Source organism: Chryseobacterium sediminis (assembly GCF_008386505.1).
Classification (GTDB): domain Bacteria; phylum Bacteroidota; class Bacteroidia; order Flavobacteriales; family Weeksellaceae; genus Chryseobacterium; species Chryseobacterium sediminis.
Genome location: NZ_VUNZ01000005.1, coordinates 173,014 through 230,684 on the forward strand (window position 1 = coordinate 173,014; position 57,671 = coordinate 230,684).

The following is a 57,671-nucleotide window of genomic DNA, read 5'->3' on the forward strand; positions in this document are numbered from 1 at the left end:
TCCCTGTTTTGTTTTGAAGTGGAATTTCACCCATACTCTTTCATTATGATCATTAATCATAGAGAATGTATGAGACCCAAATCCATGCATATGTCTGTATCCGTGAGGCGTTCCTCTGTCTGACATTAATATAAGAACCTGATGAAGTGATTCAGGATTTAAACTCCAGAAATCCCACATCATGGTGGCACTTTTTAAATTGGTTTTTGGGAGCCTTTTTTGAGTATGAATAAAATCCGGGAATTTTTTAGCATCCTTAATAAAGAATACCGGAGTATTATTTCCTACAAGATCCCAGTTTCCGTCTTCAGTATAAAATTTCAAAGCAAAACCTCTAGGATCTCTTGCGGTATCTGCACTTCCTTTTTCTCCTCCCACGGTGGAGAAACGTGCAAACATTCTGCATGTATTTCCTACTTTTGAAAACAGCTTTGCTTTGGTGTATTGGCTGATATCATGAGTTACGGTAAAGGTTCCATATGCTCCGCTTCCTTTGGCATGCACTATTCTTTCAGGAATTCTTTCCCTAACGAAATGGGCAAGATTTTCCTGAAGAATAAAGTCTTGCAGCAATACCGGGCCTCTTGGTCCTACCGTCTGTGAATCCTGATGCTCAAAGTAAGGTGCGCCGTTGCTTAACGTTAATTTTTTAGAATCCATATAATTGAAGATTTGAATAATTCTTTTTCCTTTTTCTAAATCGAAGTGTAAAGGTAGTGAATATCAAATTTACTTGAATTTTTAATTGCTAATAACAAAAACGTTATATCTTTGTAATAGATAATATTAATCAAATGAACATTCAGCAACTGGAGTATCTTATCGCTGTTGATAAGTATAAACATTTTGGTAAAGCAGCTCAGGCATGTTTTATTACGCAACCTACGTTAAGTGCCATGATACAGAAATTTGAGGATGAACTGGATGTGAAGGTTTTCGACAGAACTACTCACCCAATTCGTACCACAGATGTAGGTCTTCAGATTATTGATCAGGCAAAAGTTATTATAGAGTCTGTCAATGAGCTGAAAAACAAAGCAAACCTTTTGAATAATATTTTAGGAGGTACTCTTAATCTGGGGATTATTCCTACTGTTTCTTCTTTCATTCTGCCTACGGAAATCTTCAAATTCCTTGAAGATAATCCAAAGATTCAGATGAATGTAAAGGAAATGACAACAGATAATATTATTAAAGCTTTAAAAGCCGGAGAACTGGATGCGGGAATTATCTCAACTCCTTATGATACGGCTGATGAGTTTTATCAGGATTTCTTATTCAATGAAGAACTGATGATTTACAGTTCCAATACAGAAGCCAACAAGAAGAATTCTTATATCATTCCGGAGGACTTGAATGTAGAAAAAGTATGGCTGCTTGAAGAAGGAAACTGCCTTAGAAATCAGTTTGAGAACATTTGTCATCTGAAAGAAAATACATTAAAGCCTAAAAACTTAGACTTCTTAGCTTCCAATATCCAGACCTTGGTACACATGGTAGATAAAGTAGGAGGAATCAGTATTCTGCCCGAACTTGCATTGAGCCAGCTTTCGGAAGAGCAGAAGAAAAATGTTTTCAGATTCAAAAAACCTTTCCCTTATAGAGAAATCAGTATTATTTACTATAAGCCAACCTTTAAGCAGAAAATTATTGATGAATTGTCACATTCTATCAAAAGTTCTTTAGAGCTTAAATTGAATTATCACGAAAGTCCAAAAGAATTTGTAAGCATTAAGCCTCAGTAATGAGAATGCTTTAAAGTGATAGAAATCATCAATTTAAATAAAATTATAATTAATAAACAAAATTTTTGAGTATTACGAAAATAGTGCTTAAATTTGCTGACGTTTATTACGAGGAAAAATTTGACCTGATTGCAACCTCTATAAAAAAATGCTAAAACAGTATTCTTTTTTTTGGGCAATTTCATTCATATTTTTCTTCAATACAATTTTTTAAATCTTTAAAAACAAAAGAATTATATGTCTTATTTATTTACATCTGAATCAGTTTCAGAAGGACATCCGGATAAAATTGCCGATCAAATCTCCGATGCATTAATCGACCATTTTTTAGCATATGATAAAGACTCAAAGGTAGCATGTGAAACTCTTGTAACTACCGGACAGGTGGTATTGGCAGGAGAAGTAAAGTCAGATGCTTATCTTGATGTACAGACCATTGCCAGAGAAGTAATCAACGGAATTGGGTATACAAAAGGTGAATATATGTTCAATGGAGATTCTTGTGGAGTGATTTCTGCTATCCATGAGCAGTCACCTGATATCAACCAGGGTGTTGACAGAGCTGTAAATGATGAGTCTTTCGAGGCGAAAGCAAATGCACAGGGAGCAGGAGACCAGGGAATGATGTTTGGATATGCTACCAATGAAACGGCTAACTATATGCCTCTTGCATTGGACCTTGCTCACACCATTCTTAAAGAACTTTCTACAATCAGAAGAGAAAATAAGGAAATCACTTATCTTCGTCCGGATGCAAAAAGCCAGGTAACAATTGAGTATTCTGATGATCACAAGCCAATCAGAATTGATTCTATCGTAGTTTCTACTCAGCATGATGACTTTGCAGCTGAAGAGGAAATGCTGAATAAGATCCGTGAGGATATTAAAAATATTTTGGTTCCAAGAGTTGTTGCACAGCAGACAGAGGAAATCAAGGCTTTATTTAATGATCAGATTAAATATCACATCAACCCTACAGGGAAATTCGTAATCGGAGGACCTCACGGAGATACAGGCCTTACAGGTAGAAAAATCATCGTTGATACTTACGGTGGTAAAGGAGCCCACGGAGGAGGGGCTTTCTCTGGAAAAGATCCTTCTAAAGTAGACAGAAGTGCTGCGTATGCAACAAGACATATTGCTAAAAACTTAGTAGCTGCAGGAGTGGCTGATGAAGTTTTAGTACAGGTTTCTTATGCTATTGGAGTTGCTGAGCCTTGCGGATTATACATCAACACTTATGGTACAGCAAAAGTAGATCTTCATGATGGTGATATCGCTAAAAAAGTTTCTGCGATTTTCGATTTAAGACCGTATGCTATCGAGCAGAACCTAAAATTAAGAAATCCTGTTTATCAGGAAACAGCTTCTTACGGACATATGGGTAAAGAACACTATATAGCTGATAAAACGTTCAATAAAGGACAGAAAAATGAGCTTACATTAAAAGATCTTGAGTTCTTTACTTGGGAGAAACTGGACAAAGTAGAGGAAATTAAAGCCGCTTTTGGAATTTAATTTTTCCTTTAAAGAATAATAAATGAGCTGCTTTATCTTTGGATAAGGCAGTTTTTTTTAATTTTACACCTTAATAATATAGAAAGATGATGAATTTTCGAGCTGTAGTTGCTGTCCTGTCTCTGTTTTTGCTAAGTACATTAGCAAAGGCACAATATACTATGCATAAAATGATTACTGTGGGGTATACCTACCAGAATCAAAGTTTTGGAGAAGTAGGAGGGAAATTACTTTTTCTTAAAAATGACGATGTGATTTACAGATTGGGAGGATCTGCATTGATGGGAGTTGCTGACTCCAAATTTGCTATTATGCCAAAGCTGCAGGCTGATGTTCTTCTTAATTTTGAAAAAAATGTAGACTTCTATCACTCTTATTACTTTTTAGCAGGAGTAGAAGGAACCAATAAATATATTGCCCCTAAAATAGGAGTTACCTTATTTGGGATGCTGGACCTTACAGGAGGCTATGCTTTCCCTATCGGAGACACCAGATTGAACGGAAAAGAAATGAAAGGTCTGAATATTAATTTTACATTAAATATCCCTACCGTATTCATTCATGATATGTTTAAGTGATTTTTTTTAGATTTTTCTCTACAAAATTTAATAATAGGTTAACAGTTATTAAAAAATTATTATATTTACATCATAATAATTGTACTACCGCCTATAGAATAGACTCTACTCTAGAACTGTTTTGTTTATACAGCAAAGGCCAGAAGAAATATCTGGTAGAATGCCTGTCTGCAAATATTTATATTGAGAAGAGTTATGAAATCAAAATCGGATAGTTTACTAATTTCCCTTTACCAGAAAGGAGACGAGGGTGCATTGTCAACCCTTATTCATCGACATCAGAGAGAACTGTTTACATTCATTTTTTACAAAATTAATGATGAAGATTTAGCTAATGATATCTTTCAGGATACATTCATGAAAATTATTGTTATGCTGAAAGAAGGGCGCTATAACGAAGAAGGTAAATTTATTCTTTGGGCAAAAAGAATTTCTCACAATTTAATCATCGATCATTTCAGATCAAAAGCAAAGAATATAAAAGTTTCGGAAACTACTTTTGAAACTGATGAATATTCTATTTTTGATTTGATCAGGGAGCCTTCTGAAAATATTGAAGATCAGCTTGTGACGAATCAGATACAGGAAGATCTTTTAAGGATGCTGCAGTTTTTACCACAAAATCAACAGGAAGTAATCAAACTGAGATTTTTTGACGGGTTGAGTTTCAAGGAAATTGCAGATCATACAGATATGAGCATTAATACGACTCTTGGAAGAGTACGGTATGCGCTGATAAACCTGAGAAAAATCATGGATGAAAATAATATAATATTAACCAGATAAATAATATTTTTGGAAATTTCACGTTTTAAGGAAAACATACTTCGCTTATGAAAAAAAATGACTCCTTAAAAGTGAAAACTTTGAAACCTAAGAAACAAACCATTAATTTTTTGCTTAATTTTTCAAAAAGCCTTGAAGTAGTGAAAGGCAAGGGCAAAAATTATCCAGTTTTAAAAAATTAAAATGATTAACTTTGTGCTGTATGAAAATGCAGCATGTTTTTTTTGATCTGGATAATACACTCTGGGATCACCGTAGAAACGCCTATCTTACCATCAAGGAACTTTTTGAAAAACAGGAAATTACTTTAAAGTATCATATTGACTTTGAAGAGTTTCACTCTGTTTACCATGATATCAACGAAGATTTATGGGAAAAGATCAGAGATGGAATTATTGGCAAAGAGTACTTGAGAGAACACCGTTTTTATGATTCATTCAAACATTTTGGAATAGATAATAAAGAACTTGCCCTTTATTTTGAAGAGCATTTTCTTGATAATATCGTGAGTCATAATGAATTGGTAGAAGGAGCTGAAGATGTTTTGGAATATCTGAAAGCTAAGAATTATACCTTACACATTATTTCCAATGGATTTCAGGAAGTGACGGAAAGGAAATGTACCTTATCCGGAATTGCCCCTTATTTTAAAACCATTACCAGTGCAGATTCCGTGGGAGTAAGAAAGCCCAATCCCAGAATTTTCGAGTACTCCTTAGGACTTTCTGAAGCCAGAAAAGAAGAAAGTATCTTGATTGGAGATGATTGGATTGCTGATGCTATGGGAGCTACAGACTTTGGTATGGACGCTATTTTCTTTGATGTTTATAAGGAAGATAGGCAAAAGGAAGGATTAAAAGCCATTACCCATCTTCAACAGATTAAAGAATATTTATAAAGTATAAGACCTTATAATCTATAAATAAGCCATTAAGTTCATCTTAATGGCTTATTTGTTTTTACAGCCTTGGCAAATCAATGTAAACATCTGTGATCATCAGCGAAAATCTGTGTTAAAACTAAATTATAAACCCATTTATTTTTTACCGGATGAGTATTCCCAATTCTTTCCCAAATTGATTGGGAACTTTGCAACATAATAACAACAGAAAATTTTAATATTATGAAAAATGTAAAGAAAATCACAGGAGTATTAATGATCATATTTTTATTAATGGGAGGCTTGGTTGCTGCTCAGGACAGAGCGATCACTGCTAATCAGCTACCGAAAACAGCTAAGAACTTTCTTGCGACCCATTTTAAAGGAATACCTGTAAACTCAGCCATAGAAGACAGAGAAATCTATGGAGTAGATGATTACAAAGTATATCTTACCAATGGAATGAAAATGGAATTTGACAGCAATGGAAACTGGAAAGAGGTGGATGGAAAACATCAGAAAATTCCGTATGGTTTCATTCCTGCATCAATCAGAAACTACAGTACAAAGAATTTTCCCAACACTTACATCATCAAGGTTGAAAAGAAAAGATGGTCTTATAAAGCAGAACTTTCCAACGGACTGGAGCTTGAATTTGACAGAAACGGAAATTTTAAAAGAATTGATGATTAATATTTAACAGATGCAAACACTAAATTTTAATATTATGGTTAACTGGAATTTAATAAACAGTAACGGAAGAAAGATTTCTTCTGCTCAGACTAGAAAGAATATGATTTCATTTATAACAAGGAATCATCCTTGCAGCGTAATTGATTCTATTGAAAAGAAATATAATGCCTACAAGATTCATTTGATGAACGGTCTATGCCTTGTTTTCGATGCAGATGGCCGTAATGTGAAATCAAATTAGATTATTCATGAAAAAGTACCTGAGGGAAGAGGGTAGGGAAAATTTCCATTGTATAGATATCTTATCAGTCATCTATCATATAACCCTTATACTGATTATATTGTCGTAGACTTTCGGAGGTGTTTCTCTATCTCCGGCTTCCCTCCTTATAATTTCCTATATTTGATATTAGTTAATCATGCAGCAGAGCATATAGACCCAGAGGTATGAAGATTTTAATAGTAGAAGATGAACCCGAACTGAAAGATACAGTACAAAAGTTTCTGGAGGCAGAACATTTCATTGTGGAGTATGCAGAAAATTACAGCAACGGACTGGAGAAAATTATTTCTTATGAATATGACTGTATTTTGCTGGATATTATGCTGCCTGACGGAAACGGAATAGATCTGCTGAAGGAAATAAAAAAAATGCACAAGAAAGATCCGGTGATTATTCTTTCTGCCAAAGACTCAGTAGATGACAAGGTAACCGGATTGGAAATAGGGGCCGATGATTATCTGGCCAAACCTTTTCATCTTGCAGAACTCATGGCGAGAATAAAATCTGTGATCAGAAGAAAAAACCAGGATGGTGAAAATATCATTCGATATAAAAATATAAGTATTGATCCCGAAAACAGAACCGTGAAAGTTGGAAATGAAGAATTGGTTCTTAACCGTAAAGAATACGATCTATTGTATTATTTTGTGATTCATCCGGAAAAGACTTTACAGAAAACGACGTTGGCAGAAGCTATCTGGGGTGATTATATTGATCAGGTTGATAGTCTGGATTTTATTTATTCACAGATTAAAAATCTTCGTAGAAAATTAAAAACACTCAATGCAGAAGCCGATTTCCAGGCAGTGTATGGAATAGGATATAAATTTATCTGATGAAAGTCTCTTTAAAATATTATACCATAAAATACCTGATCATGATCCTGCTGTTCATTATTGCAGTTTGGGCAGGGTTGTTTTATGCCTACATTCTGGATGAAGTACACGATAATGTGGATGACGGATTAAAGGACCGAAAAATACAGATTATTAAAGCCGTTTACCTGAATCCTCAGCTGCTGAAGAATAATGATTTTGGATTTAATGAATTTAAAATCAATCCTATTAAAGCTGAAGACTATCAAAATAAAAGCAGGCTTTACAATAAGATGTATTACATGGAATATGATGATAAAGATCAGCCTTACAGAGTGCTTGAAGCAGACTTTATTGATCAGTTTAAAAATAATCAGAGACTTGTCATAAGAACTTCTACCGTAGAAGAGGACGAATTGATCTACGACCTTACGACCGCTTTAATTGTGCTTTATCTTCTTTTGGTAATAAGTATTGTAATAATCAACGGATATCTGTTGAATAAAGCAATGAGGCCTTTCTACCTGATTTTGGATAAGCTTAAAAAATATCAGTTCGGAATCCCTTTTTCACAGGAAAAGCAGACGTATAAAATCACAGAGTTTGAAGAGCTGAATGTGGAAATCAATGAAATGATTGAGCGTAACGAGCTTGTTTTTTACCAGCAGAAACAGTTTATTGAAAATGCATCCCATGAACTTCAGACTCCTTTGGCTATTGTTATTAATAAAATTGACCTTTTGATTCAGAATGATGACCTTGATAAAAAAAGCCTGACCTTCCTTACCGAAGTTAAAAATGATCTGAGAAGAATGGTAGGCCTGAATAAATCTTTATTGATGCTTTCCAAAATTGAAAACAGCCAGTTTAATAAAACCTCAGATGTTGACTTTAATGGAATGATTGCTCAGTTAGTTCAGAATTATGAAGATTTTATCGCATTTAAAAAAGTAGAGGTCAATATTATAGAGAAAGGAAGGTTCGTTGCAGATTTTAATCAGGATCTTGCCGATATTCTGTTGTCAAATCTTCTTAAAAATGCAGTTAAATATAACCATGAAGAAGGTACATTAAATATAATCGTTGAAAATAACAGGATAACATTCCAAAACAGCGGCGCCTCCATTCCTTTGGATAAATCCAGGATATTTAACCGTTTTTACAAACAGGGATCAGATCATACCTCTACCGGATTAGGACTGTCTATCATTAAAACCATTATTAAACAATACCCGGGTTGGGATATTGTCTATGAATTCGGAGATGATATGCATTACTTTATTCTGACAAAGAATAATGGAAAATGATGTTCAGAAAATCACAATAAATAAAAAAAGCCTTTCAAACGAAAGGCTTTCTTATATTGATAACTTAGCATTAAAATCCTAAGCTTGTTCTTACTCTTTTAAGAGTTTCCAGCGCAATTGGTCTGGTTTTCTCTGCACCCTGCTGTAGTTTTGCTTCCAACTCATCAAGATTGTTCATATAGTAAGCAAATGTTTCTCTTTCCTTCTCAAAACGAACAAGGATAAGATCCAGTAATTCCTTCTTTGCATGCCCGTATCCGAAGTTTCCGGCAAGATATTTTGCTCTTAATTCTTCAGTTTGCTCAGGGGTTGCAATAAGCTCATAGATCTGGAAAGTTTTATCTGTTTCAGGATCTTTTGGTTCCTCAAGAGATTTAGAATCAGATTCAATACTCATCACCTGTTTTTTCAGCTCCTTTTCAGGTAAGAAAATATTGATAATATTTCCCATTGATTTAGACATTTTACGCCCATCGGTTCCGGGAACATATTTCGTGTCCTGCTGAAGTTCGGCCTGTGGCAATACAAGAACTTCTCCCATCTGGTTGTTAAACCTGGAAGCAACATCTCTTGCAATTTCCAAATGCTGAAGCTGATCTTTTCCTACAGGAACAATCTCTGCATCATATAATAAAATATCTGCAGCCATCAGAATAGGATAGGTAAACAGACCTGCATTTACATCCTGCAATCTGTCAGCTTTATCCTTGAATGAATGAGCTAATGTTAATCTTTGATAAGGAAAAAAACATGATAAATGCCAAGAAAGTTCACAGGTTTCAGCGATATCACTTTGTCTGTAGAAAAATGTTTTTTCGGTATCTAATCCACAAGCAAGCCAAGCCGCAGCAATCTCGTAGGTATTTTGTCTTAATGTCTGCGCATCTTTAATCTGTGTAAGCGTGTGAAGATTCGCAATAAATAAAAATGATTCATTTCCTTCCTGCTTGGATAGTTCAATAGCAGGAATAATTGCCCCTAATAAATTTCCAAGATGGGGTGTTCCGGTGGCTTGTATGCCGGTAAGAATTCTTGACATTTGTTTAAAATTTATATTTAAAAATTAATGAATAGCAAATTTACGAGGTTTGCTGGAATAAAGAAAGATAAAAGATAAAAGATAAAAGATCTTGTTATTAAAATTCAATAGAGGTGGGCTTTAGCTCAGGTAATGATAAATAATCTTTCCATTGGCTTTAGCCAAAACCTATCAACCTTCAATAATCTATATATCTTTACGCATCATCTGTGAAAATCTGTGCAATCCGTGGGAAAAATATTAAGGAATCACAATCTTCTCTCCTCCAAACTTCGGTTCCACTCCAAAAAGAAGATCCCAATAGGCCTTAGCTTTCGCAAAATATTCTCTCAAATTGGTTTTTAAACCTGCATATTTATTTACATCAGCAGCATTATATCCAAAGGCTTCCATTCCATTTTTTCTGGCCAGAAAAACGGCTCTTTCGTTGTGGAATTTCTGAGAAATAATGACCAGTTTTGTCTGGCTGAAAATATCCTTTGCTCTTACCACAGAGTCCAGCGTTCTGAATCCAGCATGGTCTAAAATGATTTTATCCTGTGGAACTCCCTTCTGCATTAATGCCAGCTGCATATCTTCTGGTTCATTATAATCTTTGGTGCTGTTGTCACCACTTACAATGATATATTGAATTTTCCCGCTTTTGTATAAGTTGGCAGCCGCTTCAATTCTATTGTAGAAATAAGCATTCGGAGTTCCGTTGCTCAGAAGTTTTCCGGTTCCCAGTAGCAGGCCTGTTTTTGCTTCCGGTACATCAGCAATATTATAGGAAACGAAAGATTCGCTGTCCTTTTTAATGCTGTAATTCGCCCAGGCAATAAAAATAATTCCTGCAACCAGAAGAAGCAGGAAAATTTTAAAAATATTTTTGATTATTTTTTTCATCCGAAAATATATCTTTTAAAACTCAAGCCCGTTTGGGAAAGCTTTTTTTCTGAAGATTAGAAGGAAAGCTGCTCCTACTGTGATCGCAGAATCGGCGACATTGAAAATATATTTAAAGAACTCAATATGTTTTCCCCCTATTAAAGGCCAGCTTTCAGGAACATGCCAGTCTACCAGTGGGAAGTGGAGCATATCAACCACACATCCTTTCATAAAAGTGGAGTATCCGTGCCCGAAAGGAGCAAACTTAGAAATTCCTCCATATCCAATCCATCGATCAATACTTTGGTCATATACCGTTCCACTGTCGAAGATCATCCCATAGAACATTCCGTCAATAAGATTTCCGATTGCTCCGGCAAAGATAACAGCCATTGGAATCAAAAGATAGTTAGAGGCTCCTTCTTTCAGCCATTTTTTAAACATATATACCATTCCTCCGATTAAGAAGATTCTTAGGATCACCAGAAAATATTTCCCGATAATTCCTCCGAAGTGAAATCCATAGGCCATTCCCGGGTTTTCCACAAAGGTTAGTTTAAAACCTGGTAAAACGGTTACACTGTCATCCAGATTGAAATGAGTTTTGATATAAATTTTTGAAGCCTGGTCAATCAACAACACTAAAAATGTTATCGCTAATATCTTTTTCATTACTGTCCTTTAGGTTTTGAAGGCTTTGCAGCCGGCTTATTATCGCTCGCTTTCTTGACTATTTTCTGTCCGTTATACGAACTTTTAACATGAGCTTTTTCAAATTTAATGCCCATTTCCTTCAGAACACTTTTCAGCGCGCTAAGCTCCATAGAATTTTTTGGATGTACTATAATAGATTCCATTTCTTGTATTTAATTTTTACATTTTCGACAATTCATCAAGCCTTTTTCTATCTTTCTCAGACAGATCATTGACTCCATTTTTGCCCATCTTACTCAACAGTCTGTCGATCTCTTTTTCCCGTTCCCGTTTATCAGAATTGAATTTATCATCAATAGTATAGTTCTTCTGCTGATCAGGGAAGAATCTGTTTTTGATCCATTCTCTGTTGAAAAACAACAATACTGCTGCGACAATAGCTCCCAAAATTAATAATTCGCTCATGGGTATACATTAAAAATTAGGTTTATAAAGTATCCGTAAATACGATATAAACCCAATATTATTTACAAACCTTACGGTTATTTTTGCATATTTTTCGCTTCGATGCTCAGCGTAGCGTGAGGAACGGCTAAAAGTCTTTCCTTAGGAATCAGTTTTCCTGTTACTCTGCAAACACCATACGTTTTATTTTCGATTCTGATCAAAGCATTTTTAAGATCACGTACGAATTTTTCCTGTCTTCCTGCCAAAATAGAGTTCTGCTCTTTGCTCAGAGTTTCTGCTCCTTCCTCAAAAGCTTTGAAGGTAGGAGAAGTATCATCGGTCCCATTATTCTGGTCGTTGATAAAACTTTCTCTGATAAGCTGAAGATCTTTTTCTGCCTTTTCTATTTTTTCTTTAATGATCGCTTTAAATTCCTGTAAATCAGCATCGCTGTATCTAACTCTTTCGTCTGACATATTCTTTCTCTTTTTTAATAAAATTATGAAATGGAATTTGAAATATAATAACTACATGTTAATTTTTTTCAACATTTATCTTAAAATTAACCTCATCTATTTCGATTTCGTTAAAATTTGAAAGTGAAGATACAATTTCTATTTTACTTGACAAGACTTCGGAAGAAATATATTCTTCATTTTTCTTAATATCATTAAGGAAAGGAGAGCTTTCTTCTAATGTGATTGAAATTCTGTCTGTCAGTTCAAAGTCTTTATCTTTTCGCAGGTTTTGAATTCTATTGATGAATTCTCTTGCGATTCCTTCAGATTTTAACTCATCGGTTAACGTCAAATCTAATGCCACAGTAGTTTTTCCATCGGAAGTTACTGTCCATCCCGGGATATCTTTTGTAGAAATTTCTACATCATCAAGGGTGATCTCATATCCCTGTACGTCTATCTTTCCTTCTTTTTCAAGACTGGAAATCTGTTCTGTGGTAAGATTGCTAATCTCGGCACCTACCACCTTCATGTCTTTTCCTAATTTAGGACCAAGAGCTTTGAAGTTTGGCTTTATCTGCTTTACAATTAAATGGGACGCTTCTTCAGCATTAATTAATTGTAATTCTTTTACGTTTACTTCCTGCTTAATAAGTTCTGAAACCGCTGAAATTTGTTCTTCAGTTTTAGAATCCAATACAGGAACCAATACTTTTTGTAACGGCTGACGAACTTTTACATTTTCTTTCTTTCTCAGGGAGAAAACCATACTTGTAATGTTCTGAGCCAAATGTGTTTTTTCAACCAGATCCTGATCAATTAAGCTTTCATCAGCTACCGGGAAGTCTGTAAGATGTACAGATTCACAGTTTTCTTTACCTGTTACTTTATTTAAATCCTGATACAATTGATCCATAAAGAAAGGAGCAATAGGAGCAGACAGCTTGGCAACTACTTCAAGACATGTGTATAAAGTCTGGTAAGCAGAGATCTTGTCATCAGAATAATCTCCTTTCCAGAAACGTCTTCTGCATAATCTTACGTACCAGTTACTCAGATTATCGTTTACAAAAGTGCTGATTGCTCTTGCTACTCTTGTAGGTTCATAGTCTTCATAGAAAGCTTTTACTTCTTTGATCAGAAGATTCAGTTCAGAAAGAACCCATCTGTCAATTTCAGGACGGTTTTCCACTTCTTTTTCTGAATAGTTGAAGCCATCCACATTCGCGTATAAAGCAAAGAATGAATACGTATTGTAAAGCGTTCCGAAGAACTTTCTTCTTACTTCGTCAATTCCTTCAATATCAAACTTCAGGTTTTCCCATGGGTTTGCATTGGAGATCATGTACCAACGGGTAGCATCCGGTCCGTATACAGAAAGTGTCTCGAACGGATCTACAGCATTTCCTAAACGTTTTGACATTTTTTGCCCGTTCTTATCCAGAACAAGACCGTTACTCATTACATTTTTATAAGCAACAGAATCAAACACAGCAGTTCCGATCGCGTGAAGTGTATAGAACCATCCGCGTGTCTGGTCAACACCTTCTGCGATGAAATCAGCTGGGAATGCTTTATTGTTGTCAATTAATTCTTTATTTTCAAAAGGATAATGCAATTGAGCATAAGGCATAGAACCTGAATCGAACCAAACATCGATCAAGTCGCTTTCACGTTTCATTGCTTTTCCTGAATCAGAAACCAATATCACTTTGTCTACTACATTTTTGTGAAGATCCACAAGCTCATAGTTAGACTCAGCCATGTTTCCGATGATGAAACCTTTGAATGGGTTTTCAGTCATTAAACCAGCTGCAATTGATTTCTCGATTTCGTTGTATAATTCTTCTACAGAACCTATTATTTTCTCTTCTTTCAGGTCATCAGTTCTCCAGATTGGCAATGGAATACCCCAATATCTTGAACGGGAAAGGTTCCAGTCATTTACATTCTCTAACCAGTTGGCAAAACGTCCTTCTCCGGTAGCTTTCGGTTTCCAGTTGATTTCTTTGTTCAAATTAACCAATCTGTCTTTTACAGCCGTCATTTTTACAAACCATGAATCCAATGGATAGTACAATACCGGTTTATCTGTTCTCCAGCAGTGTGGATAAGAGTGAACATATTTTTCTACTTTGAAAGCCTTGTTTTCCGTTTTCAACAGGATGGCAAGTTCTACATCCCATGATTTCTCAGGAGCTGTTCCTTCATCGTAATATTCATTTTTGATATAGGTTCCGGAAAATACTTCAGGAACATTTTCACCTTTGATGAATTTACCCTGTAAATCTACCAGTGGTACAAGATTATCATTTTCATCTTTTACCAACATTGGTGGGATCTCAGGCTGAGCCATTTTAGCAACTCTCGCATCATCAGCACCGAAAGTAGGGGCTGTATGAACCACACCTGTACCATCCTCCGTAGTTACGAAATCTCCAAGGATTACTCTGAATGCATTTTCAGGATTATCGTTTGGCGTAAACCAAGGAACTAATTGCTCATATCTTGTATCAACAAGTTTTTCTCCTGTAAACTCTTTTAAAACCTTGAAAGGAATTACTTTAGTTTCCTGAGTATAGTTGGCAAAATCTTCATCAGTACCTTCAGCGTATTTTTTACCGAAAACCTTAGGTAAAAGCACTCTTGATAAAACAACTGTTACAGGTTCAAATGTATATTGGTTGAAGGTTTTTACCACAACATATTCAATGTCTCTACCTACAGTAAGAGCTGTATTGGATGGCAATGTCCATGGAGTTGTCGTCCATGCAAGGATATGAACATCTCCGTCAACATCATTAAATAATGCTGAAGAGTCTTTTTTCACTTTAAACTGAGCGACAACCGTTGTGTCTGAAACATCACGATAAGTCCCGGGCTGATTCAGCTCGTGAGAAGAAAGTCCTGTTCCTGCTTTCGGAGAATAAGGCTGGATGGTGTACCCTTTGTACAATAAACTTTTATCATACAACTGCTTTAGTAACCACCAAACCGTTTCCATATATTTTGACTTGTATGTGATGTACGGATCATCAAGGTCTACCCAGTATCCGATTTTCTCCGTAAGGTTATTCCAAACATCGGTATAACGCATTACAGCTTCACGGCAAGCTCTGTTATAATCTTCAATAGAGATTTTTTTGCCAATATCTTCTTTTGTGATTCCTAATTCTTTTTCTACACCCAGTTCCACAGGAAGACCATGCGTATCCCAGCCTGCTTTACGGAAAACCTGTTTTCCGTTTTGAGTCTGGTAACGGCAGAAAATATCTTTCAATGCTCTTGCCATTACGTGGTGAATTCCAGGCATACCGTTTGCTGAAGGCGGACCTTCATAAAAAACAAACTCAGGATTTCCCTGACGAATCTCAACACTCTTATTGAAAGTTTTATTTTGTTTCCAAAATTCCGCTACATTCTCTGCTACGTCAATAAGGTTGAGGTTTTTGTATTCTTTAAATTGGCTCATTGTAAATATCTCAATATCGTTGATTAATTAAGTCTGCAAATTTACTAAAATTTGTCGGTTTATAATATATGTTTTATTTTGATATCATCTATTAAAAAGTTCAATTTCAGAAATATAATAAAGAAAGTGTGGGGAAGCGAATGGTGAATGGTGAATGAGTGAATTTATCTGGCTGTTTTTCATGCGATATTTTATGCAATTTATTCAATAGGAATGGGCTTTACCAAATAAAAGATCGAATCCATTCAATGGCTTTGGCCAAACCCTAATTATTACGCAAAGTTCACAAAGATGTGTGAATGATTTATAATTGCTCGCAAAGGCGTTTCACTCAGCAGAGGAAATATGGTAAAGAGGGTAAAAATGATTCTGCCAACAATCTCTTATTGGTCGGGATTTTGTATATTTAAGTAGAATAAACCCAAATGCTGTATGAAAATATTTCCCAAACTGATGCTTATTATTTTTTTAATTAATAATATCATCACACAGGCTCAAAATAATTACCCTCAGAATTATTTCCGGAATCCACTCAACATCCCCATGCAGCTGGCAGCCAATTTTGGAGCGGTAAGGACCAATCACTTTCACATGGGACTTGATTTAAGGACCAACAGTCAGGAGAATTTACCAGTTGTTGCCGCAGCAGAAGGATACGTGAGCAGAATAAAAGTGGAACGATATGGTTTTGGAAATGCTGTATATATCACTCATCCCAATGGCTATACTACCGTGTATGCCCATTTGAACAAATATTTCAATAAGCTTGATGAATACGTAAAGGAAAGACAGTATAAAGACGAAAAATGGGAACAGGATATTACTTTTCAGCCCGGGCAATTTCCTGTGGAAAAAGGACAGCAAATTGCATTGAGCGGAAATACGGGAGGTTCCGCTGGCCCGCATCTACATTTTGAAATAAGAGATACTAAAACAGAAGAATGTATTAATCCTTTACTTTTTGGTTTTGCTATTCCGGATACTGTAGCACCAATTATCAGTGGGTTGTATTGGTATGACCGACGTTTCAGTACTTACGAACCAGGCGCGAATGGAATTGCAGTGAAGAAAACTGGAAATATCTATTCTTCTAATCTCGTTCAGGTTAATTCTCCGGAAATAAGCTTTGCCATTAAAGCTGTTGACAAGGCGAACCAAGGGTTTAATCTGGGGATTTATAATGCAGAACTATTGATGGATGGCAAGCTGATTTACAGTTTTAAAATTGATAAAATACATTATGACGAAACACGATATCTCAATGGCTGTATAGATTATCCTAAATTTATCAGGGATAAAATGGGAATTCAACACCTGTCGGATTTACCAGGAGTGAAGCTTCAGAATTACAGCATTCAGAATTTAACAGGAGTTATCAGTCTTCAGGATGAGGAGGTTCATACTATTGAAATTATCCTGAAAGATACAAAAGGAAATACAAGCCGTTTAATAACAAAAGTTCAGTTAAATAAATCTTCGGATAGAGTATCCTCTACAGGGAAAACTATAATGCCTAATGAAGGAAAAACAATTTCCACCGAAAATACAGAGATTAATTTCAGCAAAAATGCAGTGTATGATGCTGTAAACTTCAATGCCTATGAAAAACCGGATGCGGACCCGAATGCTGTTTCCAATAGCATTGTTTTAAATAGTCCTTATATTCCCGTTCATGATGAATATACTTTGAAAATAAAGCCCAATAGAAAATTATCCGGAGCTGAAAAAGACAAAGCCGTTATCCTGCTTGATTATGGAAGCGATAAGAATGTAGTAAAAGCAAAATGGAATGGTGATTGGGCAGAAGGGCAGTTCAATAGATTGGGGACCGCAAAATTATTGATAGACAGTAACCTGCCGTCCGTTTCATCAGGCTGGTCTGAAGGAGCATTGGTTAATAGCAGTTCTTTATTATTAAAAGGAACAGCGAAAGTGGGAGATATTGTCTCATTCCGGGCTGAGCTGGATGGGAAATGGCTTCGTTTTGCCCGTGTAAAAGATAATTTTGTCTACACTTTTGATGAAAAATACCCGAAAGGATCAGGCCTTCATACTTTAAAAGTAACAACCATGAATACCGCTGGAAATACAAACATACAAACCTTTACCTTCCAGAGATAAAAGCTGTGGTGGAAATCATGAATACATTTTACATGAATACATCTTACAATCATGTAATTTTAAATAAATTTGCTTTTTAAAAATTAAAATCATTGGAATTTCATCCGTCAATCGAGAAAGCAGGGATTCAGGAAATCAAATTATTTCAGGAAGAGAAACTTCATGAGCTTTTGACTTATCTTGAAACGCATTCACCGTTTTATCAGAAACTGTTCAAAGAAAATAAGATCAATATTGCAGACATTCTTACGTTGGAAGATCTTCAGAAGATTCCTACCACTACAAAGAATGATCTTCAGCAGTACAATCATGATTTTTTCTGCATAACACCAGATAAAATTGTTGATTACAGTACGACTTCAGGAACATTGGGAGATCCGGTTACTTTTGGATTATCTGACAGTGACCTGGAGAGGCTTGCTTACAATGAAGCGATATCGTTTGCCTGTGCGGGAATTCAAAAAGGAGATGTTGTTCAGATGATTACCACCATAGACAAAAGGTTTATGGCGGGCCTTGCTTATTTTCTGGGTTTAAGGAAAATGGGAGCAAGCGTAGTGAGAATGGGACCTGGAATTCCTGAACTGCAATGGGACTCTATTTTCAGATACAAACCTAAATACCTGATTACTGTTCCTTCTTTTCTGTTGAAAATGATTGACTATGCTGAAAAACACGGATTGGATTATAAAAATTCCAGTGTTTACGGTGCCGTATGCATTGGGGAAAGTATCAAAAATCAGGATTTTACAGATAATATTCTTTCGCAGAAGATCAAAGAGAAATGGAATATAAAACTCTTTTCCACTTATGCTTCTACCGAAATGAGTACCGCTTTTACAGAGTGCGAATTCCAGATAGGAGGACACCATCATCCGGAACTGATCATTACAGAAATTCTGGATGACGACGGAAATCCTGTGAAAGAAGGAGAAAGCGGTGAACTTACTATTACAACATTGGGTGTTGAAGCCATCCCTCTGTTAAGATTTAAAACCGGAGATCTTGTAAAAGCACACTATGAGCCATGCCAGTGTGGAAGAAATACAATGAGGCTGGGGCCTGTAGTAGGTAGAAAACAGCAGATGATCAAATATAAAGGAACAACGCTGTATCCGCCGGCAATGAATGATATTTTGAATGATTTCAATAATATCTTATGCTATCAGATTGTTATTCAGGCTAACGAGATAGGTCTTGACGAAATTATCATTAAACTCAGTACAGAAGAAGAACAAGATAGTTTTGTAAATGAAGTCAGAGACCACTTTCGTGCAAAACTGAGAGTAAGCCCGAAAATTGAAATCATTGATTTTGATATCCTGTCTAAAACTGTTTTCAATCCAAACAGCAGAAAGCCAATTACTTTTATTGATTTGAGATAAAATTAAATATAAAGAAAGACCGGGAGCTGTATTTTTATATATCTTTGGTCGCTTAAATATTAGAACTAATACACTATGAAAAAATTATTATTGCTGCTTTTTGTAGCAATTGCAACAACAACTTTCGCCCAGGATAAAATTAACTTTGAACAGGGGAATTTTGATTTTTTAAAAGATCAGTCTGAAGTCAATGTTCAGCTGATATTTGATAACGCAGTCTATCAGGAGAAAAATTTTACAGAGGCTCAATATCTTGAAAATAGAAAAGCTGATATCACGGCCAAAAAAAGCGAAGCGGTTTGGAAAAACTGGATCTATCAATGGGACAAATTTAAAACTTCAGAATATTTGGATTATTTTCTGAAAGGGATCAATGGAAAGTCAAAAAAAATAACTTTCAAAGGTGATGCGAAAACAAAGTATACTTTAATCATTGATGCAAAATGGATCTATGCCGGATGGTATGGCGGAATGATTGGCTCACAGGAAGCTAAATTAACTGCTGATATGAAGTTTGTAGAAACTGATAATCCGGAAAAGGTAGTAATGAGATTGCAGGCTGATAAAATAGGCGGTAAGCAAATGAATAAAGAATTTGCATGGGAGTACGGAAGAATAGCTGCAGCGTATGAAGTTACAGGGAAAAAATTAGGAAAAGAAATTAAAGCAGTTATAAAATAAAACAAAAAACGGTCTGAAAATTCAGACCGTTTTTTTATGCTTGATTTTGCTGTTCCTGCTTTTCTAACTTGATCAGGTTCGCAAGGTTTTTAATTACTGTATCGTGCTTTTTAACAAAAGGATTGTCTTTATTCCAGACATAACCAGCTAAAACAGCGCAGATTTTTTTCTTGACATCCGGATTTTCCGGCTGATGGAAGAAAAGCTCCTGAAGATTTCCGGTATACCATTCTTTTACATACGTGGTGAAAACATCCACTCCATATAAAATATAATCCGTGTATTCTGTCTGCCAGTTGATTTTCTCTCCATTCAATTGTCTTAACGCCAGTTTTGCTGCCAGCATTCCGGATTCTGTGGCAAAAGCCATTCCCGAAGAAAATACAGGATCAAGGAATTCTGAAGCATTCCCCGTTAAAGCAAATCCGTCCCCGAATAAACTTTTTACAGAACAGGAATAATCTTTCAGATGTTTGGGTTCAAAAAGGAAATCTACATCCCCAAAACGTTTTACATAATAATCGGAAAGAGAAATAGCTTTTCTTAGAGCTTCAGCTGTATCTCCGTTTTCAGATAATTTGTCAATATATTCAGTAGGGCCTACAATTCCTAAACTTGTATTTCCATTAGAAAAAGGAATTACCCAAAGCCATACTTCTGTTTCAATAATGTCAAAAGAAATTAAAGTTCCCTCTTCTCCCGGTTCTCTGTTAGTATCATTTACATGAGAGAAAATGGCAGAGTGGGGTGATAATTTAGAAGGTTTTTCAAGATCCAGCAGACGGGGCAACACTCTTCCGTAACCGCTGGAATCAATAACAAACTTCGCATGGATTTCTTTCGTTTCACCATCCTTATTTTTTACCGTCGTTACAGAATCTGTTCCGTCAAATTTGATGTCAATAACTTCAGTCTCAAATTCAAGATCAATTCCTTTATTAATAACTTCCTGAGCAAGAGTATTATCAAAATCAGCCCTAGGAACCTGCCAGGTCCAGTCCCAGCCTTCCCCGAACTTGTTGCTGAAATCAAAAATGCAGACTTCGTCACCACGAAGGAAACGTGCTCCCAGCTTTTTTTCAAAGCCCATTTTATCTAATGCAGGGAAAAGTCCGGCCTCTTCAAAGTGATCCATTACCCTCGGAATTAAGCTTTCACCCACAACCAGTCTGGGGAATTTTGTCTTTTCGACTACTTTCACGTTGACGTTATTCTTCTTTAAGTATGAAGAAGACACGCATCCGGAAGGTCCAGCTCCGATTACAAGAACGTCAACAAATTCTTTGCTCATCTTTGATTTTTTATTTTAATAATAACTTTTATCTTTGCCGCAAAATTAGTGACAAATAATTAATATTTTACAAAATTATCAACTATTACTTTTAATTGATGAAAATAAATAACTTTTTAGAACTGAAAGACTTTCAAAAAATTATCATTGAGAATGAAAAAATAGAACTGGATGAATCACTTTTATCAAGAGTAGATAAGAGTTTTCAGTTTTTAAAGGAGTTTTCAAAAAATAAAGTAATATATGGTGTAAACACCGGTTTTGGGCCGATGGCTCAGTTTAAAATCAGTGATGAAGATACACACCAGCTTCAGTATAATCTTATAAGAAGCCATTCTTCAGGAATCGGGAACCCTTTGCCTGCAGATGAGGTGAAGGCATGTATGCTGGCAAGACTGAATACTTTGTCATTAGGGAATTCAGGAGTACACCAGTCTGTTATTTATCTTCTTCAGGAACTTATCAACAGGGATATTACTCCATTAATATTTGAACATGGAGGAGTAGGAGCGAGCGGTGACCTTGTTCAGCTGGCTCACCTTGCTTTAGTACTAATAGGAGAAGGAGAAGTATTTTATAAAGGAGAAAGAAAATCTACCAAAGAGGTTTTTGAAACAGAAGGATTAGAACCGATCAAAGTAGAGATCCGTGAAGGGCTTGCTTTGATGAACGGAACCTCTGTAATGTCAGGAATTGGTATTGTGAATGCCTATAAAGCGAATCAGCTTACAGATATTTCCCTTAGACTTTCTTGTGCGATCAATGAGATTGTGCAGGCTTATGATGATCATTTATCAGAAGCGCTGAACGGAACCAAAAAACATTACGGTCAGCAGAAAGTGGCAGAAAGAATGCGCGCTCATCTTGCAGACAGTAAACTGATCAGAAAAAGAGAAGAACATCTTTATACCCACTTTGAAGAACAGGAGAAAGTATTCAAGGAAAAAGTACAGGAATATTATTCTTTAAGATGTGTTCCACAGATTTTAGGTCCGGTATTGGATACGTTGGAATATACTGAGAAAGTGCTTGAAAATGAGATTAATTCAGCCAATGATAATCCAATTATCAATGTTGAAGACCAGCATGTTTATCACGGAGGAAACTTCCACGGAGATTATATCTCTCTGGAAATGGACAAGCTTAAGATTGTGGTAACCAAACTAACAATGCTTGCAGAAAGACAGTTGAACTATCTTTTAAATGCTAAAATCAATGAAATTTTGCCTCCTTTTGTAAATTTAGGTAAATTAGGTTTCAATTTCGGGATGCAGGGAGTACAGTTTACGGCAACCTCTACTACGGCAGAAAGCCAGATGCTGTCAAATTCTATGTATGTTCACAGTATTCCAAACAATAATGACAACCAGGATATCGTTAGCATGGGAACCAATGCAGCGGTGATCTGTAGAAAAGTGATTGAAAATGCGTTTGAAGTACTGGCTATTGAAGCCATTACGATCATTCAGGCTATTGAATATCTTGGATTTCAGGATAAAGTTTCATCCTCTACAAAAGAACTGTATGATGAAATCAGAAAAATAATTCCTGCTTTCTCAGATGATATGGTGATGTACCCTTATCTGGAAGAAGTGAAGAAATATCTGAAAGGAATGTAACTATTGGTTATCATGAATTGTCTTTTAAATAAAGATATTTCACATTAACTTAAAAAAACTAAAAACGATATAAACACTAACGCATGAAATGTGCAATTGTAACAGGAGGCTCCAGAGGAATCGGGAGAGCAATCTGTATAAAACTGGCTGAAGAGAAAAACTATCACATCCTTATCAACTACGCTTCAAACGAAACCGCAGCAAACGAAACATTGGCTAAAGTGGAAGAATTGGGCGCTACCGGAGAAATCCTTAAATTTGATGTAGGAAATACCGAAGAAACAAAGACTGTTTTAACAGACTGGCAGGAGAGAAATCCTGATGCAGTGGTAGAAGTGATCGTCAATAATGCCGGAATCACAAGAGACGGTCTTTTTATGTGGATGCAGAAAGAAGACTGGAACAGCGTGATCAATACAAGTCTGGATGGATTTTTCAATGTAACCAATTTCTTCATCCAAAAGCTGCTTCGTAACAAATACGGAAGAATCATCAATATGGTTTCGGTATCCGGAGTAAAAGGAACAGCTGGCCAGACGAATTACTCTGCTGCAAAAGGAGCTGTGGTAGGGGCTACAAAAGCTCTTGCTCAGGAAGTAGCCAAAAGAAACGTTACTGTAAATGCAGTAGCTCCGGGCTTTATCAAAACAGATATGACTCAGGAGTTCAATGAAGAGGAACTGAAAGCAATGATTCCTGCCAACAGATTTGGTGAAGCAGAAGAAGTGGCGGATCTGGTTGCATTTTTAGCATCTAAAAAATCTTCCTACATTACAGGAGAAGTGATTAATATTAACGGAGGAATTTATTCATAACATGGAAAATAGGGTTGTAATTACCGGAATGGGAATTTATTCCTGCATCGGGACATCTTTAGAAGAAGTCAGGGAATCCCTATATCAAGGAAAATCCGGTATTGTTTTAGATCCGGACAGAAAAGAATTTGGTTTCAGGTCAGGTCTTACAGGAGTTGTTCCAAAACCCGATCTGAAAAACCTCTTAAACAGACGTCAGCGTATCAGTATGGGAGAAGAAAGCGAATATGCTTATCTGGCAACCATGGATGCATTGAAGCAGGCGAATCTAGATGAAGAGTTCCTTGATTCTCATGAAGTGGGAATCTTATACGGAAATGACAGTGTTTCTCAGGCAGTTGTAGAATCTATTGACATTGCAAGGGAAAAAAAAGATACCACATTGATGGGATCGGGGGCGATCTTCAAATCAATGAACTCCACAGTGACAATGAATCTTTCTACCATCTTTAAACTGAAAGGAATCAATCTTACCATCAGTGCAGCATGCGCAAGCGGTTCACACTCATTGGGACTGGCTTATATGATGATCAAGAATGGCTTTCAGGAGATGATCATCTGTGGAGGAGCCCAGGAAACCAACAAATATTCCATGGCAAGCTTTGACGGATTAGGAGTTTTCTCAGCCAGAGAAGACGAACCCACAAAAGCATCCAGACCTTTCGATGCAGAAAGGGACGGGTTAATTCCAAGCGGAGGTGCTGCCAGTCTGATCGTTGAAAGCTTAGAATCTGCCCAAAGAAGAGGCGCTCCAATCATCGCAGAAATTATCGGATATGGTTTTTCTTCAAACGGAGGTCATATTTCAACACCCAATGTGGATGGCCCGGCTTTGGCAATGGACAGAGCGCTTAAACAGTCAGGATTAAAAGCTTCTGATATTGACTATATCAATGCCCATGCAACTTCTACCCCAATTGGGGATGCCAATGAGGCAAAAGCAATCTATGAGATTTTCGGAGGGGAAGTTCCGGTAAGTTCTACCAAATCTATGACCGGACATGAGTGCTGGATGGCAGGTGCAAGTGAAGTAATCTACTCAATTCTGATGATGCAGAATGATTTCGTTGCTCCTAATATTAATCTGGAAAATCCTGATAATGAGGCACAAAAGATAAATTTGGTCGCAAAAACAAAAAATCAAAAAATTGATGTATTTTTGTCGAATTCTTTTGGGTTTGGGGGAACCAATTCTGCACTAATAGTAAAAAAATTTGATTAAAAACATGGAAAGGGAAAAAATTGTTGCTATCGTTAATGATTTTCTGGTAAATGAATTCGAGGTAGACGGAGACGAAATCAGTAATGATGCCAACCTTAAAAATACACTGGGCTTAGACAGCCTGGATTATATCGACATGGTAGTCGTGATTGAATCTAATTTCGGGGTGAAATTAGGAGAAGCAGATTTCAAGAAAATGGTAACATTTGATGATTTCTATACAACGATTGAAAACAAGATTGCTGAAAAAAACGCGTAGTTATTGAGTAAATCTTTATTCTATAAAAAGTGCCAATGTAATAATATCACGGTGATCCAATAATGGACACTTAAAAAAGGTATTGTTACATTGGTTCTCTCTTATATTAAATTCTAAATATGAACAAGTGGAAAGGTAAATCTAAAGGAACAGTACTCGGATACAGAATATTCGTCTGGTGTATTAGAAATATCGGGATCAGAAGTTCATATGGTGTGCTTTATTTTGTAGCAGCCTACTATTCACTCTTTCAGAAAAAAAGCAACCAATACATTCTTTATTACTTTCAGAAAAGACTGAACTACGGGTACTGGAAATCCAAAGCCTCTATATTTAAAAGCTATTTTACCTTCGGAAAAGTTTTGATTGATAAAACCGCTATTTCTGCGGGACTTAGAGGCAAATACACTTACGAATTTGACGGCATTGAAAACCTCAGAGATCTTTTAGCCGCTAAAAAAGGCGGGGTCCTGATCAGCGCTCATATTGGTAATTTTGAAATAGCAGAGCATTTTTTTGCCGACATTGATTTTGACTGCCAGATCAACCTCGTAACGACAGATCAGGAAGTTACCGTGATTAAGGAATATTTGGAGAGTGTTGCCGTAAAAAAGAGTAATATCAAGTTCATTTATGTAAAAGAAGATATGTCGCATATCTTTGAAATCAACAAAGCTTTATCAGATAATGAGCTGATCTGCTTTACCGGAGACCGCTATTTTGAAGGATCCAAATATCTGGAAGCAGAGCTGCTGGGAAAAAGTGCAAAGTTTCCTGCTGGCCCGTTTTTGATTGCCTCAAGATTAGGAGTTCCGGTAGTATATGTGTACGTGATGAAGGAAAATAATCTCCATTACCACTTGTATGCAAGAGTTGCACAGAATATCAAAAATCGTGATTCACAGGGCCTTTTACAGTCATATGTTCAGAATCTTGAAACCATGGTGAAAAAATATCCTCTTCAGTGGTTTAATTATTTTGATTTTTGGGATGATATTGATTAATTTTTCTATTTTTATCCCTTAAAAACAAACGAAAAACTAAAAACCATTAAGATTTACTAAGAATTAAGATCATTAAATAGTATTTTCCAAATAAAATTTCTTTGTCTACTGTACCAAAGTAATCTTTAAATATCTTAAATTCCCTGTTTCTTAATTATTAAAGCACGTTCTCTTTTGAAGAAAGCATATGACATACTTGTAATCGGCAGCGGATTGGGAGGTCTTGTTTCGGCTCTTATTTTGGCGAAAGAAGGTCTGAAAGTGTGTGTTCTTGAGAAAAACAATCAATACGGAGGAAATCTGCAGACCTTTTCACGGGATAAACTGATTTTTGATACAGGTGTGCATTATCTCGGAGGGCTGTCCAAGGGGCAGAATCTGAACCAATTCTTTTCCTATCTGGAAATTATGAATGATCTTGAGCTTCAGCTGATGGATGAAGACGGATATGACAGGATCAGTTTTGGAGAGGATGAAATAGAATATCCACATGCACAGGGCTATGAGAATTTCGTTGAACAGCTTTCTAAATATTTCCCCGAGGAGAAAGAAAACCTTGAAAATTACTGCGAAGAGATTCAGTATGTCTGCAGCCAGTTTCCAAGATATCATGTCGTAGGAAAAGATAATTATAACGAAGAAATTCTGCATCTTAATACCAAAAGATTTGTAGAATCCGTTACTCAGAACAAAAGACTTCAGGCTGTTTTGCTGGGTTCCAATTTTTTATATGCCGGAGACTCTGAAGATGTGCCTTTCTATGTACATGCTTTAACGGTAAATTCTTATATTCAAAGTGCTTACAAATGTGTAAAAGGAGGAAGCCAGATTTCTAAACTTCTGATCAGAAAACTTAGAGAATATGGAGCGGAAGTTCACAAACATTCAGAAGTTTCGGACTTTGTTTTTAATGAAAATAATGTATTGGTATCCGTAAAAACGAAAGAAGGAAAAGAATATTCAGCAAAACAGTTTATTTCAAATATAGAGATTCGTTCCACCATTAAACTCATCGGAGAGGAAAGGCTTAAGAAATCCTTTCTGAACAGAGTGTTGAGCTGGAAGCCCGTTTCATCATGTTTTAGCATTTATCTGGTTTTAAGACCTCATAGTCTTCCGAATTTCAACTACAACCGATATCATTATTCATCAGAAGAACAGGTCTGGAATGCATTCCGTTACCGGAAAGAATCATGGCCGGAAACTTATATGCTTTCATCCACCCCTTCAAAACATCATCCTGAATTTGCAGAAAGCTTTACCGCAATTTCCTATATGGATTTTGATGAGGTTAGAGGATGGGAAAATACATTCAATACTGTAGCGGATGAGCATGAAAGAGGAGAGGCTTACGAAAGATTTAAACTTGAAAAAACAGAAAAGATGCTGGATGCCCTGGAAAAGAAAATTCCTAATCTAAGGCATGCCATCAAAACAATATATACTTCTTCTCCTTTGTCTTACAGAGACTATATCGGGAATTTTGAAGGAAATATGTACGGATACATGAAAAGCTCGGAGAATCCTCTTAAAACAATGGTTTCTCCCCGTACCAAAATCGACAATCTGTTTCTGACAGGACAATCTGTTAATATGCATGGGATTTTAGGAGTGACCATTGGAGCTTTTAATACCTGTGCGGAGATCTTAGGAAAGGAAACTATTGATATGCGGTTGACACAAATGATTAATAAAAACTAAAGTGAAAAAAACGAAAACCATTTATTCACCCTACAAAAGAATTCTTCTTTACCTTACTTTTTGTTTTTTCCTCACTTCCTGCGGAATATCAAAATCTATCCGTCATATTCCTGATGTAAAACAATATTCTTTAGAAGTTCCGAAAGTAACCCATATCAATGACAGTACTTTCAGCTATAACCAAAATTACCTTACGAAAAATAAACAGCAGCTCTGGGAACTTTATATCAAAGGAAACCCTCTGCAGCTGGGATATAATAATGGAGCATTGACTCAAAGCCTGATGCAGAAACAGGAAGGAATTTTCTTTTCAAAAGTTGAAGGATTTGTACCGTCAAAATTTAAGCAGAGACTGTTAAGAGGTTTTTTAAAATGGTACAACAGGAAAATGTATCTCAATGTAAGAGAAGACTATCAGGCAGAATTATATGGTTTATCACAATATTCATCTGATCAGTATGATTTTATTGCTCCGAAATATTTAAGAAACCTTTACCTGCATGGGGCTCATGATATTGGGCATGCAATGCAGGATCTCGCCATGGTAGGCTGTACTTCCCTTGCGGTATGGAATGAAAATACAGAAGATGGTGATCTGCTGATTGGAAGAAACTTCGATTTTTATGTAGGAGATGATTTTGCAAAAAATAAGCTGGTAGAATTTGTTCAGCCGGAAGACGGAATTCCATACATGTCGGTAAGCTGGCCGGGAATGATTGGTGTGGTATCCGGGATGAATAAGGAAGGAATAACGGTAACCATTAACGCTGGAAAATCAAAAATTCCTTTGACTGCAAAAACACCTATTTCCCTTGTCACAAGAGAAATACTGCAGTATGCTAGAAATATTGATGAAGCCATTGCCATTGCTAAAAAAAGGAAAGTTTTCGTGTCAGAATCTATCCTGGTGGGAAGTGCTTCAGATAAGAATGCTGTAATTATTGAAGTTTCACCTAAGAACTTCGGTGTGTACAGAGTGCAGAATACCAGTAAGGTTCTTTGCACTAATCATTTCCAGTCAGAGGCTTACAAAGATGACAAAAGAAATCAGAAGCAGATTGAAGAAAGTCATTCGGAATACCGATATGAGAAACTTCAGGAGCTTTTGCAGGAAGAAAAAAAGCTAACTCCGGAAAAAATGGCTTCTATTTTAAGGAACAGATCCGGTTTAAAGGATGAATCCATTGGTTATGGTAATGAAAAAGCACTTAACCAGCTTCTGGCACACCATGCCATTATATTTTCGCCTCAGAAAAAATTGGTTTGGGTATCTTCAAATCCTTATCAGCTGGGAGAATTTGTGTGCTATGATCTGAACAAAATTTTTTCGGACAAAGGATTACAGCCTAATGATTTTTCAAAATCAGAATTGAATATTGGCCATGATCCCTTCGCAGACTCTGAAGAGTTCCAAAACTATGAGCTGTCTAAAATGTATGGCAAAGAGATCAATGAAGCTGCTGATGATAAAAATACACTGTTGACTGATGGTGTTATCCCTTCCTATCAATCTATGAACCCGGATTTTTGGCTGGTCTACTATCAATCTGGAAAATATTATTTTAACAAGAAAGAATATTCAAAAGCAAAAGCTGAATTTGAAAAAGCTTTGACAAAAGAGATTACAACGGTTCCGGACAGAAAAAATGTAGAAAAATACCTGAAGAAAACCTTAAAGAAACTAAAATGATCCCTAAATATATAAAACTGCTGTTCTGCATTCCCTTTATCATCATCATTGGCTATTCGGTTTATTTGGGAACAGTATACAGTTCAATACCTGAAACAATAACCATTCACGGGTATGGAAATATGAAAGACAATTACGGAAGCAAAATTTTTCTTGTGATGCCGATACTCATGAATCTGGTCATTCTCCTGTTTATTTGGCTGATTATCAGAAGACCGGATAAAATAAAATTTACATTTGAGATCGACGAAAACGAAAGAGAAAAAACTTATCATATAACGCAGTTAGCTCTTGTAATTATTGCGATATTTGTTACCATAATGATGACTCCGTTATCATTTTCTGATATTGTTTATAAATAATTGGATATGAAAAAACTTTTAACCCTATTCCTTGCTGCATGGTCTCTGGTCTCATTTTCTCAGGACAGAAAAGAGATTGGAAATACTTTCATCAAAACTTTATTGGTGGATAAAAATATAGAAAAAGCACATTCTTATTTTGATCCTTCTATAGCAGGGCAGATTCCGGTAGACCAGCTTAAGACTATTACAGAACAACTTCAGGGACAGATCGGAAGTTTGAAAACTATTCTTGAAGTAAACAACGAAGGAAACATCTATTATTACTATTCTGAATTTGAAAAGACCAAGCTGGATGTTCAGCTTACCTTTGGAGAGAACAATAAAATGCTCGGCTTCTTTTTAGTACCCCATAAACCATTTGAAAAATGGGATGAAAAGACCACATTAAAAATAAAAAGTGATGCTGTAGAATTGAACGGGACACTATTAGTTCCTCCTTCCGATAATAAAAAGAAGTTAGTCATTTTTGTTCATGGCTCAGGAGCGCATGACAGAGACGAAACAGTTGGGGGAAATAAGCCATTTAAAGATATTGCAGAATACCTTTTAAACAACGGAATTGCTTCCTATCGCTATGATAAAAGAACATATTCCTATCCTGAAACATTCAATAATAAATCTACGGTAGAAGATGAAACGATCAATGATGCAGTAAATGTTGCCCAATATTTCAAAAACAATGCAGATTACAAAGGATACCAGATCATTATCCTGGGACACAGCCAGGGAGCTTATCTGATGCCTAAGATTGCAGAAAAAGCACAGGTTTCAAAATATGTTTTTATGGCTGGTAATGCCAGACCGTTACAGGATTTGTTGATAGAACAGTATGATTATCTTCATTCTATGGATCCGGCTAAAGTTCCTGCTGAAGCTGTTCAGGAGGTGAAAAAACAGGTTGCTTATTTAAATTCACCCCAATTCAGTTTAAGTTCGCCGACGTCAGAACTTCCTTTGGGACAATCTGCTGCGTATTGGAAATACTTAAAAGATTACAATCAGCTTAATGAAGTTAAAAAAATAAAAGCTCCCATGTTTTTTGCACAAGGTGGGAGAGATTATCAGGTTACGGAGAAAGATTTCAAACTTTGGAAAGAAGCATTGAAAAACGATAAAACGGCAGTGTTTACATTGTATCCAACGTTGAATCACCTATTCACAGCGGGTTCCGGAAAACCATCTCCAAAAGAGTATGAAGCAAAAGGAAAAGTTGATGAACAGTTTTTGAAAGATCTTACCCTGTTTATTCTGAAATAATGTATTCAGCGTAAAATATAAAATAATACTTCATTGTGATAAGCCTGGAACTTTTTCCGGGCTTTCTTAATTGTTGTCCGGGTTTACTTTATTCAAAAATAAAAAAGAAGCTACTCCTGAAAGAGCTGAAAGAGTAGTACTTAAGATAAAACTGCCGATGATATATTGCAGCAGATTATTTTTAATCAGTTCAAAGTTTAAATCCTGACTTAAAATATCGCTGTCTCCATTTACAAATGGCGCTCCCAGAAACAGAGATGCGGCAATAATAAAAGGAATAAAAGGAGGAAGGCTCACATTGGATGCTACAAACGCAAGTACTTTATTGAGTTTAAAAAGTACAGACAAACTGATGACCAGAAGTGTCTGAAATCCCCAGAAAGGTGATAGCCCTATAAAAACTCCCAACGCAATAGAAAAGGCTTTTGTACGGTTGCTTCCGTCACTTTCTAAAACATCTTCCTGAATGAATCTTTTAAAGCTTTTTTTTTTGAAATTATTCACGAAATTTCTCGGAATAATATAAAGCAGTGTGATTGTGACCAGAATAGTATTCAGAATACTTATTCTCGTAAAATCTTTAAAAGGCCTGAAATGGGAAACCCGTTCTGCCGGATCATACAAAACCTTGATCGGAACATTCTTTACCGGAACATGTCTCCATGCGGTTCTTACAATAATTTCGATCTCAAATTCAAACTTGGGCGTGAAATATTTCTTTGGAATTTTATGTAAAGGATAAAGTCTGTAACCGGATTGTGTATCTTCCAGTTTAATCCCTGTTTCAAACCAAAACCAAAAATTGGAAAAACGGTTTCCGAAACTGCTTTTCTTGGGAATACCATCCTGAGACATATTTCTGTTTCCGATCAGAAGAACCTCTTCTTTTTCCTGAAGAAGGGCCTCTACAAACACAGGAATATCATCCGGGTAATGCTGTCCGTCTGAATCAATGGTGATGGCATGATCATACCCTGATTTCTTTGCCGCTCTGAAACCTGTTTTAAGGGCATTCCCCTTTCCTTTGTTCTCCGGTAAAGAGATAACAGTTATCTGAGGATATTGAGCAAGAATCTGAGGGGTAGAATCCGTGGAACCATCATTGACCACAATAATACTTCCGGTGTAATTGAGAACACCGTCAATAACCCTATTCAGAGTCTTTTCATTATTGTAGGTAGGTATTAAAACGCATATCTTCTTTTCAGAAATTGCATTTTGTACTTCAGCAAGGGACATTTTTTTATTTTAAAGTGGCTCTTTCCGCCTCTGTCATGGTTTTAGACTGCACTGCAAACCTTTTGATATAGCCTTTTAATGCTGCATTTTGTTTGCTGTAATTATTCAGAAGGAATGCTTTATCATCCTTCAGGCTTCCGCGGTATCCAACAATTTTAGGAATGTTTTCCTGAACACTCATTCTGATCAGACGAAGTTCTGCATTGTTAGGATTACTTTTGATAACAGCTTCAAGACTTGTAGCGCCAGTTTTTACCAGTGACTTTCTGTTGCTTTTGGCAATTTTTGCTTCCATAATCTTCGCTGCTGCTTTATATCCTACAGTCACTGCATCAGAACCGGATTGTTTTTCAGCCGTTTCAATGAAGCTGGCAGTATTGGTATTGGATTCGTTGGCTTTAGCATAGCTGTTTCTCAGCGTTTCAAGATCAGACTGAAAGAAAAAAACGAATGCTGTTATGAATGAAAAGATAAGATTCATGATGATAATTTTTTATAGCTTACAGACAATTTTAATGCAATAGTCTCGCCAAAAGAAGTGATGTTTTTTACTTTAACATCTTCTTCATTTTCATTAATATCCAGTTGAAGTACCAGATCAGGAGTCTCAAATGGGTTGATAATTGCCATGAATTTTACATTGGATGCTGTTTTCAGAAACAATTTTGAGCCTGTAAACTCCTCTGTCAGTTCTTTAATAATCTGCATCATACAAACACCGGGAGTCACCGGATTTCCAGGGAAATGGCCTTTGAAAATATCGTGATCTTTATTAAGATGGATATGAGCTGTAAACTTTCCGTCTTCTGCCTTATCGTATGATGTTAAAGTATAAAAGTCTGTAAGAATGGTTTGCATGATCTTATTTTTTAAGATTAAATGTGTAATACATTCCCGCTTGGAATGTTACGTTGGTATTGTCATTATTAATATGTACAAAACCTTTTTTAATTCTGGCTTCAACCCCTATATTTTTTGTAATATCATAACCGGCACCGAATAATAACCCCAAATCTCCATCAATAGGAGATTCTATGTTTTTATGATCTGTGAGAAGTTCCAAAGTAGGGCCAAAATGAATATTAAACTTCTCAAAATAGAATTTATTCACTACAGCTCCTCCCACATAAGAAAGAGTGGCTGTTTTAGAAGAAACAGCAGGGTTTTGACTTTCCAGTCTTGCTCCCTGGCGTGTATAATAAATTTCCGGTTGAAGAGCGTAGAATTTTGCAAATCGGATGTTTGCCTGGAAACCTATGTAAAAATCTACCTTTGATTTGATATCATAAGCATTGGCTCCATAGTGATATCCCTGATTATCATTGTAATAATAAGATTCGTATGCAGGTCCGTCAGAAATATGTGAAATATTCGCACCCACTCTGATTCCCGGATTGAAAGTCACCTGGGCAAAAGATAAACCAGTGAAAAGTGCAAAAAGTAAGAAATATATTTTTTTCATGTGGAATTTATTCCGTTTCGGTTATTTGAAATAGTTTTATGTTGATCTTAAAGTCTTTGTGTTGCAGGTTTAAGCTGTCCGCGAAGATAGGTTTTTTTGCATCAAAAGTAAAATTGATTTTTTCCTTACTATTTTTCGTGTAAATGATCTGTTTCAATAAACCGTTTTCCTTGTTGAAGAATAGATAATAGCTTTTATTCTCAATTTTTGAAAGATAGATTTTAGCATTGTCATTCTCAAAACTTTCACTCACCGGATATTTTCTTTTAAGAAGCTGTTGAAAGTCATTCTTCAGGAAATTGATAACTATTTTTTTATCCAGATCAGGAAGTACATAGTTCAATTTGAAATCATTCTCAGAAACTTCAAAATCAATCAGTTTGTTCCCAAAATCTGACGTTAAAGCAACACGGTGAGTTGTTTCATTCAGTTTTTTGATAATCAGAATCCCGCTTACATGATTATTGTAAATGTCCATTTGACATTTGTATACATAATCTTCACCGGAAGAGAAATATAAATTCTCAACCATTTTTTCCGAAGAGGAAACAGGTTTTACATCTGTCAGTTGATACGTTTTACAGGAAACAGCCAGGATCAGAATCAGGCTATAAAGTAAACTCTGACGCAGGAATTGAAGCATTGATCTTGGTATTTTTGAAAACAATATTTGTAGTATCTCCGGAAGCTTCAGTCATATTAACCTGAGAAACCGTCGACTGGTTCTTCGGGAAATACAATTCAATCTGCTTGATGTATTTCAACAGCTGTGAAGTTTTAGGAATAAACTTCGCTACATTGTAATTTCCATTCTTAAAATATGTTACTGTAAATTCAGGATCATTGAACATTGTTCCGTTTGAACTTCCTACAATCAGTTTATTGATTTTTTCAAATGTTTTGCTTTTGGCATCTACAGACGATTTTTTCCCCTGATCATTGATGAAGATCTTATTGCTTTTAAAAACAATACTGTACTGATAGGGTTTTGTGTACTTCCAGCTCAGCATATTTGGGGTTTGCAGTGACATTCTTCCGTAGGTAACAATGCTTTTATCCAGAAAATCCATTTTTTTGGTCTGGGTAAAATCACTTTGTAAAGTTTTGATCTCTTTGGTCTCCGAAGAAACCTTCGATACAAATGCCTTAGCTTCAGCTCCTGACATGGCCGTGTTTTGTGCAAAAAAGAAACCGGAAACCAGTAAGAATGCTCCGAAAGCAATATTTTTAATCATTTCTATTTGAATTTATAATTGTATCAACTGTAAACGTTGAATATTTTTTATCCTCCAAAAATACTAATAAATCTGCCAGCACACGAAAGGTCTTTTCCGAAGTGTCGTGAAGGAGGATAATGCTTCCTTTTTTCAAGCCTTTGGTCACTCTGCTGTAGATTTTCTTTTCATCATCAATGATGGTATCTAAAGACCGGACATTCCATCCGATACTTTTTTTATTTGTTCTTTTGATTGCTTTTGCAATATTGGGATTCGTCACTCCAAAAGGTGGTCTGTAGAGATTGGTTTTTATATTTCCAACATTTCCGATGACTGCATCACATTTTTCAATCTCTTCAATCATTTTTGGAGTAGATAAAAATCCTGTGGAATTGAAATGTGATAACGTATGATTTCCGATAGTATGACCTTCTGCAATGATTCTCTGAAATGTTTCAGGATATTTTTCGATCTGTTTTCCGATACAGAAAAAGGTGGCTTTTACCTGATGTTCTTTAAGCAGGTCTAAAAACTTTGGCGTAAATTCAGTAGGCCCGTCATCAAAAGTAAGGGCAACTTCTTTGAGCTTTGTGCGTTTATGAGTAATACTGTTGACAAAATATCCCAGTTCAATGTCAAAAGAACCCCAGACTACGACTGCAGAAAAAGCAAAAAAACAAAACACATACACCCAAAAACTTCCGTGGAACGCAAAAATAAAAACGTTACAGAAAAGATAGAAAAGGATGAATGGATAGTGTTTCATTGCTGACTACTTTTTATATTGTTGATTAATTGGAAATCCCTGTTGTACTTTGTCACTCCCTAGGAGTCTAAACTAATCTAGATTCCACGCTCCACTTCGTTTCGCTCTGAATGACAAATAGACCGCATAATTTTCAATTTCAACAATTATGCCTTTTCCAGTAATACCAAACTGTGATCATCACCTCCCAGATGATTGTAAAGAAGTACATTCTTCACACTTTCTTTTTTCTCTGCATTGATCATCATAACTTCCGGGATCTGCTGTTCCTTAAGGATATGACAGGCTATAAACGTTGAAAAACCACTGGCTGTATTAAATTCTCCGCTCAAATGTTTGTAATAAAGCAAAGAAGAGTCCGGAAACAGGTTCATTGCTTGGGTATAGTAAACATCAGAATCTGCATCTCCGCTGAATCCTAAGATCACAACATCAATATCATGAGCTGAAAGATTGTTTTGAGCTAAGAAATTCTGAATATAATCCTGAACTTCATTCAATTCTACTTTGTTACTGATATTAATGTTTTTAAGCTTTGCGTAAGAATTTTCGTTCTTATTCTTTCCTATAACAAAGAAGCTGGCACCTTCACCCCAAACGACTCCATTGGTTGTGGAGTTTAAGTAGTCAACAGGAAGATTCGTTTCTTTTTTTATAGTATTATTTAAGCAGTAAAGCTCCATTGTTCTGTCCGTCTGTTCATCTGTAGAGCCTACAAGAACATTTTCCGCTTCTCCGTCATTAATCTGAAGCTGAGCATCCAATAATGAAAACTCCAGTGAGGAAGAAGTATTTACATAGGTGAAGTTGTAAGCATGGCATTGCAATCCCAGAGCAATCTGTCCTGCTACCGTATTGTGAGTAGACTGAATAAAAAAGGTAGGAGTAAGGAACTCTTCATGATTATCAATCACATTTTTCAGGAACTTTTCAGAATCTTGTGAGCAGCCCATTCCGGTTCCCACGATAATGGCATCCGGCTGTTCAATGCCGGCTTCCTTCAATGCGTAATTTGAGGCTACAGAACTCATTTTTACTGTTTTAGACATTCTTCTGATCATCGCAGGAGGAATAAACTCTTTATAATTGGGTTCTATCGCTTTAATGATGTTTGAAGAATTCTTGGGAGTAAGATTCTGTAGAATATTGTCGTTTAAAGTGTCCTGAACTGAGATACAGGATGCACTGTTGATGTATACTGAACTCATGATTTTGAAAGAATTAAGGTTGAACAGTTCCCTCCAAACCCAAATGAATTGGAAAGTACATGATTGATGTTTTTCTCTTTCAATTCGGTAACAGGGGTAAGGTCAAATTCTTCCATTTTTGTTTTGAAATTCAGGTTCGGGAAGATAACGCTGTTTTGCATGGCTAAAATTGAAAAAACAGCTTCAATTCCTGCTGCCGCTGCCAGCGTATGTCCTGTAAATGCTTTTGTAGAGCTGAATTCTGGAACATGGTTTTCACCAAAGATTCTGATCATGGCAATTCCTTCTGACAAATCATTATTAGGAGTAGCAGTTCCGTGAACGTTGATGTAGTCTATATTTTCTTTAGCTAATCCAGAGATTTTCAAAGCCTGCTGCATTGCTAAAAAAGCTCCCTGCCCGTTTTCGGAAGAAGCAGTCTGATGATGTGCGTCATTAGCATTTCCATATCCGGAAAGATAAGCCAGGACTTTTTTATTTTCTTTTTTGACCATTTCTTCAGATTCAAGGACTAAGAAAGCGGCTGCTTCTCCAAGATTCAGCCCTTTTCGGTTGTTGTCAAAAGGTGTATTGTAAGAATCAGTAAGAATCATCAGGGTATTGAATCCGTTCAATGTAAATTTTGAAAGAGAGTCTGTACCCCCAACAATGACACGGTCCAAAACTCCGTTTTTGATCAGTTTAGCGCCCATCATAATAGCATTGGCCGCTGATGAACAGGCAGTACTGATGGTAGAAACCATGCCTTTTAATCCTAAATAATCAGCAATTGCCAATGAAGAATTTCCGGCATCATGAGCATCAATATATTTTTGCTTTTCAGGAACGTCTTCGTAAGAGTAGAAATATTTTTCGGTAATATCCATTCCTCCTACACTGGTAGAAGAAATCAGCCCGGTTCTGTAACCGTTGATATCTGAAATTCCTGCACTTTCTACAGCTTCTTTTGCTGCCATCATTCCCAATAAAGAGGTTCTTGTTACATTGTTGTTTTCATCAAGCTGAAGTTTCTGTACAAGTTCTTCATTGGATAATTTTATTTCACCTGTTTTAATGATTCCCGCATGTCGGGTTTCAAACATTTCAATGTCTGAAATTCCGTGTTTTCCGGATTGCAATGAAATAAAATTTTCCTCCACATTGTTTCCGATGGAGGAAATGATGCCCATTCCTGTTATGGCAATTTTTTGACTCATTAATCAGAGTTTTTAATCTAACAATGTAACAATATATCAGCTGATGAACTATTGGTACATTGTTACACTGCTGGATTATTATATTTATTTTGTTCTGTTGTCTTCGATGAATTTTGCCATTGTCTCGATAGACTGGAAGATTTCCTTTCCTTTTTTAGGATCAGCTAATTTTATTCCGTAGTCTTTATCAAGAAGAACGATCAGTTCTAGAGCATCGATAGAATCAAGTCCTAATCCTCCTCCGAATAACGGATCTGTATCTTTGATTTCTTCTACAGACACGTCTTCAAGATTAAGAACTTCAATAATTTTGTGTTTCAATTCTGTTTTTAAGTTTTCCATAATTAAGTTGTTTATCAGTGTTTCAGTATATCATAAAGATCATTACATCATTACACTGTTATATTGTTACATTTCTATAAGGTTAGCAAATATACAAAAGCTTTATAATTTTCCTGATACAATTCTACCCAGCCGCACAATACTTTGTCGGCCTTCCCGGATAGTAGGATTTGTTCAGAATAATCATTTAAAAATTCTTCGTCAAATTCGTCCAAAACAAAAAAAGCATTTTCCGTCTGCATTTTGTGTTTGATACTGATTTCGCCTACACAGATATTCGGTAAAGTATAGACAAAAACTGCGGGACTTGGATAGAAGTTATCCTGATCGTTGATACTTTCCTGATATTTGAAATCCGTATCCAGACTGGATGATCTGTTGGCAAAAACGATGGCCGTTCTGCTGTGATCCTCGTCTTTCAAAATAGTTTCAGCGGAAAGAAAAGCCAGTTTACTCAAGGAATCCATCTTGTGAAACTTAGGATAGCTAAGATCTAAACTTTTATAAGCTTCTTTAGCAAATTCCTGAAAGGTTTCACTTTGACTTTCAAAAACCAAATTTCCGTCAACGGTTATTTTTGAATGCTCTATGGTACAGGTGTTTGTTTTCTTCATTACTTTCAATTTAACATTTTTCCAGCACAATAGCCGCATTACAACCTCCAAAACCAGAAGCGGTCTTCAGAATATATTTTACATCCGCAGATTGATTTTCTCTGATGATATTCAAAGGCTGGGTTACTCCCATTTCTTCAAAGTTTTTCGATGGAAGTAAGGTGCTGTGAAGAGCGCTTTCCATAGAGATAATACTTTCAAGAAGTCCTGATGCACCCAGACAATGTCCGTAATAGCCTTTCATACTGTTGAGAGGAGTATTTTGAAGTTCCATTCTGTTGAAAGCAATGGCTTCCATTTCGTCATTGTATAACGTTGCCGTTCCGTGGGCAGAAATAAAATCAATCTGTTCTGAATAAACCTTCGCTTCTGTCATTGCATTTCTGATACTGGCATACAAACCGTCACCTGTTCTTGAAGGTCCGGAGATGTGGTTGGCATCATTGACTGCTGAGTCTCCTAAAACTTTAAACCTGAACTTTTCGTTTTGTGAGATTCCCCCGTCAGAATGACTACTAGTTACATAGACCGCTGCAGCAGCCTCTCCGATATTAATTCCGTCTCTGTTTTTATCATAAGGCTTACAAGGCCCAGATCCTATAGCCTGAAATGAATTGAATCCCGAAATAACAAATTCAGAAAGCTCATCACCAGCAATCACGAAAGCATCTTTATACTTTCCTGCCTGAATCATATTCTTAGCCACAGAAATAGCCATTACCCCTGAAACACAGGCATTGGAAACAATAATAGGCTTTGTTTTGAATCCAAAGAAATCTACAATTTTCTGTGCTAATTTTGATAAATAAACACCTTCCGGTAATTCAGACTGGTTTTTTAACAGGCTGATATTTCCCTTTGTTGTTGAAAGGATAAAAGCTGTATCTTCCGATATGGTATGTCTTTCAACAAGGGGCTGAAGACTTAAAAAAAGCATCTTCTCCAATCTTGTGAAACTATCATTTTCGTTCTGAGCAAAGAATTTCTTGAATTCATTATCCAGCTTTTCAGAATCAATCATGGAAGCATAAAAAGCATCCTGATTGTCTATGATTTTATGTAAAGCAACTCCTGATTTGCCTTCAACAAGAGCTTTCCAGTTAGCATCTACATTGAAGCCTAAAGGAGTTATACAATTATAGTCTGTGATGTAAATTTCTTTCCTCATGATAATCCCATTTTATCTTTCCAGTTTTGAAAAAACTCCGGGTTGTACAGGCATAAGCTTCCGTTACTGTCCAGAAATACCTGAATTGTCTCTCCACTGCAAACTAATTGATCTTCCTTGTTGAAGATTTCATATCTGTATATCAGCTTGGCGGATATCGAATTTACATACGTTGTTACAATTCTGAAGGTTTCTCCATATTTTAAAGGAAGAAAATGTTCACAGGTACTTTTTACAATGGGTGTCACATATCCTGCATTTTGAATATCAAGATAAGTCAGGCCATGTTCGCGGCCAAAAGCCTCTCTTCCGTCTTCAAAATACACAATGTAGTGCCCATGCCAGACAATTCCCAACGGATCTGTCTCATTGAATCGTACTCTTACTTCTTCAGTACAGGATAATATATTCTCTTTAGACTGCATTTTGTTTTCTTTCGTAAAAAATGGAAACCGCTACGGTGGCAATGTAAAATAATAATAAGAACAGCAATTCTTTCGCTATTCCTCCAATTCCACTGTTTCTTAAAATAATATCATAATAGGCATTCAGTCCCCAGTTCATTGGAGAGAATTTCGCTACGGTCTGCATAAATTCCGGCATTAAAAATACAGGAACCCAGATTCCTCCGATAGCAGCCAAAACCACTACGGAAGTTGCACCAAATGGGGCAGATTGTTCCTGCGTATCGGCAATCGTTCCCAGTAAAACACCAAATCCAATAGCTGCTAATCCTGCAAACAGAGTTACCGTGATAAGCTGGAACATTTTTCCGGATACATCAAAAGCCGGAAGATCCATATAAGGGAAAAGATAAATTCCCACTGCAACCATCAGTAAAAACTGAATGATACAAATGATAAGATAGGTAAATGTTTTTCCTAGAATATGGACAAAATAAGGAGTAGGGCTTATTCTCGCTCTTACACTTGTTCCCTGACTTTTTTCTTTAACCAGATTGATGGATAAAGGAACTACAATAAAGAAGATTGCAAAAAGAGTCCAGGCGGGAACATTATGCTGAACAGAATTCGGCATTACATCCATTGCTCCTTTCTTGGGTGTGATTTCTTTAAAGCTGATCAGGTTTTTATTTTCATCAAGATTTTCTGTTGTTCCCAGCTGATCCTGAAATGCTTTGTAAATCTTTTTATTTTCAATCTCAAAAACCATTTTGTTGACAGAATTCATCACGGAATTTTTGAATCCGGCATTGGTAGCAGGGTCAAAGTACAAATGAATTTCTTTGGCTTTTGGGGCAGCTGTTTTTACTTTTGCCGAATCTCCTTCCAGTCCGAATGAACTTACAATGGTCTGAACTTTAGAATCAATATTGGAATTTAAATCTTTCGTTAAATTATCGGGAATGACAATCGCCATTTGATAATCTCCGGAAAAAACAGCATCCTGAGCAGACTTTTCATTGAAATTTGTCAATAGCTGGAATGTTTTGCTGCTTTCCAGCTCTGCTTTTATATTTTTTGAAACCTCAGATTTATCGTTATCAATAAAAATGATTGGAATCTTTGATCCTTCAAGGTTTTTAAAGGTAGAATCCTGGATAAGGGTAATGGTAACAATCAAAAGTAGCGGCATCACAAAGATGATGACAATACCTCCGATATCTCTTTTCAGCAGAAGAATTTCCTTAATAAAGCTTCTCCACAATTTATACAACAACATCTCTTAGTTCTTTTCCGGTTAATGAAATGAAAACATCTTCAAGGTTTTCGGCGCTTGCTACTCTGTTCACCAATTCTTCAGGTGTTCCTACTGCATGAATTTTTCCATGATCGATAATGGCAATTTTTGTACAGAATTCTTCTGCTTCAGAAAGGTGATGGGAAGTATAAATAATGCAGGTTCCCTGTTTATTTAAATCTAAAAGATAGTCAATGATTGCTTTTTTAGACTGAACATCAACTCCTACCGTTGGTTCATCTAAGAATAAAACCTTAGGATTGTGAAGAGTTCCGGCGATGAGGTTGCATCTGCGTTTCATTCCTCCTGAAAATTGTCCTACCTGTTTGTTGGCAAATTTTGAAAGTCCCATGATTTCCAGAGATTCATCAATAGCTTTGGTAAGCTGTTTATGTTTCAACCCGTATAAACTTCCGAAAAACATCAGGTTTTCTTTAGCTGTAAGAGTGGGGTATAATGCGTATTCCTGAGGTACAATTCCGATAATCTGTCTTATTTTGAATCCATCTGAATGTGGAGATAATCCATTGATTGTAAATTGTCCTGAAGTAGGTTTTATCAGTCCCGAAAGCATAGAAATCAAAGTCGTTTTTCCAGCTCCGTTGGGTCCGAGAATTCCGTAAATTTCATTTTTGCTGATATTCAAAGAGATATCATTTACAGAAAAATCATCAGAATTTTTGTACTTCTTATATAAGTTTTTGATTTCGATCATATTGTCTGCCATATCAGATCGCTTTTCTCAGTTTTTTATAGAAAGCTTCTTCCAGATCTGCAATATGCAGCATCGTTTTTGAAAGTTCATTGTAGATATTACTTTTTGAGTTTCTGTTTTTGTAAACTCTTGCAATATCTACGGCAAAATCTCTCCAAAGGTCACCAATAGAGGTGATTTCTTTTGATAATTCTTTCAGCTCGTCATTTTTAAGGATAACAGATGCTTCCTGAAGAAACGCACCGTAGATAAATCTGAATCCTCCGCCTCCGGTTCCAATTTCTTCCTGCATTCTGATCAGTTGTCCCAAATAATGATTGGTCACTTTTGTTCCCTTTTTTTCGGCCCATTTCGGGATGCTTTTGGCTACCCATCTCATGGCTTTTACTCCGATAAGCGGTACCGGCGCCAGCATATTTTTACAGGTATCCTTAATTCCTTTTTTTATGGCTTCTTCAAGGTTTACATTTTCCGGAACATAAATAGGATAATACATATGTCCTTTTGGAGGAAGTGCCCCTTTTGCATATCTTACTTTTTCCAGCTCAGCTTCGGAAAGGGATGTTGTATAATCCATTACCGGGTCACTAATCAGGAATTTACCATCTTCTTTTCCGTAGACCACAAGATTGTGGGCATTAAAGTGGAATTTATACTCTTCAGGGAAATAAGTAAGATTAAAAACACCCACCTGAAGTCCTGTAGGGATATTTTGTTCCAGATTTCTTTCAAGAGCTTTTTGAGCATCTTTAGGATTTGAGAATTTTTCTCTTTTGATTTTAATTCCTAATCTTTTGGCTGCTTTACTGAAAATAGCACCCGGCATCGGACGATAGCTGAAGCCCGGAGCAAAATTCACCTTTAAAAAAGGAAGATAGACAAAAAACAATCCGGAACCGATCCCGAAGATCATAGGTTCACTTAGTTTAAGGCCTTTATTAAGCAGTAGATTAGAAGCAACACCGTTTTCGCAATGCGCAGTCTGATGGTGTTCAAAGTTTAATTTCATTTGCTGATTGTATCTTTTCATGGGTCAAATGGAATCCGGCACTTTATATATGCCTCATTTCATTTATTTCCCGTTGAAGTTTTTTAATTCATCCACTGAAATCCCGAATGCTTCGGCATATTTTTTCAGTACAGTTTCGCTTAGTGTGTTAAATACTTTGGGCTTAAAATGTCTTTTTACCCTCCATTGCCACATTCCTACATAAGAAGCAAGGACGCCCAGATCCATTTTATTCAGTTCCATAAAATAAACAATAGGGCTTACTTTATGATTGGCAACATTTTGTTTTGCTTCCTCAATTCTTTCATAAATAAGCTCCATCGACTCATCCAAAGCCGCTTTCTTGGCATCCCAGCCCGTGCTGTTGGCTGTCGTGTAATTGTCATTCTCATCCGTTACATACAGAACTTCAGTCATGTTGGCGGATTTCAGGTTACTTTCGTCTTGAGGCAGGTCTTGTTTTTTCATCTAAATAATGTCAATTTTTTTAGATTCCAGATGAAATAGGGTTCACCTGTTTTGATTCTTATAATCAGGTGGCTAAAATAGTGAAAATACATTATATGTAAATCATATTAAATATGAGAGGGCTATTGCTTTGAAACAGAGGCCATATCAAAATATTTTACAAATCCTGATGATCAAATATAATGATGTTAATCACGGATATTTATAAAATTTTGTTAATTATTGAGAATAGATTTGTTATTTGATTGTTTTATCTATATTTGTTTGTGTTAAACAACAAAAACTAATAATTTAAAACAAATTTAAACCATGAGAAACTTAAAGTTACTTACAAAAAATCAATTGAAAAAAGTACAAGGAGGTATAACTGTTTATATTTCATGCGCTAATGGGACTAATGGTCAAATCCGTAATGTAGATATCAATACTGATATTGCTGGCCCTGCTGAGCAGATTTGCGGTGGAAATGACTATGAAGTTGTTATCTAAAATAATTATAAAAAATTTTTATAAAAGTCATGCTGTTTAGATTCTAAACAGCATGACTTTTTTATAGGAGTCTGATAGGTAAACCATTGTTTATATATAATTTTGCCTAATATGAAGTGTTTCACGGATTTATAAAATGTTTCACGTGAAATAATTCATCTTGTGATGAGGTTTTTTTGTTTGTATTATATTGATTATCAGTTGTATTTAGGTGGGTTTGATTGGAGTGAAAATAAATAAAATATGAATATTTTTATTGCAAGACAGTTGTAATCAATTCAATAAGGCTTTAACCCTAAATAGTTTAAAATAAAAAAGCTGTACATTGTGTACAGCTTTTTATTATATGTTGAATTGATATTTAGGATTTTACTTCCTGAATAAACAGGTTGATTTCCGCTCTGATCAATAATTCATCATTATTAAAGGTTTCACAGAAGATGTGGCAGATGTTCTCAAACTGTGAAATAAGTGAAGCCTTGGAAATGATTTTATCATTCACTTTTGGAAGAGCAAAAATCTCAATTTTTTTGATATTGGTAATAAACCCAATGACTTTTGTATCTGCTTCAGGATTTTCAAAGAAGCTTTGCCCAAGAATAGATGAGCAGGTCTGTGCCAGATTTTCAATTAATCCGGCTTCCGCAAACTCATTGTTGTGAACAAATATATTATCTTCTTTTATTTCAAAGGAAGTCACTACTTTTTCTTTGGTCAGTTCCAGAATATAGTCTGCCATAAGCATCGGTTCACGATGCGGTAAAAAGTTGTGTATATTGATGATATTTTCTTCCTTTATTTCCATTTCCAGTTTATTTTACAGCGGTTTTCATTTGAGATTTTGCAATCACTTCACCGTTCAGTCTGGTAACAATATCTACCAGAGTAACTCCCATTACTTCATTGAGGATCGTTACTTCAGATTTCAGATGGTCTCCTGTTTTAGGCAGTATTTCCGCTTCAAAAGATTTAATGGCCCCGATATATCCGGTAGGAGCATCTTTTCCCAGCAGATAATATTTATATCCGGTATGCAGTGCTACACTCTGTGCCTGATGTTCAATTAGTCCGGAAGCCTGAAAAAAATCGTCCTGAATGAAAAGATTGTCTTCTTTTATTTCAAAACCGGATAAGAGATGGTTTTCAGAATATTCTGACAGCTCATGCACCATCACAAAAGGAAACCTTTGCGGAATAAGGCTTTCTACAAAATCTTTATCGGAGGTAGGCAGTCTGTTTTCCATTAGCAAACTGTTAATAAAGCACAAGAGTAAGCGAATCTACCACTTTCAGGAACACAAAGAAGTACTTTTTCCCCTTTTTTCAATGTTCCGGAGTTCATGAGTTCTTCAAGGGCAATAAATATAGATCCAGCTCCAATGTTTCCAACCTCAGAAAGGTTATAGAACCATTTTTCTGCAGGGAAATCCATTCCTTTTTTAGCAAATTCCTCTTTCAGTCCATCTTTGAAATAACCTGAAGAAATATGAGCCAATACATGGTCAATTTTTTCCGGATCCAAATTATGCTTATCAAAAGAAGATCTCAAACTTTCAGCTCCTTTTACAAGGATATATTTATCAAGAATTTTAGTATCCTGTTTGATGGCAAAAATAGATTGCTTCAACCATTCATCAGAAGGGTAATCAGCCCATGATTTCAGGCTTCCGTCTTCCAGCTTGTCACATCCTGCATACATACAAGCTTCAATTTCATGCGCGTAAGAATAGAAATCAATGAATTCTACTTTTAAAGAAATACCGGTTTCTCTTGGTTTGTTTTGCAACAGAAAAGCACCTGCTCCGTCAGAAAGCATCCATCTCAGGAATTCTCTTTTGAAAGCAATGATAGGTCTTTCTTCCAGTAATTTTAAATTTTCAGCCTCGTGGTTGAATTTATCAGCAGTCATCCATGCAGACATTCTTTCGGAGCCTGCACATACAGCACTTTCCTGTACACCGGCTTTTACAGAAAGGAATCCATAGTTCAGGGCATTCATCCCTGAGTTGCAAAGACCTGTTGAGGTATTAATCTCGATAGATTTTCCGATGTTCAGTTCACCATGAACCATAGAGGCGTGAGATGGCTGAATCTGGTCTGGTGAAGTAGTTCCTACGGATAATAATTTCATATCTTCCTTTTTGAAATTTTCGTCAAAAAGTCCTTCAATTGCTTTTGCAGTAAGCTGCGCATTAGAGTGTGTAGGATTTCCTTCTTTGTCTAAAGCGTAGTATCTTGTCGTGATTTTATTATTTCTTAGGATAAGTGATTTTGCTTTAGATGGCGCATCATTGATAAGCCCAAGATAAGTCTCCATTTCATCATTCGCTACCGGCTCATTGGGTAAGTATTTTGATGCTTTTGTTATAAATACGTCGTACATTCTATTTTAAATTAATTCCTTGTAAATATCTTTTTTGTTTTTGTCTTTTAAACCAAAATATAGGGGTTGTAAGCAGGTGTAAAACCAAAACGACAGGTGAGATAATCCATATCGCTGCCATCAAATATACCTTAAAGAATTTTATCAGCAATGGACGTTTCTCTTTTTTCTTGATAATCAGATTAGACCATACTGTGAAAATTTTGTTTCCAACCTTTTCTACCCGTACCAAAAACGCGCGGATTTCAATGGCTCCGTTTTTAACGAGTTCCGGCTGTAAATTATTAAGGTCATTATTATTAAAATATCTTTCAATAATCTCGCCATACTTTACCGAGCCTGTGATTTCTTCATCAGAAACCCCTGCAGCAGGAAGCATACCTGATTTTTCTTTCTGCCCCGTTGTGAGCCATCGAAGGATCGTTAATACACTTGTATAGTTGTCATGTCTGTCTACCAGTGCGATATTCCCCACAAGTTTGGCCTGTAAATCTCTTAAGTATACCTTTAATTTCTCCTGGGAGAGCATCCACATATTTCTGGTTCCGGAGATAGTGACTACAGGAGTGTCTTTAAGGATACGTTCTGCATAACCACTCTTTAAAAATGAAATGATAGGAATGGATGGCGTGAGATACCATACCTGATACCCGAAAAGAATAAGGTCGTACTTTTTGTTCAGAATTTCTTCCGAAGGAGGGAGGATCTCTTTTGGAATCTGTAAATAGGACTCTGGAAAGGTATTGAAAAAAACATCACCTGGCCAGGGAAAAGGAAAATCTTCCTTCAGCTTAATATTATAATAGGTTACATCGTATTTCTCCTTCTGAGCTTCAAAAGGTTTTGCAATGGTCCTCACAATATCTTCGAGTTGTCCGGTTTGTGAATAATATATGACAAGTATATTTTTCTTCATTAGTTTTCTTTAGCGTTTACAAAAATATGTTTTTCATATTTATTATTTAGTTTTAAATACTTTTAATGATTCGGAACTAAATTTCAGTGTATAATTATCATTTTCAAACGAAGCATTCTTTGTGTTGACAAAAATGATGGTTTCAGGAAGCGTCTGGATATCATTGAAGCTGAAATGATCATGTGAGATCAAAAGAACATCAATCTTTTTGGTCACTTCCGAAACGTCTTTTATATACTGTATCTTTCTTCTTTTTACCAGGTAGCTGTGCGCAGCAATTGCTCTTTTTTCATCACTTTTTATCAGAGAAAAAATTCTTCGGCTGGCCTGATATAAAGTTAGTAGCGCATCTTTTTGTCCAAAGTCATCTGCCATGTGAAGAATATTGGCTTCATTGGAAATATGCTTATTCAGCTCGAAATATACTGATTTTTTGGTGTTGAAGTCTTCTTTTACTTCATTTACCACTTCACTGTCTTTATAAAGATAACTCAGGAATAATTTATTTTTAAAATAATTTTCATCCTCGATCTCTTCTCTCAGTTTTGCAAACTCTTCTCTGAAGTAAGCATTAATTTTCTTTGTTCTTTCAGAATAATTCTTGCCGAAGCTCATATCGTCTTTGCTGATCCTGTTGCCTACTTTTACGGTAATACTTCCGTTGTAGATGATGAAATCTCCTTTTGGTAATACTTCAGAATTTCCATGAATGTAAAGCGGAAGAACATCCAGCCCGAATTGCTCAGCAAGGTAAAATGCTCCCTTATGGAATCTTTTAACATCATTGGTATACGAACGTTCTGCTTCAGGGAAAACAACAAGAGAATATCCCTGTGCAATTTTTTCTTTCAGCTTATCCATTCCGTTTTCAATTCCCTGTGAAACGGGATAGAAGCCCAGCGCTCTTACCAGTTTTCCAAAAACGGGAGATTCATATACCCAGTCATTTACCAGATAGATAATTTTGTGGGTAGCCATGGCAATGGCCAGGGTATCTAAGAAAGAGGTGTGGTTAGCTATAATAACAGCCGGTTTGCTGAAATCTTCAGACGTATTTTTAATGACCCTTTTCTTTACAAAAGGTGTTATGTAGAGTACTGATGTTAAAAACTTAGCCAGAATCAATTTGATAATGTCTAATGTTTTTCCTTTGGATTTTTTAACGAATAAGCTTCCGAAAGCTGAGAATACCAATCCACCCAATCCGTAATATAAAAACGAAAATATGGCCCGTAAAAATAACCTGAGGGTAATAGGTGACAAACCTTTCTTTGCCCGGTTGGTAATGAATAATCTGAACCAGAAAGGATATAAGGTAGAAGTAATAATAATCACAGAGAACATTCCGATCAGGGCCACCAATGCTAAAGAATGCAGCGCAGGATGCTTGGCAAAAATCAGAGATCCAATGGAGAGGATAGTAGTGAAAACTGCCAGAATAATGGATGTTCTGTAAGTTGGCAATTCATTTTTACCCGTTGTATGTTCCTTTTGCATAGCCTGTGTCAGGAAAATGCTGAAATCATCTCCCACTCCAAAGACTAATGTACATACTACGGTACTGAAAATATTGAGTTCTAATCCCAGGAAATAAAGGATTCCTGCTGTTACAATTCCCGTTAAAACAATTGGGAACATGGTAAGAATGGTGAGTTCAAGATTTCTGAAGAACACAATAATTGTCAGAACAATTGCTAAAAGAGAATAATTAATCAGCGTATTGAAGTCTCTCTTCAGCAAGCCGAGGAAATTTTCGTTCATCTGCTGGCGGTCAATCGCAAGGGCATCATGTTTCTTTTCAATATCTTTAATGAAAGCATCTCTTTTGTTTTCGTCTACTTTTACTACATTGGAAACGGTATAAAAACCATTTTCGCTGCTCATGAATTCTGAAATCTGGAGAGCTTTTACCTTTTCATAGTCTTTCAGGCTTAATGCAGTGTAGTTTTTATGTAAAGCTTCATTGAAGCTGTCAAAAGCTGAACCGTTGAACCCAAATTTATTCCCATTACTGATCAGCTCGGAAATAGTCTGATTCTTTTTAGAGTCATTCCAGAAGCTGTTCCATTTCTCAATCTTTTTTTGCTGGTCTTTTTCTGAAAGAACGATATTTCCGATAGAATTGTAACTTAATATCTTGCCTTCTTTTTTCTCTTTTTCAAGGAAACTGCTTAGCTCAGAATTTCGGGTTAATGCCTCCTCTTCAGAATTTCCATAAGAGATTGTGTAAATAGATTTTGATGTAATATCCGATAGCTTCTGTAGTTTGGCCTCACTGATTTTCAGATCTTTTGGAATATAATTAAGATCACCAATATCTTCATTAAAACCTACATGTCTGAATCCGAACAGGCAGGCAAGAATGATGATAGAGCATCCTATAATCAAAGGCTTGTTTTTCTCATAAGGATAAGATCCTATCTTGTCGATGAAATTCGTGTTGAGGTGTTCTCCCTTTTCTTTGGGTTTATACAGTTGAGGAACAATAATCAATGCTGAAACTGAAGAGAGAATAACGGTGATGGCAGCAAAAAGCCCCAGGTCTTTCAAAGCTTCAGAACGTACAAAGACCAGACACAGGAATGAAACGGCTGTCGTTGCACTGCTCAATATAATGGGCTGGGTGATTTCTTTATAAAGCTCTTCAATATTATTGTTGTGCTTGTAATGGGTAAGAATATGCAGGGCGTAATCTATTGTAATCCCAATCAGAATAGCTCCTACACTTAATGAAATTGCTGAAATTTTATCTTTAATAAAATAAAGAACCAATAAGGCAAGGAGTACAGAGAATACGGTTGGTAAAAAGACAATGATAGGCGTAAAGAAATTCCTGAAATAATAGATCAGTAGGATCAAAAGAACCGTCATAGAAATTACTACTGTATTCTGAATATCTTTTTTGATCTGTTTGGCATTGGCTACGGCAATCACCGGAGAACCAAAATAACTGATTTCTGTTTTTCCCTTAAACTGTTTATTAATACCGTCTTTTATTGAGTTAAGCTGGTCTACAAAAACTTCATTGGCTTTCGTATCATTACTTTTATTCCTTGGATCAATAAAAAGTAAGAGGTTTTTCCCGTCTTTGGTTACAATATAGCTGTCTTCAAGCTTGAAATCTTTGCTGATGTTTAAGGCATTTAATTTTTTAATTCCTAAAAAAGTAAGCCCTAAAGGATCTTTTTTTATAAACTCTTTGGTAACAAGACTTGTTGGAGAGACCAAAGAGATATAATTATTCTCTACCTGTTTGGCAATGCTGTCTTTCTGAAGTTTGCGGTCTATTTCCTTATAATCATTTTCATTAAGGAATAAAGGTAAATTTTGACTCACAAAATCAAATGTTTCCGAAATCTCATTATCATTCACTTTACCCTGAACAGAACCTATATACTTTTGTAAAGGCTCTATCTTCTGCAAAAAAGTATCTGCCGTTTCAGAAAGCTGGAAGCTGTCTTCTCCGGATTTATTTTCTATAATAACGATGATCTTATCCGAAAAATTAAGCTGTTTGAGAACCTTTGCTGTAAGATCAGATTTTTCATTTTTAGGGATGATCTGATTGATATCTTCCTCAAAATTGATCTTTGATGCGAAAAATAGACATAAAACAGCAATTCCTAAGGCTGTAAGTACCGATAGGATTTTATTTCTGGAAATCAGATAATATAAAAATATAAAAAAACGATGCATTGCATGTGAATCAAGTCTGCAAATTTAATTTTTTAAGCATTAGTTCAAAATAGTTGGAGATAAGTTTTGACTGAAAATCAATAAAATATTCTAGGAAGAATGAAAAAATATTCTACTTTTGCAAAAGTTCCCCTTTAAAAAAATGTATTTTAAATCACAATTATTATTAAAAAATAAGAATCTGTTTTAGATATGTTGAAAAGAAATGATGAAAAAATAAACGGATTTCTATTTGTAATAGTACTTCCGCTTCTGTTGTTTGCGATGTCTTATTATGGATTTGAATCTTCCTATACAAGACTGAAAACATCAGAAACAACTCCCGACTTCTTATTTTCCTCGGTATACGCCTACAGAGTAATTCCCAATTACCTGAGTGTGCAGATGACAGATGTAATGTACTATCTGATCAATGGACCGCTTGCTTTCTTTAAAGATTTTTTGTCAAAAAACGGGACACCATTCTACCATGGGCTTTTTCTGATGAATAGTGTGTTTTTTATTGGATGTTCTCTAATTCTTAATGCTCTGTTTAAGCTGAGGTCAACAGGTCTTCTGCTAAATCTTAATGCAAGAAGAATCATCCATCTTTTATCTGTTTTTTTTATCGTAATTACTCAGTATGCACCAACAAATTGTGATACGATTGCACTTTTTTGCTATCTGGCCGGTGTATTTTTAACACTGAAATATTTAGATACCAGAAAAAATATTTTCTTCTTTATTCTCATTGGTCTTATCGCAATTTCCACATTGGTAAGAGAGACCGCCTGTCTGAATATCGCTTTTTTTGCTGCAGTATTTTTCAATATTGAAGAATTAAAAAAAGGAAATTATCAGGTGATCTGGAAAATAATACCTTTGGTTATTGCTTTTCTTGTTCCATATTTGGGATTAAGAGCTTTACTTGTTCAGGATGAAACTACATTTGTAGAAGGCTTTTACATCAACAGGAACTTTTCCAGTCCTTTCAATCTTGCGGGATTGATCTTTGCTGTCATTGTGATTTACTTTATATACAGGCTTTGTACTGACGAAGAAAATAGAGCCGTTTTCGGAAAATATTTTTTCTTTTCAATTCCTTACCTTATCATGATTACTTTAGTGGGGCTTTTTTGGGAGGTGAGACTTTTTCTGCCTTTAATTCTGACCGGAATTATCATGGCCTATTATCAGTTTAAAAAAACATCAGAGATTTAGCATGAGTTTACTACATCCATATTATATTATTGCAATTGTCTATATGCTGTTCTTCAGTATTCAGGAGGTGTATGGAAAAAAGGTTGATAAAAAATGGTTCTGGTTCCTTGCTGTTTATTTCATCATAATTGTTGGGCTTAGAAATGAAGTAGGTCCTGACTACGGAAGTTACAAAGGGATTTATATTTACTCTGATACCAAAAGCTATTACAGTATCTTTATGAAGATGCTCCATATGGAAGGATCTGAAAATCTGGATGTAGAATGGCTGTTTACATTGATTAATAAAGTACTCCTCAACTTTTTTAATGCCCCTTTTTATATGCTGACCCTGGTCATTGCTATTTTTGCGATGATCTTTAAAGTAGAATATACAGAAGACAATACATTTTATCCATTTACCTTTACCCTTTTTATGTTTATTCCCAACTTCTTTATCGGAGAAAGTGGGCAGATCAGACAAAATTTGGGAACTTTTATCGTTTACTTTGCGATACGGTATATCAAGGAACGGAAATTCTGGCATTACTTATTTTTCATATTCATAGGGTCTGGTATCCATAGTGTTTGTTATTTATTTTTGCCAATGTATTGGCTGGCTCGCGTTCCATTGAATAAAACGGTGATGCTGATTATGATCATAGGTTCTGTATTTCTGTCTCCGTTTGAAGTATACAGGAGTTTTGGTGGTTTCTTAGATGGGATGGCATCGAATAGTACACTTGTAGAAGGTTTCAACGGATATATGGATGAAACAGTACAACGATTGAATGGTGGTATCGGGATTCCGGAGGTAATGATGGCAATTCTAACCTTCTTCCTTTTTGTTTTTGATACTAAGATGAAAGAGCTTTATCCTTATTATGAATACCATAGAAATTATGCTGTGATTGGGATTTGTATGTATTTTATCTTTAGAAATAACCCTATTTTCTCATCGAGGCTTGCGGGAGCATTCATTGGATTCTCGTATATCATTATTCCGAATGCCATGTATGTTGTTTCAGCGAGGACCAAAAACATGATTTATGCATTTATTATTTCACTCGTTGTCTTCAATTTTGTCGTCTTCTCACTCTTTAATAATATCAAGGCGGGACGATTTTCAATAGAGCGTTACAGAAACCATATCCTTCCATAGTATTTTTGGAAGTTAAAATATAAAGGCAGCTTTTTAGCTGTCTTTTTTTATATAAACAAATTGTTTGGATTTGTACTGTTTATAAGGTTTTAAATTATATTATTAATAACATAATTTAAATATTTTATTTTTATTTATAAAATAAATCTATTTTTGTTGATGCGGGCTTAAAAATTGTACTTCGATAATGACACTCAAATCCATAAGATATGAAAAGGTTAGTTGGTAAATTTGTGGCAGCTATCTGCCTGATATCGTTGGGGATATGTTCTAAAGGTAATATTAGAGGACTTCTTCCCTCAGTTGAACATGATGTATTGAGTACTCATGATATGGACTCACTCACCAGACCGGTGCGTGAATGGACAAAATTATTACTTCCAGATTGGAAAAAAGCACCTAACAGCTACATCTTTGATCCAAGCCAGAATAGTGAAGGTTTGCTTGTGCCGGTAAAGAAAGCGTATGCGATGTGGGAAGGAGGCGGCTATCTCAATGGGAATGGCATTCCGGCAGGAGCTGTAACAGCAGATGTACTGTGGGAAGATACTCATGGACTTATAAAATCCGGAGCAAATTATACACTTGAAATAATAGGGACAGGGCAGGATGCTAAGATCAAAGTTCCTATTAACAAAACAAAAAAAGGAAATGCAGTGGTTGCCTTTAAGGTAAACGGAGAAATCTATTGGAGCTGGCATATCTGGGTTACTGATGATCCTACCAATGGAGTAGCCTATCGAAGTTTCAATACTGTTAAAAGAATGAAGTCAGACGGTACAACCGAAGTAATTCCGGACACAGACTGGAAATGGATGGACAGAAACCTGGGCGCACTTACAAGTTCTATCACCGTGTCAGACTGGAACAAAAGCATGGGACTTCTTTATCAATGGGGACGGAAAGACCCAATTCCCCCATTGGTTACGAGGGGGAATGATTTCTATGAAGCTTCGGGATCTATAGGGAGAGTCAGACATAGAGGAGCGAAAAATATGACTAATGCTGTAAGTATTGATGATCTTAGAAAATTCGTGTTGCTTTCCGCTGCAGAGGTTACCAATAACTTAAGACTTTCTGTAAAAAATCCGATGAGTCTTATCTATGTCAATAAAGAAGACAATTCCGGTCAGGCTTACTACAACAATAATCTCAATTTGCCTGTCAATTGGTTTGGGAAATCTACAACGTTACCTACTAATCGGCTTTCAGAGCTTAATCTTTGGTCTGATAATGCTCAGGGAAAAATAGAAGCTGTTTACAATACCGATGACAAAGCGAAACCTTACAGGGATAAATCTTCTTATGATCCATGTCCCAACGGATGGCGTATACCCTCTATGCTGGTGGCAAATCTCGCTTCCGGATCCTATGTTGATGATATCAGAATAGACTTTTCACCTTTTGGCGTAAAAACCAATATGGCAAAAAATGTTTTTGAAACCAATAAATACCATATTATAAAACCTACGGATGCAGGAGTTCCCGCATTTATGACAGGATTTAAAGTGTATCCTAATCTTGGTTTTGATCTTTCTGCAGTAGGAGGTTATAATATGGGAATCTTCCCGGGAAATGGACAGCTTATCAGAGGGGCCCATTTGGGGCAGTATACTGATCAGCATCATATTGCATTGTGGACGGCTACAATGGCCCGGCAGTTTGATGCTTCTCCGGCAGTTACCGTTAGAGGACTTTCTATGATTCCGGATAAAACACAGCCGGATATTCCGGACGCAAATTATCCTACTATCAAAGGACGTTATTATTACTTTCCCATGTCGGTAATGTATACCTCAGATGCGAATGGATGCAGGTGTATAAAAGATCCTTTATATCTTGTGAATGATTATGACTTTCCTACAGAATATCTGCCTGCAGCCACAGAATATAAGGAAGGGATTGATAGTCCCAATACCTACCAGATCGTTAAAAGCGGAACAGTTGCTGTCATTGAAATTCCAGTGAGTAAAGCATTTTCAGTACAAAGTCAATTGTTGAATAATTCAGAGATATTGAATCCTTCCAATTTTAATAACTTAAAAGGAAATGTTCTCTGGACTACGAATACCGGTCTTATCAGTAAAATTTCAGTAGTAAATCCGTCACCTTCTTCACTGCAGGGGATTGCTAATTCTAAAATAGTTGTAGAAATAGCTCCTGACCAAAGTGGAAATGCTGTGGTGACCTTACATAACGGTAGCATATCAGCTCCGGTATATTGGAGCTGGCATATATGGGTTACAGATTCCCCTGTACAATCTTATACCTATACTACAGAATCTCCGGAAGCAGTCCCGAATTATGTAAATTATGTAAACAAAGCAGATGTAATATTGCAGACTACTTTCATGGATCGTAATCTCGGAGCAACAGATGCTTTTCCCAATGTTACCAATCCTCAGGCACCTACTGCTGATGAACTGTTAAAAATACGCGCTTCCACTGGATTACACTATCAATGGGGTAGAAAAGATCCTATTCCTACATTCCAAAATGCAGATAACAGAAGTTCCTACAATATTTCTTTAGGAACTGCTGCCACAAATGGAACCGTTTCCTATACTGTACTTACTCCGGCTGATTATAACAATCTTTCCGGTAATTATATAGTTTCTTACAATACCTACGCCGTTGCTTCAAACGTTCAGGTTACAGACAAACCAGAAGATAAGATTTCCAAGGTACTGTCTTATTCTGTAAAAAATCCTCTGGTATATATGATTCCAAGTACGTTTGCTCCTTATAACAGTGCAACACCCAATTATACCAACGGAACAGACTGGTTGGCAACAGAACCCAACCTAGCTCCTGACAGATGGGGAAGAGGAGGAGAAAAATCTCCATTCGATCCTTGTCCTGAAGGTTGGCGAATTCCAGACCTTACAAGTGTGGCTTTGGTCTCAGGTGCTGATTTCGGGCAGACTCCCTGGTATAAAAAAGATAAAAATATAGCCACTTCATATAGTATTGCTACTGATTACTCAGGAACCAGAGTAAGGAATTCTGCCAATGCCACTGTAGGATATCTCTTTAATAATCCTGCATATCCTTTAGGAAACTACCCTGATTCTGGATCAAGAGGCTTCAGAAGTGTGACTGCTAATCAGACGGCGCAGGGAACTTTTAATGTTCTTAATTTTCAATATCCGGCTGTGTGGACGGCAGCTTTAAATTCAAATTATTTAGGAAGACCGGTAAATGTACTTTTTGATGCCGCTTCTACGACCAACAGGATGATTGCCTTTCATGATAACAATGATCCGTATTTTGGTGTGGGATGCCGTTGTGCGAAGGTAGAATATGATGCAAATGGTAATGAAGAAGGTCCTGCTTCCAGAATTACAGTAATTCCTAATGTCCCAACATTGAGTACTGCTAATGCAGCATTTAAAGCAACGGACAATAAGATTTCCTTATACCCAAGTCCGGTTTCCAATGTTCTCTATATCAAGGCTACGGAGAATAAAGAATATCATTACCAGATTTTTAATGCTTTGGGGCAGAGTGTAAAGTCCGGACAGTTTATCAATAATCAAACGGACCTGTCATCTTTGAATGCAGGAGTGTATTTGATAAGAATAAATAACTCGGAAGCAGTTATCAAAATTATAAAACGATAAACTCTGAAAATGAGGATTTAAAAAAGCAGAATGAGATCTCTTATTCTGCTTTTTTATGAGGAAGCATATCTCTTACATCTATGATGGCTGATGAAAAATTCTATATTATAAAATGTAGAGAACTATATAACGCTCTAAAACCTACACTACAAAGGACTTGAATCTT

Annotated in this window: 56 protein-coding genes (1 of these 56 running past the window's edge); 25 read left to right on the forward strand and 31 right to left on the reverse strand. The window is 36.1% G+C overall.

Annotation, left to right across the window (positions count from 1 at the left end; genetic code table 11):
* A protein-coding gene (locus FW780_RS20615; protein WP_149835483.1) for a catalase crosses the window boundary here: on the reverse strand, positions 1–660 show its 5' portion. Its footprint begins 828 nt before the window's first position; only the first 660 of its 1,488 coding nucleotides appear in the window; its start codon is at positions 658–660; its stop codon lies beyond the left edge, outside the window.
* A 134-nt stretch (positions 661–794) separates the two neighbouring features.
* Between FW780_RS20615 and FW780_RS20620 the strand changes: the two genes are divergently transcribed.
* The 9 genes from FW780_RS20620 (at position 795) to FW780_RS20660 (ending at position 8,605) form a co-directional block, all read left to right on the forward strand.
* Entirely contained in the window at positions 795–1,745 is a 951-nt protein-coding gene (locus tag FW780_RS20620) for a LysR substrate-binding domain-containing protein (RefSeq protein WP_149835484.1), read from the forward strand.
* A gap of 237 nt (positions 1,746–1,982) precedes the next feature.
* Positions 1,983–3,263 (forward strand): methionine adenosyltransferase, encoded by a 1,281-nt coding sequence (gene metK, locus FW780_RS20625; protein WP_149835485.1) that lies wholly within the window; start codon positions 1,983–1,985, stop codon positions 3,261–3,263.
* Positions 3,264–3,349: 86 nt separating this feature from the next.
* The gene (locus FW780_RS20630) at positions 3,350–3,841 is read left to right on the forward strand and encodes a hypothetical protein (protein ID WP_149835486.1); all 492 of its coding nucleotides are present in this window, start codon (positions 3,350–3,352) and stop codon (positions 3,839–3,841) included.
* Positions 3,842–4,036: 195 nt separating this feature from the next.
* Positions 4,037–4,627, forward strand: coding sequence for an RNA polymerase sigma factor (locus tag FW780_RS20635; protein ID WP_047377368.1), 591 nt, complete (start codon positions 4,037–4,039; stop codon positions 4,625–4,627).
* A 202-nt stretch (positions 4,628–4,829) separates the two neighbouring features.
* Positions 4,830–5,525 carry a YjjG family noncanonical pyrimidine nucleotidase gene (locus FW780_RS20640; protein ID WP_149835487.1) on the forward strand — a complete coding sequence of 232 codons (696 nt, stop codon included), beginning with the start codon at positions 4,830–4,832 and terminating at the stop codon, positions 5,523–5,525.
* 225 nt (positions 5,526–5,750) lie between these two features.
* A complete protein-coding gene (locus tag FW780_RS20645) occupies positions 5,751–6,200 on the forward strand; it encodes a PepSY-like domain-containing protein (RefSeq protein ID WP_149835488.1) in 450 nt (149 codons plus the stop codon).
* A 10-nt stretch (positions 6,201–6,210) separates the two neighbouring features.
* Positions 6,211–6,441, forward strand: a complete 231-nt coding sequence (locus FW780_RS20650) for a PepSY-like domain-containing protein (RefSeq protein WP_149835489.1) — start codon at positions 6,211–6,213, stop codon at positions 6,439–6,441.
* A 206-nt stretch (positions 6,442–6,647) separates the two neighbouring features.
* On the forward strand, positions 6,648–7,319 hold the full coding sequence (locus FW780_RS20655; protein ID WP_149835490.1) for a response regulator transcription factor: 672 nt from the start codon (positions 6,648–6,650) through the stop codon (positions 7,317–7,319).
* Positions 7,319–8,605: a sensor histidine kinase gene (locus tag FW780_RS20660; RefSeq protein WP_149835491.1), complete on the forward strand. Its 1,287-nt coding sequence runs from the start codon at positions 7,319–7,321 to the stop codon at positions 8,603–8,605. Before FW780_RS20655 ends, FW780_RS20660 begins: the two co-directional genes overlap by 1 nt.
* Positions 8,606–8,675: 70 nt before the next feature.
* On the opposite strand, the gene trpS is transcribed toward FW780_RS20660, so the two are convergent.
* The 7 genes from trpS to ileS form a co-directional block, all read right to left on the reverse strand.
* On the reverse strand, positions 8,676–9,644 hold the full coding sequence (gene trpS / locus FW780_RS20665) for a tryptophan--tRNA ligase (protein WP_149389016.1): 969 nt from the start codon (positions 9,642–9,644) through the stop codon (positions 8,676–8,678).
* 240 nt (positions 9,645–9,884) lie between these two features.
* On the reverse strand, positions 9,885–10,529 hold the full coding sequence (locus FW780_RS20670; RefSeq protein ID WP_149835492.1) for a SanA/YdcF family protein: 645 nt from the start codon (positions 10,527–10,529) through the stop codon (positions 9,885–9,887).
* A gap of 15 nt (positions 10,530–10,544) precedes the next feature.
* Entirely contained in the window at positions 10,545–11,183 is a 639-nt protein-coding gene (locus tag FW780_RS20675) for a lipoprotein signal peptidase (protein WP_149835493.1), read from the reverse strand.
* Complete coding sequence (locus tag FW780_RS20680; RefSeq protein ID WP_149835494.1) at positions 11,183–11,368, reverse strand: DUF2683 family protein; 186 nt, start codon at positions 11,366–11,368, stop codon at positions 11,183–11,185. Before FW780_RS20680 ends, FW780_RS20675 begins: the two co-directional genes overlap by 1 nt.
* 16 nt (positions 11,369–11,384) lie before the next feature.
* Positions 11,385–11,630 carry a DUF6576 domain-containing protein gene (locus FW780_RS20685; RefSeq protein ID WP_149835495.1) on the reverse strand — a complete coding sequence of 82 codons (246 nt, stop codon included), beginning with the start codon at positions 11,628–11,630 and terminating at the stop codon, positions 11,385–11,387.
* Positions 11,631–11,707: 77 nt separating this feature from the next.
* Entirely contained in the window at positions 11,708–12,088 is a 381-nt protein-coding gene (locus FW780_RS20690; protein WP_002983772.1) for a TraR/DksA family transcriptional regulator, read from the reverse strand.
* Between the two features lie 58 nt (positions 12,089–12,146).
* Positions 12,147–15,542, reverse strand: a complete 3,396-nt coding sequence (ileS, locus tag FW780_RS20695) for an isoleucine--tRNA ligase (RefSeq protein ID WP_149835496.1) — start codon at positions 15,540–15,542, stop codon at positions 12,147–12,149.
* Between the two features lie 432 nt (positions 15,543–15,974).
* Here ileS and FW780_RS20700 point away from each other — a divergent pair, with 432 nt between their 5' ends.
* The 3 genes from FW780_RS20700 to FW780_RS20710 all read left to right on the forward strand — a co-directional run bounded on the left by FW780_RS20700 (position 15,975) and on the right by FW780_RS20710 (position 19,729).
* A complete protein-coding gene (locus tag FW780_RS20700; RefSeq protein ID WP_149835497.1) occupies positions 15,975–17,663 on the forward strand; it encodes a M23 family metallopeptidase in 1,689 nt (562 codons plus the stop codon).
* A gap of 92 nt (positions 17,664–17,755) precedes the next feature.
* The gene (locus FW780_RS20705) at positions 17,756–19,048 is read left to right on the forward strand and encodes a phenylacetate--CoA ligase family protein (protein ID WP_149835498.1); all 1,293 of its coding nucleotides are present in this window, start codon (positions 17,756–17,758) and stop codon (positions 19,046–19,048) included.
* Between the two features lie 75 nt (positions 19,049–19,123).
* Positions 19,124–19,729: a hypothetical protein gene (locus tag FW780_RS20710; protein ID WP_149835499.1), complete on the forward strand. Its 606-nt coding sequence runs from the start codon at positions 19,124–19,126 to the stop codon at positions 19,727–19,729.
* A 34-nt stretch (positions 19,730–19,763) separates the two neighbouring features.
* On the opposite strand, the gene FW780_RS20715 is transcribed toward FW780_RS20710, so the two are convergent.
* A complete protein-coding gene (locus FW780_RS20715; RefSeq protein WP_149835500.1) occupies positions 19,764–21,020 on the reverse strand; it encodes an NAD(P)/FAD-dependent oxidoreductase in 1,257 nt (418 codons plus the stop codon).
* Positions 21,021–21,118: 98 nt separating this feature from the next.
* Here FW780_RS20715 and FW780_RS20720 point away from each other — a divergent pair, with 98 nt between their 5' ends.
* The 9 genes from FW780_RS20720 to FW780_RS20760 all read left to right on the forward strand — a co-directional run bounded on the left by FW780_RS20720 (position 21,119) and on the right by FW780_RS20760 (position 30,952).
* A complete protein-coding gene (locus tag FW780_RS20720) occupies positions 21,119–22,639 on the forward strand; it encodes an HAL/PAL/TAL family ammonia-lyase (RefSeq protein ID WP_174774483.1) in 1,521 nt (506 codons plus the stop codon).
* 83 nt (positions 22,640–22,722) lie between these two features.
* A complete protein-coding gene (gene fabG, locus FW780_RS20725) occupies positions 22,723–23,454 on the forward strand; it encodes a 3-oxoacyl-ACP reductase FabG (protein WP_149835502.1) in 732 nt (243 codons plus the stop codon).
* Position 23,455: 1 nt separating this feature from the next.
* On the forward strand, positions 23,456–24,676 hold the full coding sequence (locus tag FW780_RS20730) for a beta-ketoacyl-[acyl-carrier-protein] synthase family protein (protein WP_149835503.1): 1,221 nt from the start codon (positions 23,456–23,458) through the stop codon (positions 24,674–24,676).
* Between the two features lie 4 nt (positions 24,677–24,680).
* A complete protein-coding gene (locus FW780_RS20735; protein ID WP_047377388.1) occupies positions 24,681–24,935 on the forward strand; it encodes an acyl carrier protein in 255 nt (84 codons plus the stop codon).
* Between the two features lie 119 nt (positions 24,936–25,054).
* Entirely contained in the window at positions 25,055–25,939 is an 885-nt protein-coding gene (locus FW780_RS20740; protein ID WP_149835504.1) for an LpxL/LpxP family acyltransferase, read from the forward strand.
* Between the two features lie 174 nt (positions 25,940–26,113).
* On the forward strand, positions 26,114–27,640 hold the full coding sequence (locus tag FW780_RS20745; RefSeq protein ID WP_149835505.1) for a phytoene desaturase family protein: 1,527 nt from the start codon (positions 26,114–26,116) through the stop codon (positions 27,638–27,640).
* Position 27,641: 1 nt separating this feature from the next.
* Entirely contained in the window at positions 27,642–29,330 is a 1,689-nt protein-coding gene (locus FW780_RS20750; RefSeq protein WP_407643683.1) for a C45 family autoproteolytic acyltransferase/hydolase, read from the forward strand.
* Positions 29,327–29,692, forward strand: coding sequence for a hypothetical protein (locus FW780_RS20755; protein WP_149835506.1), 366 nt, complete (start codon positions 29,327–29,329; stop codon positions 29,690–29,692). Before FW780_RS20750 ends, FW780_RS20755 begins: the two co-directional genes overlap by 4 nt.
* Before the next feature lie 6 nt (positions 29,693–29,698).
* The gene (locus tag FW780_RS20760; protein WP_241676958.1) at positions 29,699–30,952 is read left to right on the forward strand and encodes an alpha/beta hydrolase; all 1,254 of its coding nucleotides are present in this window, start codon (positions 29,699–29,701) and stop codon (positions 30,950–30,952) included.
* A 66-nt stretch (positions 30,953–31,018) separates the two neighbouring features.
* Here the strand turns inward: FW780_RS20760 and FW780_RS20765 are convergent, their stop codons facing one another.
* The 17 genes from FW780_RS20765 to FW780_RS20845 all read right to left on the reverse strand — a co-directional run bounded on the left by FW780_RS20765 (position 31,019) and on the right by FW780_RS20845 (position 44,057).
* Positions 31,019–32,191: a DUF2062 domain-containing protein gene (locus FW780_RS20765; protein ID WP_149835508.1), complete on the reverse strand. Its 1,173-nt coding sequence runs from the start codon at positions 32,189–32,191 to the stop codon at positions 31,019–31,021.
* A gap of 4 nt (positions 32,192–32,195) precedes the next feature.
* Positions 32,196–32,672 carry a hypothetical protein gene (locus FW780_RS20770; protein WP_149835509.1) on the reverse strand — a complete coding sequence of 159 codons (477 nt, stop codon included), beginning with the start codon at positions 32,670–32,672 and terminating at the stop codon, positions 32,196–32,198.
* Positions 32,669–33,049 (reverse strand): 3-hydroxyacyl-ACP dehydratase, encoded by a 381-nt coding sequence (locus FW780_RS20775; protein ID WP_149835510.1) that lies wholly within the window; start codon positions 33,047–33,049, stop codon positions 32,669–32,671. Before FW780_RS20775 ends, FW780_RS20770 begins: the two co-directional genes overlap by 4 nt.
* 4 nt (positions 33,050–33,053) lie before the next feature.
* Complete coding sequence (locus tag FW780_RS20780; RefSeq protein WP_149835511.1) at positions 33,054–33,653, reverse strand: outer membrane beta-barrel protein; 600 nt, start codon at positions 33,651–33,653, stop codon at positions 33,054–33,056.
* A gap of 7 nt (positions 33,654–33,660) precedes the next feature.
* Positions 33,661–34,296 (reverse strand): hypothetical protein, encoded by a 636-nt coding sequence (locus FW780_RS20785; protein ID WP_149835512.1) that lies wholly within the window; start codon positions 34,294–34,296, stop codon positions 33,661–33,663.
* Positions 34,262–34,888, reverse strand: a complete 627-nt coding sequence (locus FW780_RS20790; RefSeq protein ID WP_149835513.1) for a LolA family protein — start codon at positions 34,886–34,888, stop codon at positions 34,262–34,264. Before FW780_RS20790 ends, FW780_RS20785 begins: the two co-directional genes overlap by 35 nt.
* Positions 34,881–35,636, reverse strand: a complete 756-nt coding sequence (locus FW780_RS20795; RefSeq protein ID WP_149835514.1) for a polysaccharide deacetylase family protein — start codon at positions 35,634–35,636, stop codon at positions 34,881–34,883. The genes FW780_RS20790 and FW780_RS20795 overlap by 8 nt, the downstream gene beginning before the upstream one ends.
* 146 nt (positions 35,637–35,782) lie before the next feature.
* Positions 35,783–36,844, reverse strand: coding sequence for a beta-ketoacyl synthase N-terminal-like domain-containing protein (locus FW780_RS20800; RefSeq protein WP_149835515.1), 1,062 nt, complete (start codon positions 36,842–36,844; stop codon positions 35,783–35,785).
* Positions 36,841–38,040, reverse strand: coding sequence for a beta-ketoacyl-[acyl-carrier-protein] synthase family protein (locus FW780_RS20805; RefSeq protein WP_149835516.1), 1,200 nt, complete (start codon positions 38,038–38,040; stop codon positions 36,841–36,843). Before FW780_RS20805 ends, FW780_RS20800 begins: the two co-directional genes overlap by 4 nt.
* Positions 38,041–38,124: 84 nt before the next feature.
* Positions 38,125–38,382, reverse strand: coding sequence for a phosphopantetheine-binding protein (locus tag FW780_RS20810; protein WP_149835517.1), 258 nt, complete (start codon positions 38,380–38,382; stop codon positions 38,125–38,127).
* Positions 38,383–38,456: 74 nt separating this feature from the next.
* Entirely contained in the window at positions 38,457–38,996 is a 540-nt protein-coding gene (locus tag FW780_RS20815; RefSeq protein ID WP_149835518.1) for a 3-oxoacyl-ACP synthase, read from the reverse strand.
* 10 nt (positions 38,997–39,006) lie between these two features.
* The gene (locus FW780_RS20820; protein ID WP_149835519.1) at positions 39,007–40,164 is read right to left on the reverse strand and encodes a beta-ketoacyl synthase N-terminal-like domain-containing protein; all 1,158 of its coding nucleotides are present in this window, start codon (positions 40,162–40,164) and stop codon (positions 39,007–39,009) included.
* A complete protein-coding gene (locus FW780_RS20825) occupies positions 40,161–40,589 on the reverse strand; it encodes an acyl-CoA thioesterase (RefSeq protein ID WP_149835520.1) in 429 nt (142 codons plus the stop codon). The genes FW780_RS20820 and FW780_RS20825 overlap by 4 nt, the downstream gene beginning before the upstream one ends.
* Positions 40,579–41,847 carry an ABC transporter permease gene (locus tag FW780_RS20830; RefSeq protein WP_149835521.1) on the reverse strand — a complete coding sequence of 423 codons (1,269 nt, stop codon included), beginning with the start codon at positions 41,845–41,847 and terminating at the stop codon, positions 40,579–40,581. The genes FW780_RS20825 and FW780_RS20830 overlap by 11 nt, the downstream gene beginning before the upstream one ends.
* Complete coding sequence (locus FW780_RS20835; RefSeq protein WP_149835522.1) at positions 41,834–42,592, reverse strand: ABC transporter ATP-binding protein; 759 nt, start codon at positions 42,590–42,592, stop codon at positions 41,834–41,836. The genes FW780_RS20830 and FW780_RS20835 overlap by 14 nt, the downstream gene beginning before the upstream one ends.
* 1 nt (position 42,593) lies before the next feature.
* Complete coding sequence (locus FW780_RS20840; protein ID WP_149835523.1) at positions 42,594–43,589, reverse strand: BtrH N-terminal domain-containing protein; 996 nt, start codon at positions 43,587–43,589, stop codon at positions 42,594–42,596.
* Positions 43,590–43,652: 63 nt separating this feature from the next.
* A complete protein-coding gene (locus tag FW780_RS20845) occupies positions 43,653–44,057 on the reverse strand; it encodes a hypothetical protein (protein ID WP_149835524.1) in 405 nt (134 codons plus the stop codon).
* A gap of 309 nt (positions 44,058–44,366) precedes the next feature.
* Here FW780_RS20845 and FW780_RS20850 point away from each other — a divergent pair, with 309 nt between their 5' ends.
* Positions 44,367–44,546, forward strand: coding sequence for a hypothetical protein (locus FW780_RS20850; protein WP_149835525.1), 180 nt, complete (start codon positions 44,367–44,369; stop codon positions 44,544–44,546).
* Between the two features lie 361 nt (positions 44,547–44,907).
* Here the strand turns inward: FW780_RS20850 and FW780_RS20855 are convergent, their stop codons facing one another.
* Genes FW780_RS20855 through FW780_RS20875 form a run of 5 tightly spaced genes read right to left on the reverse strand, consistent with a single transcriptional unit; the run spans position 44,908 to position 51,541 of the window.
* Positions 44,908–45,351 carry an ABC transporter permease gene (locus FW780_RS20855; RefSeq protein WP_079243425.1) on the reverse strand — a complete coding sequence of 148 codons (444 nt, stop codon included), beginning with the start codon at positions 45,349–45,351 and terminating at the stop codon, positions 44,908–44,910.
* Between the two features lie 7 nt (positions 45,352–45,358).
* Positions 45,359–45,790, reverse strand: coding sequence for a hypothetical protein (locus tag FW780_RS20860; protein WP_149835526.1), 432 nt, complete (start codon positions 45,788–45,790; stop codon positions 45,359–45,361).
* Positions 45,790–46,929: a beta-ketoacyl-ACP synthase III gene (locus FW780_RS20865; protein WP_149389053.1), complete on the reverse strand. Its 1,140-nt coding sequence runs from the start codon at positions 46,927–46,929 to the stop codon at positions 45,790–45,792. The genes FW780_RS20860 and FW780_RS20865 overlap by 1 nt, the downstream gene beginning before the upstream one ends.
* A 1-nt stretch (position 46,930) precedes the next feature.
* Positions 46,931–47,845, reverse strand: coding sequence for a dialkylrecorsinol condensing enzyme DarA (locus tag FW780_RS20870; RefSeq protein WP_149835527.1), 915 nt, complete (start codon positions 47,843–47,845; stop codon positions 46,931–46,933).
* A 42-nt stretch (positions 47,846–47,887) separates the two neighbouring features.
* A complete protein-coding gene (locus FW780_RS20875; RefSeq protein WP_149835528.1) occupies positions 47,888–51,541 on the reverse strand; it encodes an MMPL family transporter in 3,654 nt (1,217 codons plus the stop codon).
* 192 nt (positions 51,542–51,733) lie between these two features.
* Here FW780_RS20875 and FW780_RS20880 point away from each other — a divergent pair, with 192 nt between their 5' ends.
* The 3 genes from FW780_RS20880 (at position 51,734) to FW780_RS20890 (ending at position 57,505) form a co-directional block, all read left to right on the forward strand.
* On the forward strand, positions 51,734–52,741 hold the full coding sequence (locus FW780_RS20880) for a hypothetical protein (protein WP_149835529.1): 1,008 nt from the start codon (positions 51,734–51,736) through the stop codon (positions 52,739–52,741).
* A 1-nt stretch (position 52,742) separates the two neighbouring features.
* Positions 52,743–53,882, forward strand: a complete 1,140-nt coding sequence (locus tag FW780_RS20885) for an EpsG family protein (RefSeq protein WP_241676959.1) — start codon at positions 52,743–52,745, stop codon at positions 53,880–53,882.
* Between the two features lie 209 nt (positions 53,883–54,091).
* Positions 54,092–57,505, forward strand: coding sequence for a T9SS type A sorting domain-containing protein (locus FW780_RS20890; protein ID WP_149835530.1), 3,414 nt, complete (start codon positions 54,092–54,094; stop codon positions 57,503–57,505).
* Positions 57,506–57,671 lie beyond the last annotated feature (166 nt).

Coding starts and splice junctions, on each gene's coding strand:
- FW780_RS20700 (WP_149835497.1), top strand. CDS start 15,975: ATGAAAATATTTCCCAAACTGATGCTTATTATTTTTTTAATTAATAAT.
- FW780_RS20875 (WP_149835528.1), bottom strand. CDS start 51,541: ATGCATCGTTTTTTTATATTTTTATATTATCTGATTTCCAGAAATAAA.
- FW780_RS20890 (WP_149835530.1), top strand. CDS start 54,092: ATGAAAAGGTTAGTTGGTAAATTTGTGGCAGCTATCTGCCTGATATCG.
- FW780_RS20740 (WP_149835504.1), top strand. CDS start 25,055: ATGAACAAGTGGAAAGGTAAATCTAAAGGAACAGTACTCGGATACAGA.
- fabG (WP_149835502.1), top strand. CDS start 22,723: ATGAAATGTGCAATTGTAACAGGAGGCTCCAGAGGAATCGGGAGAGCA.
- FW780_RS20635 (WP_047377368.1), top strand. CDS start 4,037: ATGAAATCAAAATCGGATAGTTTACTAATTTCCCTTTACCAGAAAGGA.
- FW780_RS20720 (WP_174774483.1), top strand. CDS start 21,119: ATGAAAATAAATAACTTTTTAGAACTGAAAGACTTTCAAAAAATTATC.
- FW780_RS20685 (WP_149835495.1), bottom strand. CDS start 11,630: ATGAGCGAATTATTAATTTTGGGAGCTATTGTCGCAGCAGTATTGTTG.
- FW780_RS20675 (WP_149835493.1), bottom strand. CDS start 11,183: ATGAAAAAGATATTAGCGATAACATTTTTAGTGTTGTTGATTGACCAG.
- FW780_RS20865 (WP_149389053.1), bottom strand. CDS start 46,929: ATGTACGACGTATTTATAACAAAAGCATCAAAATACTTACCCAATGAG.
- FW780_RS20885 (WP_241676959.1), top strand. CDS start 52,743: ATGAGTTTACTACATCCATATTATATTATTGCAATTGTCTATATGCTG.
- FW780_RS20880 (WP_149835529.1), top strand. CDS start 51,734: ATGTTGAAAAGAAATGATGAAAAAATAAACGGATTTCTATTTGTAATA.
- FW780_RS20715 (WP_149835500.1), bottom strand. CDS start 21,020: ATGAGCAAAGAATTTGTTGACGTTCTTGTAATCGGAGCTGGACCTTCC.
- FW780_RS20840 (WP_149835523.1), bottom strand. CDS start 43,589: ATGAAATTAAACTTTGAACACCATCAGACTGCGCATTGCGAAAACGGT.
- FW780_RS20870 (WP_149835527.1), bottom strand. CDS start 47,845: ATGAAGAAAAATATACTTGTCATATATTATTCACAAACCGGACAACTC.
- ileS (WP_149835496.1), bottom strand. CDS start 15,542: ATGAGCCAATTTAAAGAATACAAAAACCTCAACCTTATTGACGTAGCA.
- FW780_RS20855 (WP_079243425.1), bottom strand. CDS start 45,351: ATGGAAATAAAGGAAGAAAATATCATCAATATACACAACTTTTTACCG.
- FW780_RS20805 (WP_149835516.1), bottom strand. CDS start 38,040: ATGAGTCAAAAAATTGCCATAACAGGAATGGGCATCATTTCCTCCATC.
- FW780_RS20790 (WP_149835513.1), bottom strand. CDS start 34,888: ATGATTAAAAATATTGCTTTCGGAGCATTCTTACTGGTTTCCGGTTTC.
- FW780_RS20630 (WP_149835486.1), top strand. CDS start 3,350: ATGATGAATTTTCGAGCTGTAGTTGCTGTCCTGTCTCTGTTTTTGCTA.
- FW780_RS20755 (WP_149835506.1), top strand. CDS start 29,327: ATGATCCCTAAATATATAAAACTGCTGTTCTGCATTCCCTTTATCATC.
- FW780_RS20650 (WP_149835489.1), top strand. CDS start 6,211: ATGCAAACACTAAATTTTAATATTATGGTTAACTGGAATTTAATAAAC.
- FW780_RS20670 (WP_149835492.1), bottom strand. CDS start 10,529: ATGAAAAAAATAATCAAAAATATTTTTAAAATTTTCCTGCTTCTTCTG.
- FW780_RS20785 (WP_149835512.1), bottom strand. CDS start 34,296: ATGCTTCAATTCCTGCGTCAGAGTTTACTTTATAGCCTGATTCTGATC.
- FW780_RS20620 (WP_149835484.1), top strand. CDS start 795: ATGAACATTCAGCAACTGGAGTATCTTATCGCTGTTGATAAGTATAAA.
- FW780_RS20850 (WP_149835525.1), top strand. CDS start 44,367: ATGAGAAACTTAAAGTTACTTACAAAAAATCAATTGAAAAAAGTACAA.
- trpS (WP_149389016.1), bottom strand. CDS start 9,644: ATGTCAAGAATTCTTACCGGCATACAAGCCACCGGAACACCCCATCTT.
- FW780_RS20760 (WP_241676958.1), top strand. CDS start 29,699: ATGAAAAAACTTTTAACCCTATTCCTTGCTGCATGGTCTCTGGTCTCA.
- FW780_RS20825 (WP_149835520.1), bottom strand. CDS start 40,589: ATGCAGTCTAAAGAGAATATATTATCCTGTACTGAAGAAGTAAGAGTA.
- FW780_RS20690 (WP_002983772.1), bottom strand. CDS start 12,088: ATGTCAGACGAAAGAGTTAGATACAGCGATGCTGATTTACAGGAATTT.
- FW780_RS20775 (WP_149835510.1), bottom strand. CDS start 33,049: ATGCAAACCATTCTTACAGACTTTTATACTTTAACATCATACGATAAG.
- FW780_RS20765 (WP_149835508.1), bottom strand. CDS start 32,191: ATGTCCCTTGCTGAAGTACAAAATGCAATTTCTGAAAAGAAGATATGC.
- FW780_RS20830 (WP_149835521.1), bottom strand. CDS start 41,847: ATGTTGTTGTATAAATTGTGGAGAAGCTTTATTAAGGAAATTCTTCTG.
- metK (WP_149835485.1), top strand. CDS start 1,983: ATGTCTTATTTATTTACATCTGAATCAGTTTCAGAAGGACATCCGGAT.
- FW780_RS20810 (WP_149835517.1), bottom strand. CDS start 38,382: ATGGAAAACTTAAAAACAGAATTGAAACACAAAATTATTGAAGTTCTT.
- FW780_RS20795 (WP_149835514.1), bottom strand. CDS start 35,636: ATGAAACACTATCCATTCATCCTTTTCTATCTTTTCTGTAACGTTTTT.
- FW780_RS20800 (WP_149835515.1), bottom strand. CDS start 36,844: ATGAGTTCAGTATACATCAACAGTGCATCCTGTATCTCAGTTCAGGAC.
- FW780_RS20820 (WP_149835519.1), bottom strand. CDS start 40,164: ATGAGGAAAGAAATTTACATCACAGACTATAATTGTATAACTCCTTTA.
- FW780_RS20735 (WP_047377388.1), top strand. CDS start 24,681: ATGGAAAGGGAAAAAATTGTTGCTATCGTTAATGATTTTCTGGTAAAT.
- FW780_RS20835 (WP_149835522.1), bottom strand. CDS start 42,592: ATGGCAGACAATATGATCGAAATCAAAAACTTATATAAGAAGTACAAA.
- FW780_RS20645 (WP_149835488.1), top strand. CDS start 5,751: ATGAAAAATGTAAAGAAAATCACAGGAGTATTAATGATCATATTTTTA.
- FW780_RS20815 (WP_149835518.1), bottom strand. CDS start 38,996: ATGAAGAAAACAAACACCTGTACCATAGAGCATTCAAAAATAACCGTT.
- FW780_RS20660 (WP_149835491.1), top strand. CDS start 7,319: ATGAAAGTCTCTTTAAAATATTATACCATAAAATACCTGATCATGATC.
- FW780_RS20780 (WP_149835511.1), bottom strand. CDS start 33,653: ATGAAAAAAATATATTTCTTACTTTTTGCACTTTTCACTGGTTTATCT.
- FW780_RS20640 (WP_149835487.1), top strand. CDS start 4,830: ATGAAAATGCAGCATGTTTTTTTTGATCTGGATAATACACTCTGGGAT.
- FW780_RS20770 (WP_149835509.1), bottom strand. CDS start 32,672: ATGAATCTTATCTTTTCATTCATAACAGCATTCGTTTTTTTCTTTCAG.
- FW780_RS20680 (WP_149835494.1), bottom strand. CDS start 11,368: ATGGAATCTATTATAGTACATCCAAAAAATTCTATGGAGCTTAGCGCG.
- FW780_RS20730 (WP_149835503.1), top strand. CDS start 23,456: ATGGAAAATAGGGTTGTAATTACCGGAATGGGAATTTATTCCTGCATC.
- FW780_RS20860 (WP_149835526.1), bottom strand. CDS start 45,790: ATGGAAAACAGACTGCCTACCTCCGATAAAGATTTTGTAGAAAGCCTT.
- FW780_RS20845 (WP_149835524.1), bottom strand. CDS start 44,057: ATGAAAAAACAAGACCTGCCTCAAGACGAAAGTAACCTGAAATCCGCC.
- FW780_RS20655 (WP_149835490.1), top strand. CDS start 6,648: ATGAAGATTTTAATAGTAGAAGATGAACCCGAACTGAAAGATACAGTA.
- FW780_RS20710 (WP_149835499.1), top strand. CDS start 19,124: ATGAAAAAATTATTATTGCTGCTTTTTGTAGCAATTGCAACAACAACT.